Origin of the sequence: Pelorhabdus rhamnosifermentans (genome assembly GCF_018835585.1) — a bacterium.
Classification (GTDB): Bacteria; Bacillota; Negativicutes; order UMGS1260; family UMGS1260; genus Pelorhabdus; species Pelorhabdus rhamnosifermentans.
In genome coordinates this window covers 57672-111814 of the sequence record NZ_JAHGVE010000010.1, presented here as the reverse complement: position 1 = coordinate 111814, position 54143 = coordinate 57672, and the positions used below count along the sequence as shown (strand labels likewise).

The 54143-nt window shown below is 42.5% G+C and carries 80 protein-coding genes (2 of these 80 cut by a window edge); 9 read left to right on the top strand and 71 right to left on the bottom strand.

The window, feature by feature from the left end:
* The 4 genes in view from Ga0466249_RS13775 to argC are tightly spaced (at most 46 nt apart) and all read right to left on the bottom strand, a layout consistent with a single transcriptional unit that may run on beyond the window.
* Nucleotides 1-462, bottom strand: the start of a protein-coding gene (locus Ga0466249_RS13775; protein ID WP_215830036.1) for an acetylornithine transaminase. Its footprint begins 735 nt before the window's first position; 462 of the gene's 1197 nt are visible here — the first part of the coding sequence; its start codon is at nucleotides 460-462; its stop codon lies off the left edge, out of view.
* Nucleotides 449-1363 (bottom strand): acetylglutamate kinase, encoded by a 915-nt coding sequence (gene argB / locus Ga0466249_RS13770; RefSeq protein ID WP_215830035.1) that lies wholly within the window; start codon nucleotides 1361-1363, stop codon nucleotides 449-451. The genes Ga0466249_RS13775 and argB overlap by 14 nt, the downstream gene beginning before the upstream one ends.
* Nucleotides 1364-1409: 46 nt before the next feature.
* Entirely contained in the window at nucleotides 1410-2618 is a 1209-nt protein-coding gene (gene argJ / locus Ga0466249_RS13765; protein ID WP_215830034.1) for a bifunctional glutamate N-acetyltransferase/amino-acid acetyltransferase ArgJ, read from the bottom strand.
* A 28-nt stretch (nucleotides 2619-2646) separates the two neighbouring features.
* Entirely contained in the window at nucleotides 2647-3681 is a 1035-nt protein-coding gene (argC, locus tag Ga0466249_RS13760) for an N-acetyl-gamma-glutamyl-phosphate reductase (protein WP_215830033.1), read from the bottom strand.
* 239 nt (nucleotides 3682-3920) lie between these two features.
* On the opposite strand from argC, the gene Ga0466249_RS13755 reads away from it, so the two are divergent.
* From Ga0466249_RS13755 to Ga0466249_RS13740, 4 genes are all read left to right on the top strand, one after another.
* Complete coding sequence (locus Ga0466249_RS13755; RefSeq protein ID WP_215830032.1) at nucleotides 3921-4739, top strand: transglycosylase domain-containing protein; 819 nt, start codon at nucleotides 3921-3923, stop codon at nucleotides 4737-4739.
* A 99-nt stretch (nucleotides 4740-4838) separates the two neighbouring features.
* Nucleotides 4839-5093 carry a hypothetical protein gene (locus Ga0466249_RS13750; protein WP_215830031.1) on the top strand — a complete coding sequence of 85 codons (255 nt, stop codon included), beginning with the start codon at nucleotides 4839-4841 and terminating at the stop codon, nucleotides 5091-5093.
* A 989-nt stretch (nucleotides 5094-6082) separates the two neighbouring features.
* Nucleotides 6083-6655 carry a hypothetical protein gene (locus Ga0466249_RS13745; RefSeq protein WP_215830030.1) on the top strand — a complete coding sequence of 191 codons (573 nt, stop codon included), beginning with the start codon at nucleotides 6083-6085 and terminating at the stop codon, nucleotides 6653-6655.
* 423 nt (nucleotides 6656-7078) lie between these two features.
* The gene (locus tag Ga0466249_RS13740; RefSeq protein ID WP_215830029.1) at nucleotides 7079-7786 is read left to right on the top strand and encodes a hypothetical protein; all 708 of its coding nucleotides are present in this window, start codon (nucleotides 7079-7081) and stop codon (nucleotides 7784-7786) included.
* A 523-nt stretch (nucleotides 7787-8309) separates the two neighbouring features.
* Here Ga0466249_RS13740 and Ga0466249_RS13730 read toward each other — a convergent pair.
* The 47 genes from Ga0466249_RS13730 to Ga0466249_RS13510 all read right to left on the bottom strand — a co-directional run bounded on the left by Ga0466249_RS13730 (nucleotide 8310) and on the right by Ga0466249_RS13510 (nucleotide 40534).
* Entirely contained in the window at nucleotides 8310-8828 is a 519-nt protein-coding gene (locus Ga0466249_RS13730; protein ID WP_215830028.1) for a hypothetical protein, read from the bottom strand.
* A gap of 542 nt (nucleotides 8829-9370) precedes the next feature.
* Nucleotides 9371-10411 carry an STAS-like domain-containing protein gene (locus Ga0466249_RS13725; protein ID WP_215830027.1) on the bottom strand — a complete coding sequence of 347 codons (1041 nt, stop codon included), beginning with the start codon at nucleotides 10409-10411 and terminating at the stop codon, nucleotides 9371-9373.
* Between the two features lie 195 nt (nucleotides 10412-10606).
* A complete protein-coding gene (locus tag Ga0466249_RS13720; protein WP_215830026.1) occupies nucleotides 10607-11224 on the bottom strand; it encodes a glycoprotease in 618 nt (205 codons plus the stop codon).
* A complete protein-coding gene (locus Ga0466249_RS13715; RefSeq protein WP_215830025.1) occupies nucleotides 11225-11728 on the bottom strand; it encodes a hypothetical protein in 504 nt (167 codons plus the stop codon).
* Between the two features lie 113 nt (nucleotides 11729-11841).
* On the bottom strand, nucleotides 11842-12450 hold the full coding sequence (locus Ga0466249_RS13710) for a hypothetical protein (protein ID WP_215830024.1): 609 nt from the start codon (nucleotides 12448-12450) through the stop codon (nucleotides 11842-11844).
* 1 nt (nucleotide 12451) lies between these two features.
* Entirely contained in the window at nucleotides 12452-12700 is a 249-nt protein-coding gene (locus tag Ga0466249_RS13705; RefSeq protein ID WP_215830023.1) for a hypothetical protein, read from the bottom strand.
* On the bottom strand, nucleotides 12700-13002 hold the full coding sequence (locus Ga0466249_RS13700; protein WP_215830022.1) for a hypothetical protein: 303 nt from the start codon (nucleotides 13000-13002) through the stop codon (nucleotides 12700-12702). Before Ga0466249_RS13700 ends, Ga0466249_RS13705 begins: the two co-directional genes overlap by 1 nt.
* A 43-nt stretch (nucleotides 13003-13045) precedes the next feature.
* On the bottom strand, nucleotides 13046-13171 hold the full coding sequence (locus tag Ga0466249_RS27215; protein ID WP_281422646.1) for a hypothetical protein: 126 nt from the start codon (nucleotides 13169-13171) through the stop codon (nucleotides 13046-13048).
* A 14-nt stretch (nucleotides 13172-13185) separates the two neighbouring features.
* Entirely contained in the window at nucleotides 13186-13353 is a 168-nt protein-coding gene (locus tag Ga0466249_RS13695; protein WP_215830021.1) for a hypothetical protein, read from the bottom strand.
* The gene (locus Ga0466249_RS13690) at nucleotides 13346-13888 is read right to left on the bottom strand and encodes a hypothetical protein (protein ID WP_215830020.1); all 543 of its coding nucleotides are present in this window, start codon (nucleotides 13886-13888) and stop codon (nucleotides 13346-13348) included. The genes Ga0466249_RS13695 and Ga0466249_RS13690 overlap by 8 nt, the downstream gene beginning before the upstream one ends.
* 4 nt (nucleotides 13889-13892) lie before the next feature.
* Complete coding sequence (locus Ga0466249_RS13685) at nucleotides 13893-15548, bottom strand: phage tail-collar fiber domain-containing protein (protein WP_215830019.1); 1656 nt, start codon at nucleotides 15546-15548, stop codon at nucleotides 13893-13895.
* Nucleotides 15549-15552: 4 nt separating this feature from the next.
* Complete coding sequence (locus Ga0466249_RS13680; protein ID WP_215830018.1) at nucleotides 15553-16200, bottom strand: phage tail protein I; 648 nt, start codon at nucleotides 16198-16200, stop codon at nucleotides 15553-15555.
* Nucleotides 16197-17321 (bottom strand): baseplate assembly protein, encoded by a 1125-nt coding sequence (locus Ga0466249_RS13675; protein ID WP_246588714.1) that lies wholly within the window; start codon nucleotides 17319-17321, stop codon nucleotides 16197-16199. Before Ga0466249_RS13675 ends, Ga0466249_RS13680 begins: the two co-directional genes overlap by 4 nt.
* A complete protein-coding gene (locus tag Ga0466249_RS13670; RefSeq protein ID WP_215830017.1) occupies nucleotides 17314-17628 on the bottom strand; it encodes a hypothetical protein in 315 nt (104 codons plus the stop codon). Before Ga0466249_RS13670 ends, Ga0466249_RS13675 begins: the two co-directional genes overlap by 8 nt.
* Nucleotides 17621-18160: a phage tail protein gene (locus tag Ga0466249_RS13665; protein WP_215830016.1), complete on the bottom strand. Its 540-nt coding sequence runs from the start codon at nucleotides 18158-18160 to the stop codon at nucleotides 17621-17623. Before Ga0466249_RS13665 ends, Ga0466249_RS13670 begins: the two co-directional genes overlap by 8 nt.
* Nucleotides 18157-18666, bottom strand: a complete 510-nt coding sequence (locus tag Ga0466249_RS13660; RefSeq protein WP_215830015.1) for a phage baseplate assembly protein V — start codon at nucleotides 18664-18666, stop codon at nucleotides 18157-18159. The genes Ga0466249_RS13665 and Ga0466249_RS13660 overlap by 4 nt, the downstream gene beginning before the upstream one ends.
* Nucleotides 18666-19685 (bottom strand): phage late control D family protein, encoded by a 1020-nt coding sequence (locus tag Ga0466249_RS13655; RefSeq protein ID WP_215830014.1) that lies wholly within the window; start codon nucleotides 19683-19685, stop codon nucleotides 18666-18668. The genes Ga0466249_RS13660 and Ga0466249_RS13655 overlap by 1 nt, the downstream gene beginning before the upstream one ends.
* Complete coding sequence (locus Ga0466249_RS13650) at nucleotides 19682-19897, bottom strand: tail protein X (protein WP_215830013.1); 216 nt, start codon at nucleotides 19895-19897, stop codon at nucleotides 19682-19684. The genes Ga0466249_RS13655 and Ga0466249_RS13650 overlap by 4 nt, the downstream gene beginning before the upstream one ends.
* The gene (locus Ga0466249_RS13645; RefSeq protein WP_215830012.1) at nucleotides 19887-22439 is read right to left on the bottom strand and encodes a phage tail tape measure protein; all 2553 of its coding nucleotides are present in this window, start codon (nucleotides 22437-22439) and stop codon (nucleotides 19887-19889) included. The genes Ga0466249_RS13650 and Ga0466249_RS13645 overlap by 11 nt, the downstream gene beginning before the upstream one ends.
* A 127-nt stretch (nucleotides 22440-22566) precedes the next feature.
* Nucleotides 22567-22872, bottom strand: a complete 306-nt coding sequence (locus Ga0466249_RS13640) for a phage tail assembly protein (RefSeq protein ID WP_215830011.1) — start codon at nucleotides 22870-22872, stop codon at nucleotides 22567-22569.
* A 64-nt stretch (nucleotides 22873-22936) separates the two neighbouring features.
* Nucleotides 22937-23467, bottom strand: a complete 531-nt coding sequence (locus tag Ga0466249_RS13635) for a phage major tail tube protein (protein ID WP_215830010.1) — start codon at nucleotides 23465-23467, stop codon at nucleotides 22937-22939.
* Between the two features lie 18 nt (nucleotides 23468-23485).
* Nucleotides 23486-24949, bottom strand: a complete 1464-nt coding sequence (locus Ga0466249_RS13630; RefSeq protein WP_215830009.1) for a phage tail sheath family protein — start codon at nucleotides 24947-24949, stop codon at nucleotides 23486-23488.
* Between the two features lie 6 nt (nucleotides 24950-24955).
* A complete protein-coding gene (locus Ga0466249_RS13625) occupies nucleotides 24956-25273 on the bottom strand; it encodes a hypothetical protein (protein WP_215830008.1) in 318 nt (105 codons plus the stop codon).
* Nucleotides 25242-25721 (bottom strand): hypothetical protein, encoded by a 480-nt coding sequence (locus Ga0466249_RS13620; RefSeq protein WP_215830007.1) that lies wholly within the window; start codon nucleotides 25719-25721, stop codon nucleotides 25242-25244. The genes Ga0466249_RS13625 and Ga0466249_RS13620 overlap by 32 nt, the downstream gene beginning before the upstream one ends.
* On the bottom strand, nucleotides 25718-26305 hold the full coding sequence (locus Ga0466249_RS13615) for a phage tail protein (protein WP_215830006.1): 588 nt from the start codon (nucleotides 26303-26305) through the stop codon (nucleotides 25718-25720). Before Ga0466249_RS13615 ends, Ga0466249_RS13620 begins: the two co-directional genes overlap by 4 nt.
* Nucleotides 26254-26556 carry a hypothetical protein gene (locus Ga0466249_RS13610; protein WP_215830005.1) on the bottom strand — a complete coding sequence of 101 codons (303 nt, stop codon included), beginning with the start codon at nucleotides 26554-26556 and terminating at the stop codon, nucleotides 26254-26256. Before Ga0466249_RS13610 ends, Ga0466249_RS13615 begins: the two co-directional genes overlap by 52 nt.
* Entirely contained in the window at nucleotides 26556-26879 is a 324-nt protein-coding gene (locus Ga0466249_RS13605) for a DUF2190 family protein (protein ID WP_215830004.1), read from the bottom strand. Before Ga0466249_RS13605 ends, Ga0466249_RS13610 begins: the two co-directional genes overlap by 1 nt.
* 13 nt (nucleotides 26880-26892) lie before the next feature.
* Entirely contained in the window at nucleotides 26893-28809 is a 1917-nt protein-coding gene (locus tag Ga0466249_RS13600) for a prohead protease/major capsid protein fusion protein (RefSeq protein ID WP_215830003.1), read from the bottom strand.
* Nucleotides 28799-30277 (bottom strand): phage portal protein, encoded by a 1479-nt coding sequence (locus Ga0466249_RS13595; protein WP_215830002.1) that lies wholly within the window; start codon nucleotides 30275-30277, stop codon nucleotides 28799-28801. The genes Ga0466249_RS13600 and Ga0466249_RS13595 overlap by 11 nt, the downstream gene beginning before the upstream one ends.
* The gene (locus tag Ga0466249_RS13590; RefSeq protein ID WP_215830001.1) at nucleotides 30274-30477 is read right to left on the bottom strand and encodes a hypothetical protein; all 204 of its coding nucleotides are present in this window, start codon (nucleotides 30475-30477) and stop codon (nucleotides 30274-30276) included. Before Ga0466249_RS13590 ends, Ga0466249_RS13595 begins: the two co-directional genes overlap by 4 nt.
* 15 nt (nucleotides 30478-30492) lie before the next feature.
* On the bottom strand, nucleotides 30493-32331 hold the full coding sequence (locus Ga0466249_RS13585; protein WP_215830000.1) for a phage terminase large subunit family protein: 1839 nt from the start codon (nucleotides 32329-32331) through the stop codon (nucleotides 30493-30495).
* The gene (locus Ga0466249_RS13580; protein WP_215829999.1) at nucleotides 32315-32821 is read right to left on the bottom strand and encodes a hypothetical protein; all 507 of its coding nucleotides are present in this window, start codon (nucleotides 32819-32821) and stop codon (nucleotides 32315-32317) included. The genes Ga0466249_RS13585 and Ga0466249_RS13580 overlap by 17 nt, the downstream gene beginning before the upstream one ends.
* Before the next feature lie 108 nt (nucleotides 32822-32929).
* Nucleotides 32930-33247: a hypothetical protein gene (locus tag Ga0466249_RS13575; RefSeq protein ID WP_215829998.1), complete on the bottom strand. Its 318-nt coding sequence runs from the start codon at nucleotides 33245-33247 to the stop codon at nucleotides 32930-32932.
* A gap of 153 nt (nucleotides 33248-33400) precedes the next feature.
* On the bottom strand, nucleotides 33401-33919 hold the full coding sequence (locus tag Ga0466249_RS13570) for an ECF-type sigma factor (RefSeq protein WP_215829997.1): 519 nt from the start codon (nucleotides 33917-33919) through the stop codon (nucleotides 33401-33403).
* Nucleotides 33920-33989: 70 nt separating this feature from the next.
* Nucleotides 33990-34118 carry a hypothetical protein gene (locus Ga0466249_RS27210; RefSeq protein ID WP_281422645.1) on the bottom strand — a complete coding sequence of 43 codons (129 nt, stop codon included), beginning with the start codon at nucleotides 34116-34118 and terminating at the stop codon, nucleotides 33990-33992.
* 5 nt (nucleotides 34119-34123) lie between these two features.
* The gene (locus Ga0466249_RS13565) at nucleotides 34124-34354 is read right to left on the bottom strand and encodes a hypothetical protein (RefSeq protein WP_215829996.1); all 231 of its coding nucleotides are present in this window, start codon (nucleotides 34352-34354) and stop codon (nucleotides 34124-34126) included.
* A gap of 192 nt (nucleotides 34355-34546) precedes the next feature.
* Entirely contained in the window at nucleotides 34547-34792 is a 246-nt protein-coding gene (locus Ga0466249_RS13560) for a hypothetical protein (RefSeq protein ID WP_215829995.1), read from the bottom strand.
* 36 nt (nucleotides 34793-34828) lie between these two features.
* A complete protein-coding gene (locus tag Ga0466249_RS13555; RefSeq protein WP_215829994.1) occupies nucleotides 34829-35848 on the bottom strand; it encodes a ParB/RepB/Spo0J family partition protein in 1020 nt (339 codons plus the stop codon).
* A complete protein-coding gene (locus Ga0466249_RS13550) occupies nucleotides 35838-36617 on the bottom strand; it encodes a ParA family protein (protein ID WP_215829993.1) in 780 nt (259 codons plus the stop codon). The genes Ga0466249_RS13555 and Ga0466249_RS13550 overlap by 11 nt, the downstream gene beginning before the upstream one ends.
* Nucleotides 36614-37159 (bottom strand): hypothetical protein, encoded by a 546-nt coding sequence (locus Ga0466249_RS13545; protein ID WP_215829992.1) that lies wholly within the window; start codon nucleotides 37157-37159, stop codon nucleotides 36614-36616. The genes Ga0466249_RS13550 and Ga0466249_RS13545 overlap by 4 nt, the downstream gene beginning before the upstream one ends.
* A 29-nt stretch (nucleotides 37160-37188) precedes the next feature.
* Nucleotides 37189-37911, bottom strand: coding sequence for a rolling circle replication-associated protein (locus tag Ga0466249_RS13540; RefSeq protein WP_215829991.1), 723 nt, complete (start codon nucleotides 37909-37911; stop codon nucleotides 37189-37191).
* A 203-nt stretch (nucleotides 37912-38114) separates the two neighbouring features.
* Nucleotides 38115-38336, bottom strand: coding sequence for a hypothetical protein (locus Ga0466249_RS13535; RefSeq protein ID WP_215829990.1), 222 nt, complete (start codon nucleotides 38334-38336; stop codon nucleotides 38115-38117).
* Between the two features lie 177 nt (nucleotides 38337-38513).
* On the bottom strand, nucleotides 38514-38900 hold the full coding sequence (locus Ga0466249_RS13530) for a hypothetical protein (RefSeq protein ID WP_215829989.1): 387 nt from the start codon (nucleotides 38898-38900) through the stop codon (nucleotides 38514-38516).
* A 501-nt stretch (nucleotides 38901-39401) separates the two neighbouring features.
* Nucleotides 39402-39881: a helix-turn-helix domain-containing protein gene (locus tag Ga0466249_RS13525; protein ID WP_215829988.1), complete on the bottom strand. Its 480-nt coding sequence runs from the start codon at nucleotides 39879-39881 to the stop codon at nucleotides 39402-39404.
* A 70-nt stretch (nucleotides 39882-39951) separates the two neighbouring features.
* Complete coding sequence (locus tag Ga0466249_RS13520; protein WP_215829987.1) at nucleotides 39952-40095, bottom strand: hypothetical protein; 144 nt, start codon at nucleotides 40093-40095, stop codon at nucleotides 39952-39954.
* Nucleotides 40096-40299 carry a hypothetical protein gene (locus Ga0466249_RS13515; RefSeq protein WP_215829986.1) on the bottom strand — a complete coding sequence of 68 codons (204 nt, stop codon included), beginning with the start codon at nucleotides 40297-40299 and terminating at the stop codon, nucleotides 40096-40098.
* Between the two features lie 37 nt (nucleotides 40300-40336).
* Nucleotides 40337-40534: a hypothetical protein gene (locus tag Ga0466249_RS13510; protein WP_215829985.1), complete on the bottom strand. Its 198-nt coding sequence runs from the start codon at nucleotides 40532-40534 to the stop codon at nucleotides 40337-40339.
* Between the two features lie 101 nt (nucleotides 40535-40635).
* On the opposite strand from Ga0466249_RS13510, the gene Ga0466249_RS13505 reads away from it, so the two are divergent.
* A complete protein-coding gene (locus Ga0466249_RS13505; RefSeq protein WP_215829984.1) occupies nucleotides 40636-40899 on the top strand; it encodes a hypothetical protein in 264 nt (87 codons plus the stop codon).
* Here the strand turns inward: Ga0466249_RS13505 and Ga0466249_RS13500 are convergent.
* Nucleotides 40868-41176 (bottom strand): hypothetical protein, encoded by a 309-nt coding sequence (locus tag Ga0466249_RS13500; RefSeq protein WP_215829983.1) that lies wholly within the window; start codon nucleotides 41174-41176, stop codon nucleotides 40868-40870. The two genes, Ga0466249_RS13505 and Ga0466249_RS13500, sit on opposite strands and share 32 nt — an antisense overlap.
* Nucleotides 41177-41190: 14 nt before the next feature.
* Nucleotides 41191-41412, bottom strand: coding sequence for a helix-turn-helix domain-containing protein (locus tag Ga0466249_RS13495; RefSeq protein ID WP_215829982.1), 222 nt, complete (start codon nucleotides 41410-41412; stop codon nucleotides 41191-41193).
* A gap of 158 nt (nucleotides 41413-41570) precedes the next feature.
* On the opposite strand from Ga0466249_RS13495, the gene Ga0466249_RS13490 reads away from it, so the two are divergent.
* The 4 genes from Ga0466249_RS13490 to Ga0466249_RS13475 all read left to right on the top strand — a co-directional run bounded on the left by Ga0466249_RS13490 (nucleotide 41571) and on the right by Ga0466249_RS13475 (nucleotide 43704).
* Nucleotides 41571-41948 carry a helix-turn-helix domain-containing protein gene (locus Ga0466249_RS13490; protein WP_215829981.1) on the top strand — a complete coding sequence of 126 codons (378 nt, stop codon included), beginning with the start codon at nucleotides 41571-41573 and terminating at the stop codon, nucleotides 41946-41948.
* A gap of 71 nt (nucleotides 41949-42019) precedes the next feature.
* A complete protein-coding gene (locus Ga0466249_RS13485; RefSeq protein WP_215829980.1) occupies nucleotides 42020-42289 on the top strand; it encodes a hypothetical protein in 270 nt (89 codons plus the stop codon).
* 23 nt (nucleotides 42290-42312) lie between these two features.
* A complete protein-coding gene (locus tag Ga0466249_RS13480; RefSeq protein WP_215829979.1) occupies nucleotides 42313-42591 on the top strand; it encodes a hypothetical protein in 279 nt (92 codons plus the stop codon).
* 90 nt (nucleotides 42592-42681) lie between these two features.
* The gene (locus Ga0466249_RS13475) at nucleotides 42682-43704 is read left to right on the top strand and encodes a tyrosine-type recombinase/integrase (RefSeq protein ID WP_215829978.1); all 1023 of its coding nucleotides are present in this window, start codon (nucleotides 42682-42684) and stop codon (nucleotides 43702-43704) included.
* A 123-nt stretch (nucleotides 43705-43827) separates the two neighbouring features.
* Here the strand turns inward: Ga0466249_RS13475 and rpsI are convergent, their stop codons facing one another.
* The 18 genes from rpsI to rplO form a co-directional block, all read right to left on the bottom strand.
* The gene (gene rpsI / locus Ga0466249_RS13470; protein ID WP_215829977.1) at nucleotides 43828-44220 is read right to left on the bottom strand and encodes a 30S ribosomal protein S9; all 393 of its coding nucleotides are present in this window, start codon (nucleotides 44218-44220) and stop codon (nucleotides 43828-43830) included.
* Between the two features lie 22 nt (nucleotides 44221-44242).
* A complete protein-coding gene (gene rplM, locus Ga0466249_RS13465; RefSeq protein ID WP_215829976.1) occupies nucleotides 44243-44683 on the bottom strand; it encodes a 50S ribosomal protein L13 in 441 nt (146 codons plus the stop codon).
* Nucleotides 44684-44824: 141 nt separating this feature from the next.
* Nucleotides 44825-45610, bottom strand: a complete 786-nt coding sequence (truA, locus tag Ga0466249_RS13460; protein ID WP_215830081.1) for a tRNA pseudouridine(38-40) synthase TruA — start codon at nucleotides 45608-45610, stop codon at nucleotides 44825-44827.
* 15 nt (nucleotides 45611-45625) lie between these two features.
* The gene (locus Ga0466249_RS13455; protein ID WP_215829975.1) at nucleotides 45626-46423 is read right to left on the bottom strand and encodes an energy-coupling factor transporter transmembrane component T family protein; all 798 of its coding nucleotides are present in this window, start codon (nucleotides 46421-46423) and stop codon (nucleotides 45626-45628) included.
* Complete coding sequence (locus Ga0466249_RS13450) at nucleotides 46413-47288, bottom strand: energy-coupling factor transporter ATPase (protein WP_215829974.1); 876 nt, start codon at nucleotides 47286-47288, stop codon at nucleotides 46413-46415. The genes Ga0466249_RS13455 and Ga0466249_RS13450 overlap by 11 nt, the downstream gene beginning before the upstream one ends.
* A complete protein-coding gene (locus Ga0466249_RS13445; RefSeq protein ID WP_215829973.1) occupies nucleotides 47273-48112 on the bottom strand; it encodes an energy-coupling factor transporter ATPase in 840 nt (279 codons plus the stop codon). The genes Ga0466249_RS13450 and Ga0466249_RS13445 overlap by 16 nt, the downstream gene beginning before the upstream one ends.
* A 213-nt stretch (nucleotides 48113-48325) precedes the next feature.
* Nucleotides 48326-48664, bottom strand: coding sequence for a 50S ribosomal protein L17 (gene rplQ, locus Ga0466249_RS13440; protein ID WP_215829972.1), 339 nt, complete (start codon nucleotides 48662-48664; stop codon nucleotides 48326-48328).
* A 12-nt stretch (nucleotides 48665-48676) separates the two neighbouring features.
* Nucleotides 48677-49636, bottom strand: a complete 960-nt coding sequence (locus Ga0466249_RS13435) for a DNA-directed RNA polymerase subunit alpha (protein ID WP_215829971.1) — start codon at nucleotides 49634-49636, stop codon at nucleotides 48677-48679.
* Between the two features lie 64 nt (nucleotides 49637-49700).
* A complete protein-coding gene (rpsD, locus tag Ga0466249_RS13430; protein WP_215829970.1) occupies nucleotides 49701-50333 on the bottom strand; it encodes a 30S ribosomal protein S4 in 633 nt (210 codons plus the stop codon).
* 26 nt (nucleotides 50334-50359) lie between these two features.
* Nucleotides 50360-50752, bottom strand: a complete 393-nt coding sequence (gene rpsK, locus Ga0466249_RS13425; RefSeq protein ID WP_215829969.1) for a 30S ribosomal protein S11 — start codon at nucleotides 50750-50752, stop codon at nucleotides 50360-50362.
* Nucleotides 50753-50765: 13 nt separating this feature from the next.
* Nucleotides 50766-51140, bottom strand: coding sequence for a 30S ribosomal protein S13 (gene rpsM / locus Ga0466249_RS13420; protein ID WP_215829968.1), 375 nt, complete (start codon nucleotides 51138-51140; stop codon nucleotides 50766-50768).
* 13 nt (nucleotides 51141-51153) lie between these two features.
* Nucleotides 51154-51267: a 50S ribosomal protein L36 gene (rpmJ, locus tag Ga0466249_RS13415; RefSeq protein ID WP_215829967.1), complete on the bottom strand. Its 114-nt coding sequence runs from the start codon at nucleotides 51265-51267 to the stop codon at nucleotides 51154-51156.
* Nucleotides 51268-51327: 60 nt separating this feature from the next.
* Nucleotides 51328-51546 (bottom strand): translation initiation factor IF-1, encoded by a 219-nt coding sequence (gene infA, locus Ga0466249_RS13410; RefSeq protein ID WP_215829966.1) that lies wholly within the window; start codon nucleotides 51544-51546, stop codon nucleotides 51328-51330.
* 29 nt (nucleotides 51547-51575) lie between these two features.
* Nucleotides 51576-51839, bottom strand: coding sequence for a KOW domain-containing RNA-binding protein (locus tag Ga0466249_RS13405; protein WP_215829965.1), 264 nt, complete (start codon nucleotides 51837-51839; stop codon nucleotides 51576-51578).
* Between the two features lie 3 nt (nucleotides 51840-51842).
* Nucleotides 51843-52202, bottom strand: coding sequence for a M24 family metallopeptidase (locus Ga0466249_RS13400; protein WP_215829964.1), 360 nt, complete (start codon nucleotides 52200-52202; stop codon nucleotides 51843-51845).
* A complete protein-coding gene (locus Ga0466249_RS13395; protein WP_215829963.1) occupies nucleotides 52199-52852 on the bottom strand; it encodes an adenylate kinase in 654 nt (217 codons plus the stop codon). The genes Ga0466249_RS13400 and Ga0466249_RS13395 overlap by 4 nt, the downstream gene beginning before the upstream one ends.
* 14 nt (nucleotides 52853-52866) lie before the next feature.
* Complete coding sequence (gene secY, locus Ga0466249_RS13390; RefSeq protein ID WP_215829962.1) at nucleotides 52867-54123, bottom strand: preprotein translocase subunit SecY; 1257 nt, start codon at nucleotides 54121-54123, stop codon at nucleotides 52867-52869.
* Nucleotides 54124-54143 carry the final stretch of a 50S ribosomal protein L15 gene (gene rplO, locus Ga0466249_RS13385; RefSeq protein ID WP_215829961.1) on the bottom strand. The gene runs 421 nt beyond the window's last position, so the window shows 20 of its 441 coding nt (coding positions 422-441); its start codon lies beyond the right edge, outside the window — the gene reads right to left on this strand; its stop codon occupies nucleotides 54124-54126.

The following is a 54143-nucleotide window of genomic DNA, read 5'->3' as shown; positions in this document are numbered from 1 at the left end:
TTTTGGTTGTCCTGTAGCTGTCAAGGTCGCCAACGTACGTCCATGGAAAGAATGTTCTGCTGCAATAATTTCAAATTTATCAGGGCTAATTGTTTTACCGTATTTACGCGCCAGTTTTAACGCACCTTCATTGGCTTCAGCACCACTATTTGCCAGAAAGACCTTATCAAGACCGCTGACCTTAGCAAGCATTTCACCGAGTTCGGCCTGAACCGCCGTATAGTAAAGATTCGAGCAATGAATAACTTTATGAGCCTGCTCGCAAATCGCATTGACAAGTGCCTTGTGACCATGTCCTAAAACATTTACAGCAATGCCTGCCAGAAAATCGATGTATTTTTTCCCTTCACTATCATAAACATAAGGTCCTTCTCCATGTGAAATCACAATAGGATAACGACTAAATACAGGCAGGTAATAATTTTCATCCTGCTTCATAATGGTTTCTTTAGTCATTTTCATGATCCTCGCTCCCTTCATCTTGTACAACTTCAGTGCCAATACCTGTTGTCGTAAAAACCTCCAGCAACAGAGAATGCTTTTGCCGTCCGTCAATAATATGGGTTTTGGGTACGCCGTAATGGAGCGCCTTGAGACAGCTTTCTACTTTCGGAATCATACCGCCGTCAATTGTTCGCTGTTCCACCATGGTTTCCGCCTCGTGACGAGATAAAGTTGAAATAAGCGATGTCTTATCAGCAAAATCACGATAAATGCCTTCTACATCCGTAAGCAGTAACATTTTTTCCGCTTTCAGAGCCCCGGCAATCTCTGCCGCAACATAATCGGCATTAATATTATAAGTTGCCCCATCTTTGCCTGCACCAATCGGTGCAATAACGGGAATAAAATTTTGATCAAGCAGGGTATTTAAAATATCGGGATTAACCTTTTTCACGGCGCCAACAAAACCAATATCAACGAATTTAGCTTCACCGTTTTCCTGAACTTCAGCTAAATGCCTATCAGCAATCATCAAGTTGGCATCTTTGCCACTAAGACCTACGGCCTTGGCTCCCTGATGGTTCAGCATGGTGACAATCTCGGTGTTGATTTTGCCCACAAGAACCATTTCAGCGATTGACACCGTCTCAGCATCGGTTACCCTCAGGCCGTTGACAAATTTCGTTTCCTTGCCAAGTTGTTTCAGCGTTGCCGTAATTTCCGGTCCCCCGCCGTGAACAACAATGGGACGCATTCCCACATATTTCATTAAAATAATATCCTGCATGACGCTATGCTTCAGCTTCGGATTAATCATGGCGTTACCACCATATTTAATAACGATAGTTTTACCGAAAAATTGCTGCATATAAGGCAGCGCATCAATAAGAACGGCTGCTTTTGCCACTGAGTTGATCATATATCCCCACCCTTTTTAGTTTCAATTATATTTTTGGAATTTTTACTCACGTATGATATTCGCCATTAATTTTTACATATTCGTAGGAAAAATCGCAGCTCCATACAGTCACTGTTTCGCTACCTGCCGCAAGATCAACAACTACTTGAATATCTGTATCAGCCATGACCTGGTGAAGTTTGGCCTCATCATAATGAATGCCTAACCCCTTTTCAACAATCTTTACCTCACCAATCGTCAGGGAAATTTTTGCTGGATCAAGGGGAATACCGGCATAACCGACAGCACACAAGATACGGCCCCAGTTCGGGTCTTGCCCAAAAAAAGCCGTTTTAACCAGCGGCGACTTGGCAATCGCCATGGCTACTTGCTTGCCTGCGGCAAAAGAAGGCGCATGCTGCACTGTAAGCTCTAGAAACTTCGTTGCTCCTTCACCATCACGCGCCACTTGCTTGGCTAAATAGGTACACAAGCTTGTCAGCGCCTCCTGGAAGACAGCAAAATCAGCATGAGTTGTGCTATCAATCCGAGAGTTCCCTGCTAGTCCATTGGCAAGCACAGCGACCATATCATTTGTACTTGTATCACCATCAACGGTAACCATATTAAAAGATGTTTTTACAGCCGCTGTTAAAGCTTGCTGCAAAACAGGCGCCGCCACAGCAGCATCTGTTGTAATAAAACTGAGCATTGTCGCCAAATTGGGCTGAATCATGCCAGCGCCCTTGGCAATGCCAGCGATTTTCACTGTTTTGCCGCCTAAAGGGAATTCATAAGCCAGGCTTTTTGTAAAAGTATCTGTCGTCATAATAGCTTTGACTGCCAGTTCGCCGCCCGAAACAGCCAAATTCTTAACAGCCTCACCAATACCTTGCGTGATTTTTTCCATCGGCATGACAACGCCAATGACGCCCGTAGAAGCAACAAAAACATCTTCAGCAGATATGTGTAGCAGTGACGCTGTTACATCAGCCATTTTCTTCGCATCTTTGATTCCTTGTTCGCCTGTACAAGCATTGGCGCAACCTGAATTGACCACAATGGCCTGGGCGGTTCCTGAAGCAAGCACACTTTTCGATACCATCACAGGCGCCGCTGCCATTAAGTTCGTCGTAAACACAGCAGCAGTCTGCGCTTGTACGGCACTATAAATAATTGCCACATCTTCCTTGCCACTCTTCTTTACACCGGCTTTAACGCCAGCAGCTGTAAATCCCTGAGGAAAGGTGATGCTTTCTTCCAACGGTGTAAACATGTTTGAGACCTCCTCTTCTGCCTGACTATTAAGGAAACACAGGAACAAGCTTGAGTCCCGCTGTTTCATCACAACCAAACATGACATTCATGTTCTGCACAGCCTGACCTGCTGCACCCTTCACTAAATTATCAATCGCCGAAACGGCAATGACCCGTCCGGTCCGCTCATCAATATGCCACGCAATATCACAGTAGTTAGACCCTCTGGTATTTTTCGTAACAGGATAACCGCCACGCCCCAAAAGACGAATAAAAAACTCATTACTATACAAATCATAATAAGCCTCATCAACTTGCTTAGCCGTAACACCACTCTTCATGGTTGCATAACAAGTAGAAAGGATTCCCCGTGTCATGGGTACAAGATGGGGAGTGAAATTCAATAGTACATCCTGACCGGAAAGACGCTGTAAAGCTTGTTCGATCTCGGGTGTATGACGATGTGTGGCAATTCCATAGGGCTTAATACTATCCGCTGTTTCGCTGTAATGAGCGTTGAGACTCAACCCACGTCCGGCACCGCTCACACCTGATTTAGCATCGACAACGATATTTTTCAAATCAACTAATCCGGCTTGGGCAAGCGGCGCAAGGGCTAAAATACTTGCTGTTGTATAGCAGCCGGGATTACCGACAATTGTCGCTGTTTTCACATCATCACGGAATAACTCAGTGAGCCCATAAACAGCCTGAGCCTGGGGATGAGTATGAGGCACTTTATACCACTTTTCATAGACGTTCGTGTCAGTGAAACGATAATCAGCACCTAAATCAATCATTTTGACAGAACTGCCGCTAAGTTTTTTCCCCACTTCCATCGCATGACCATGAGGGAGTGCGACAAATAAAACATCACTCGCTGCTGTGATTTCATCAAGGTCTTGTAAAGAAGCTAATTTTTGTTCACATATACCTTTAAAATGTGGATAAACCGTGTCAAAGGAAGTACCTGTCTGACTTTCAGACGTAATGGCAACGAGTTCGGCTTCTGGATGACAAGTAATCAATCGGATAAGTTCTTCTCCGGCATAACCTGTTGCTCCAATTACACTAACTTTCATTAATTACACCCCCCTGTTTTGATAATTATACATCCAACTTGTATAATAATGCAATATGGTTTTTAAAAAAAATTAGCTCCACAAAAAGGAGCCTGTTACTATTTTAACATACAACCGTCTCATTCGTTATTTTTCTTTAAAAAATCAAAAGTTCCTGCACTCTTTTCAGCCTTATCTTGATACTTTTAGAATGAAATGATACGCTATAAATAAAGACAAGTAACAAGGCGGGAAACGCAATGACCAAAAAAAAATTCATGATTCTCGTGCTCATAGCATTTTTCGGTGCTTTTTTATGGGCTGGCGGCAACCTATTACTGCCGAAATCCTTACGAAATATGAACCAAAATATGAGTCAGCTCACGAATGTCACAACGAACTTCAATAAAAATATCCATGCAAACGAGGCTATGCAAACAACGGCAGGTCTCTATCAGCGCATTCATCGAATCATCATGTTAAAAAGTGCTGTTGAAGACAAATTAGATCGAAAAAGCTATGTGAAAATGAACGACATTCCCCTTCCTTTTCAACAAGCTGTTATTGCTGTCGAGGACAATCGCTTTTATCATCACTACGGGTTTGACGTGGAAAGCCTCTTACGGGCTACACTTGTCAATATGCAAACAGGGGCCTATACTGAAGGCGGCAGTACGATTACACAGCAACTCGTAAAGAATCTTTTTTTAAATCAAGATAAAAACTTTGGCCGAAAAATCGAAGAATTTATTCTTGCTGTTGATATGGAACTGCATTATTCGAAAGAAGAAATTCTGGAGATGTATGTCAATACAATTTATTTTGGTTCAGGTTCTTACGGTATCAAGGCCGCTTCGAATAACTATTTTAACAAAGAACCTGCTGATTTAACTTTAGCACAAAGTGCCTTACTCGCAGGCGTACCCAATGCCCCGTCCCTCTATTCTCCCTTTGTAGACCTTGCTGCTGCCAAACAAAGGCAGGCTGTCGTACTTAGTTTAATGGCCAGAAATAATTATATTGGGCCCAGTCTCGCCGCAGAGGCACTCGATGCCCCTTTAAGACTGGCAAAACAATAGGGACAAGAACAACTAACTCAATCTTAAGAAAAATTTAACACAATAGCGGTAGACAAAACATGCAGGCTTTTGTATCCTGCTCGTAAGGGGGAATGGTCTATGCGTGAAACAATCACACTCAATCGCGTCGGAACATGCCATTTTACAGGCAAGGAAGTAGCCCAGCAAATATCCGGTTACTGCCTTGAAGAAGAACAGCGTCAGGAAAGCCATGTACTGACAAAGTACTGCAGCGGCGAATCGCTGTGTCACAGCAAGGATTGCCAGTTTGTCGTGGGCACTTCAGGCAAGGTATATACGAAAAACATTAACATCGCTTTTGACATTTTAAAACTCTGCAAGGATTCGAAATAACAAGTTTACTAAATAAAAAATCCCAGATAATCGTCTGGGATTTTGGCTTGAACAACAAATAAAAAAATCTCATCATTGACAATAAGCAGGCAATAGAGTCGAATTTTTCATAATGCCTGTAAAACAGAATACATATGAATAAATAATTGGCTAGAAGCAACAACCATAGCTACCAGACCAAAAGCTATATATATCATTTTAATTTTCCTCCTAAAGTTACTTGTAATATATAGTATAACCAATTATGAACATAAAAAACCCCAACCGTAAATCGTTGAGGGCCTTCGCCTAAACCAAGATAAACATCATGCCCATCCGCCAAAATGTAGACGACCCTATGTAACGCCCGCCTATTACGTGACGAGCCATTTAATGTTATTCAATGCTATCTAATTCACGCTCAATTTTGCGAACTATATGAAGAATTTCAGATACAATTCTTTCTATTCCTCTTAATTCAGCTTCCAATCTTTCCACCGTGCAATTCGCTCTTCTTCAGACATTCAGGTAACCTCCTTTATCAACATGATATGTATTTCGAGTTGTTAAACGTTACGTAATTTCTATGGCAAACAAAAAAATCCCGCACCTAGCTTACGCTAAGAGCGGGATTCGTCTATTTAATAATTAGTACTACTAACATTGGGAACAGAGAGTATCATAACAGTCGATCATTTGACCTTCATCATTGTACCAAATTAGTCCGTCGTCCTCTTCATATACCAATTTGATCCCCCCCTGCGATGTGATGACTTATTATATCACATGTGATCCGTTTAATAACGAACCAATCGCTGGAAGCATTGAGATATTGCTTCTCACAAGCCATTTTTTGCTGAAACTTCATTCATGCCTCACGTTTCCGGTATTATTTACTATTAGTTAAAGCAGCAGTCTATATTTTGTAAAATACTTTCGGACTTTGTTGTTTGTCCAGTAATCATGGATTATAATTAAAATAATTAAAAACTTAAACGCGAGGGATGTATATGATACCAGCAAGTTTAGGCAGAAAGATAACTCTTCGAAAAGTGTTACTGGCATTGATTATTATATTAGTATTAGTTGGGATTTCATTCATGATGCAGGCTCAGAAGGGGGTTCAAAATAATGCTTCTTCAGCTAAGGCTTTATCACATGAAGAAAAACAAAAAAATGCTGAGCATATGGTCGCTGTAACCAATAATATCTGCGGCCGATTTGATGAGATATTGAAAAATTATTCAGACAGCTTAGATGATATTTCATATAATAACAAACCGACAGAAAGTATCTATAATGATTTTAAAAGTCTAAAAAAAACTTCAGAAGTTATTCAACGAGACTCTGAAAGTATCCAAATAATAGACCCTAGATATGAAGATATAAAAGCGTCGTTAATTCAAGTTGAAGTAAACATACAACTATCGGCTCAGCATATGATGGAACATTTAAGCGATCCGAAAAACAATGCTGATTGGAAGGCTCAAAACGAACTAGTAAATGCAATGCAACTCAATAACTCGGTCAAAAAACGCATTGCCACACTTACACAAGAAGATAGTTTAAAATTATCGAAATAGCGGCCTAGCCGCTTTTCTTTTAAATCGTCAACGGAACATATGACTGATGTATCTGCAACTCGTTAAGAGGGCAGGTTTGATAAGAAATAACAGGTCCTAGAAGCGAGTAAATTTTCGTTTTTTATAGGTTCTTAAAAAAGAAAAACCCGCGTAGCCGTAGGCTGTACGCGGGTTTCTTTTTTGATAAAATTAACGCTTGGAAAACTGGGTCGTTATAAAACATAGCATTAATGGCCTTTTTGTTACTAGTAAGTTACTAATAAAGATGTTCTTATAAAAACTATTAAGTATTTATAAAATAATTACCTTCATTAATATAATAGAATTTGAACTCGCGGCCATTTTGGGAGTTTTTATCACATGAAGGAATATTGTGTAAATTTGTGGTAGTTATATTACATAGTCCAATAAGGAGGTCTTGTTTTGAACAATTTATTTATAATTATATTTTTACTCTCTATTATATGCTTAATCGTGGGAGTAATTAGGCCATCATATGTTATTCGATGGGGCAATCCCGAAAAAAGAGGAAGAAAGAAGGTACTAGCTACATATCTAAGTTTAATAATAATTTCATTTATCGCAATTGGAATGACGACTGACACAAAGAAGATTGCCACTAAAGAACAACAAATAAACCAGCAACAATCCCCTGCCCAAACCACATCTACTCCTGCACCGCCACAACAGCAACCATCTGCTACAATGAAAGTTACAATACCTCAATTCATCGAAATCTACAACAAAGAAATAAAGCAGCGTCATGGTGACAAATCAGTGATTAACATTAACACTGAAAAGCCCATGCGCCCTGGTGTTACAACTTATGACATACCCGATGGTAAAGATTCTAATGTTGTCATAAATTGTGATCCCACAAGCGGCCAAATAACAGAGGTCTCCTTCACCGTGCAAGGTAACAGTGGTGAGAAATTTGATCGCAAATCACTACGTGCTTGGACTGCTGCGGTAATCTCCGCTACTTCTCCAGGAATATCAAATGATGATATTATTGAGATTCGAGGGAAAATACTTGATAATACCACAGTAACAAAAAATGGCGTCTTTTATATGGCGCAATACGCTGAAAAAGGATCATCTTTTTTCCAAATTATTGTAAGAGCAAAATAGCCATGCAAAACGCGAATTTTTAAAAAGTCCCCTTCAGTAATCACCATCCGGCCCAACCAGGTACCGCATGTTAATGAAATAGAGCCTCACTCAAACGAGTGAGGCTCTATTTCACGCAGCAGCCAGGGCTCCATAATTGCCCTGCAAATAAATTCCAATGGTAAGAAAATGAGATTTTTATACTACTTTTATAAACACAGATGATAATACTAAGGTTTTTACTGGTGCTTGCTTATGAGTTCAGACTATCCTCTATTCTATACTGTTCATAACATCTAAGGTTACATCAATACCACCGAATGTTACAGAACCCTTATAAAATATTGCACCTAAATTCTTATCTTTAGCTACTTTTGCCATCGCTTGTTTTAAACTTTTCTCTATTTGTTTTCCAATTTCTTTTTGAAACTCAATAAGCTCTTGCTTAGACTCTTCCTTTTTGTTCTCGAATTCTTCCGAAGTAAGATTTTCCTTTTCTTGATCTAATATAATAGTTAATGCTTTAGCCTTCTCATTATGATCGTTATACGCAAGCTTTTTCTTTAAAAGGAAGTAGATGTTTTATGTCACTAAGACATGAGGAAACTGCGTTTACTTTAATTTCCCAATCTTGAAACTGCGCATCAGTAATTGGTTCTCCTTTATCCCACTCAATAAAGCCCACACCGTTTTCCAACGGCCTCTTTAAGGCGTCTTCCGAAACGTCGACAACAGAATGAGCAAGCTTATTTCTAAAACGCATGATATTGTCCAAATATCTCAATATTTTTTCATTTTCACTCCAATATCGCGGATAATCCTTCCTAACTATTTTAATAAGAATATCTTTTTTATTATTTAGAGTTAAAAATGGAGCAGTCGCAATATTTATAAAAAACAATTCTTTTTTCACTTGATCTGAAGTACAGAAATAATCTGTCAAAATCAAGGCAATTTCTCGCTCAATTACAGCAACGGAGTTTAGAAATCGCCCTCTAAAATATCGTGCCTTTTCATGAATCTCTTGCGCAGCTCTGACAGAATTATTATAGTTATCATCCATAATATTTCTCCTTCCCACTACTTATTTAAATACATTTCTAATAATTATCACCATTTCCTCTATAATTGTATATAATCAATTAAACAAAAATGCCCATCCCCAGCATATGTCGGAGAATGGGCAATCCTTTAGGGACAGCATATCTGATGCCCCTAAATCATCTTTCAGAATTTCTTGCACCTTGGCTACTCGATGGTGCGAATTGGTTTCGATATGTTCAATTAAATTGTTAGCAAGATACAAAATCAAAATCGAACATACTGCCGCCACAATCACGGTTCATTAATATCACCTCACTTTTATAATTGACATACTTCAATCATAAATTGAAAAGCAAGAAAAAAAGTCTTATAATCTTCAATTGCAAAAAAATGCTGCCCAGTAACATTACGCTACCAGACGGTATTTTTCATTTTCACAATCGCTTCTCAACGAAGACCTCACCATTATAATGGCACCAACAGTTATTTTATTTGTCTAGAAAAAAAGCCCCTACCATGACCTAAGTCAAGATAGGGGCTATGCTTTACTACAAAGAGAAATTAATTAGCATAATTGCTCGGTAGTACTCGAAAAACCATTTTTTGAACCTCTTTAGACATATTAATTGGATAAAGTTTAACTTCCGGATGAGCAGCATTAAATACCCTAAACAATTCATCAGCAAATGCCTGACCAATTTCGGTTACGTCTTTAAAATCAAGCACAACTTCCTTAAAATGTTCAAAACGATGTGCCAATCGTTTTGCTTGTGACCTAGATACTAATAATTCGCCTTCGTGTTCAGCTAAACGTACAGGAATGTGTGTTTTAGTAAAACCATAATCGTCATCTATTGCTGTAAACTCATCAAAAACTTTTTGAGTATTTACGTCAGAATCTTTATTAATTTCCATCATAACGCACGTTCCTTCAAATGATTTTTTATCTTCGAATAGATAGTCTGGACCATTATTTCTGCCAGACAGAAATTGTAATTCATCAGAATGTATATAAAAACTATCAAAAATTCGTGATGTAAAAAAAATTCCTTCTCCAGAATGATTGTCTGGATCTGTGGTGAATTTTCCTTTTGCTAATTCCAAAATAGACTGTTTCGGATTATCCAAGCCTAATGATTTTTGAATTTTGTTAAATATCCCCACACCAGCATCAAGAATCGCAAATTCAATTGAAACAGGATCTATTGTTAATACAACTTGAACCTCCTTAGCTCCAGAATGATCAATTGTATTATTTAGGATTTCCGTAAATCCATAATTGCATGCATTTAAAACATTCTTAGGTATAGAATCTTTTATTACTGGTAAGATATCATTTGCCCATACTATATCTTCTTGTAATCCTTTAGTTTTATAATCAAAAATCTTTTGCTTTCTCACAAGTTTGTAACTATTATATCTTCCATTTTTAGTTACTAATATTTGCCCATTTTCAGCTAGATGAGAAATATATCTATAAATGGATTGTTTAGATATTTTAAACTGTTGGCTTGTCGCTAAAACCAGAGAAGTGTTGTTCTTCTTAATTTCTTTCAGCAAGTATTCTAATATTCCTTGACGCTTATCAACAGCGAGTGACATTTTAAACACCCCCCTTAGGCATTAATTGTAACTTTATTATACCCAATTGTCAATTTAATTATCAGTTATAGTAAATTTAAAATAAAAACAGACAAATAAAAAGCCCCTGTCCTAGCCTAATCTAGAATAGGGGCAAGAATTATTTCTGTACAGTAGCGTCTACACCTGCACCCGGATTACGGCGTGGCATTAAAATTACCATTCAATTGCATTCCACATCACAGTACCGCCTTTTACATTCTTACCATCAGCATGTGCAACTGCTTCGAACCGCCCCTGCTCATATCCAACTGCCGCATAGGCTTTACTGTCCACTATAGTGGCACCAATTTTAATTCTATGGTCCTTACGTAAATCAATCTTATATACGTCTACTTTCTGCTGATCAGTTGGCAGCGTATTCCCCGTTAAATCTTTTGTAATTGGCGCAACAACGGTTTTATCCGTCTTTTCGAGCGCAGCAGGCGGTAATGTCGGGTCATTATCTTTAATCTGTTGCTGAATAACATCAGCGGCTTTCTCTATTGTTGGGGCTGTCACGTAATAATTAGCCACTGGCGCAATCTGTCTGGCTTTTATTTTATCGAGTGCACTGGCCAGTAACCGTGTATTTTGTTCTGATAAATCAAGCTTATTTTGCAAAGCATTAATATTGTTTAGTAACTCCTGTGGTATCTGCACAGGCTGGGACTCCTGTGTCGCTATAGTAGCATGATTACGACCTAGGAAATAAACAACAATCAGCAATAAAATGAGACCGCCAATAATCAGCGTTCTCTTGTGCTCCGTAATAAAATTTCTTATGTCATTCAATTACATCAACCCCAATACTCTACCAGTAATAACAGTGGCAATATAGGCCAGCAAAAACACTTTCGCACCTTGAGCAATACCGTTTCCGTATTGCTGCCAGAAAGACTTTACTTCTGTCTCGGTTCCTTGTACGCCTGTTTTGACACTGCTTTCTGCCTCGTCAACAACAGCTTTCGCATCCGCAATCATTGTGTCACGTTGCTGCTTAAGTACCGAGATGGCTGCGTCATACAAGCCGGTTCCGTCCGCCTCCAAATCATCAATCTTTGCAGTTAATTTTTCGAGCGGCGTCGGTTCTGTGGCTGGGGCTGCGGTCTGCTGTGTATCAGTAGCAGTAGCCTGACTGGTAGCCATCGCTGTCATATTTGCTGTCTGCTCAGTGTTATCTGTATCATCTACAGCTATACCTGTAACATCCGTCTTACTGGCCTGTGCTTCAATGAGCGCCGCCTTTAATTGGTCCTGCGTCATTCCTTCAATTTCGGTCTGAGTATAACTTTTCATTTTTGATTCTTCCCTTCATTTTTGTCTTTTTATAATGGACAAATTGGAAAATACCAGCCCCGATCAGTGCGCATGGGCGCCTGTATTTACCGTTTTTGTCTTCGGTCAATAGACTATGCTCGATATTCGGACACGCCGTAGCCAGTAGTTAAATCCAAACTCGATACATAGTCAAACGTATTATTCGCCCTATTGGCGTACCCTTCTGCGTATTCGCTACCGACATCAGCCGCAACGCAATATTGATCACGGAAAATCTGCCTAACCTTATCCAGATTACGGATGTCATAATTATCTTGTCGATTACGTAAAAAGATTTTTACCACATTCTGAGAGGTTGGGCACCAAATACCCGCGTAAATAAAGCAACGGCTATCATCAAGGTTTTCCACCTGATTTAATACTGGCACATACAAATCAAGACAATCCTGCGCTAAAATATTCTGCTGTGCTGCCTGTCCTTGGTCTGAATTTAGCAGCTCTGCCAGTTCTTCAATCTCGCCGCTGTCTCGGATGTCAGAATAAGTACGACCGATAAACTTTTCACCGCTATCGATCATGGATAGCAATGCATCACCCCGGCCGCCAATACCTTCCCAGGATGACACTCCCATGCAGGGATACTCTCCGGCTGTGCTGCAGCAAACGTTGTCGTAGCCCCCCTCTACACCGGTATTGATAATTCCAAGGGCGATTTCTTTAGCTAATTCTTCGTTCGTCATTTTATTTATTACCTCCATCGTTTTGATATGGATTTTTACCATCGTCGCTATTTTTCCAGCTGTCCATGATGTACTTAATCATAGCCAAAACCCCCGCACCGCCCAGGGTGGTAAAACCATCCCAGCAGCTTTTCAACTCAAACTTCATTCCATAGAGCGCATTGCCCCAATAACCAATAGCCCAAAATAAAAATAGCAGCATAAATGCCGCTACGATTGCCTCAATGAGGTATTGCTGTATTTTGTTCATCACCCATGCCCTCCATGTGTAACGGCATATGCGGCTAACGCTACTGAAATGGCTGATAATAGCAAAGGAAAGACTCTCCATAAGAACCCAGTTATGCCCCCTTGTGCTGCTCGCCACAACTCAAGACCATATATGCGATTCTCATGATTCTCCGTTGTCTTATCATGCTTTTCACAGGCTCGGTCTTTTTCGCTTGTTTTTGCAACCAGCTCCGTGACTTTTTTATCGACTTCATTAGTTTTTTCATTGTTCTGCCTGATCAAGGTAAATAATTCTTGCAATGTTGCCTCTGATACATCCACGCCTCGCCCTCCCCAGAAAATAAAAATAGCCGCCTACGCGGTATTATGATTGTGTCGGTGTTGCGGTTGTAGTTGTCTGAGCTGCTGGTGCCTTACGCGGACAATCCGCATTTGTGCAATAACCTTGGCTATCTTCCTTCGCCCCACAAATAAAGCAACGTTTCGTCATGCTATCGCCTCCTTCTAAGTGTTTTCAACTGAATTACCACAGCTACATTCAAGAACAGCATAATTATCTGATTCATCATAGCTTCTAACTTGGAAGCATATATCATCGTTAATGTAATTGTCATCAGTTAAAATAATTTCCTTTCCACAATTGGAGCAGATAATTTTAAATCCATTAACCATTGGCTATCGCCTCCCGTTTGGCGTTGTACTCGGTTTTGAGAGCCGTATAATCGGACTTGATACCGTCTATAACTGTTTGATTGCCGTCTAATGTGGCAAGGCCAAGCGACTGAGCCAAAGCAGAAAACTGCGGCTGATATTCCGCATCAAGTGCAGCGATTTTTTCAGTAGCAGTCAGCACAACAGCAGGCGGCGTATATTCTATAAGTTTTTTCGTAGTCACATCAACTTTACGAGTGGCTTGATTCTGCATCCAGTCATCGTGCTCGGCCTCGGTAATTTCGGCATACGGTGCAGGAATAGCGGATAGGTCAATCGTTGTGCCTGTTTGTACTGTGCCTATGGCCTGCGTTACCGTCTTCATGGATGGCTTACCATCGTCGCCTACAACTGCATTGCCTTTATCATCAAACTCTGGGGTCTGCGTAGTAATTGGCTCTGTGTTGTATACAGACATCGGCTTGCCATGAACTAAGTCACAGTATGGCGCGCCAATAATCAAGCCTGACTGGTTATAATGCAAAAAATATCTCATATAGTTACCTTCCTTTTACGTAATAAGCAATTTTACACGAGTTACCTGATCCATTGGTATTGAAACCGTCCCAGTTATATTCAAAGCCCGCCCCCGAAATATTAATTGCTCGCAGTATATATCCGGATGGCCAACCAGTGTCATAAAAATTATGCAAAAATGTATCGACAGTGCTCAAGGCAATAGGAAATGAAACAGGTTGAGATGCGCCACCAACTGTAGTAGCGACAGAACCCCATATTTCTATATCCCCGTTTGACCACTTACGCCAGTAATAATTTGTGCCTGAGCCAGAAGCTGTAATGTATGTTGTTTGGTCTGTCGTAGCAAGCTGTTTCCATCCTGTCCAGTTAGTATCCCAACAGCCTTGTATTGCGGCCTCTCCGTGATGGGATATATACAACATTGCTTTGGCAGCCCCACCGTTTAAATTTAAAAGTGTCCCGTATGTATATACAGGTGGCAAGTCTGTATTACTATCAGGAACTAAGGAATTAATAACATTTCCTCTGTCTTGCGTTACATTCTGGTTTTGTAACGTAGTTCCAGCCCGCATCAGATTATCAACACTATAGTGTCCTACTGTATCCGCATTACCGCCGTTGGCAGGGCGTGCATCAGATAGGCGGGAGTCGTCCCCTGTAACAAGTTGCTTCCATACAGACCAAATAGCATTTACACACGACCTCGCATACATAACTCCTGTGGATGCATTAGCAGCAATTTGTTTTGCATAATTAACACCATTGCTACCTATTACTTGTACAAAATAGGTAGCGGTATTATCTGGTAAATTTGCCAAAAGTGCAGATGCCGATTGGTAAAATCCATTAGTCAATAATAAATTAGCATCATAATTAAATGTTGCTGAGGGTGTCCCTAATCCATAATCAGCAGGTGCTGCTCCTACTTGTGCCGGGGTAGTAGGTATGTCGGTTTTATTTGCTTTCGCCGCCAGTGCATTCGTTATCGTTGTTGCAAAATTCGAATCATCGCCCAGGGCATCTGCCAATTCTTTAAGTGTATCAAGTGCCCCTGGTGCAGCAGCTACCAAAGCCGCCATTTTCGCATCAGTGTATTGAGTTGACGCTGCCTTGGCTGTATCAGCTTTTTGTTGTGCGCCCGCTGGGGTTTCAGCGCCTACTTGAGCAGCAGTTACGTTGTGAGGGTTATCTGTGCGTTTTGTATGCTGCTCTAAAATCTCCACTGTTACCAAACCATTCATACTAATTGTGGCCGTCACATTTGCTGCGTTACTTACAGCCACGTGATAATTAAATTCACTTGACACAGCCATTGAACTGCCTTCTGGCGGCAAATAATCTGGTGCCGCATCGACATTTACAGAATAGAGAATTTCCCCCACGTCCGAATCCTGTGCAAACACTCCAATTTCACGCACATAAAAACCGGCCAATAATCCCGAATTGGTTATCACGCCGGTTATGGTTGCTATATTGCCGTTCGCGGAAACACCGCTAATCGGTATATTTTGCTCTGGTCTAATCAAATCCGTAAGTTCTAATAAACTCTGGCCACTTGCCAACACTCCTGAACCAATTTTCATTTTGGTTAGTGTCAGCTTGACCTGACCACTATCCACTTTTGCTTGCAAAGCCTGCCCTTTCGTAGTCAGTATTCCTCCTGACCAATTTGGCATATTCTCACCCCGTTAATTCAATTTTATTGTGCAGTGATATTAGACCACCCATATATTGCCCTGTTTCCACATTAGGCATTTTAAACGCAGACGGATAAAGGTCAATTTTTTGATGAATGCTCTGCGAAAATCCATAATAAATATTACTGCTCATTTCGCGATATAGCGACACACCATCCAGCCATGATCGGGTATTTTTCACCATATTAATAGCTGTTTTTAATTTCGTGTAGACTTCTGGCTGTACCATATCGCCGCCAATTTTTACAACTCGAAAATAATATGGTTCACCACCATAGTCAAACCATTCCTGCACGATAGCATCTTTTAGAATTGCCTTAACCACAAGTTCAACCGCATAGGGCGTACCTTTATGCCTGTGGGCATCAATCGAAGTCCGAACAAGATTCCTTTTTTGATCAATCGGCAAAGCTGCATCATAAAAATCTACATGGTATTGCCAAGCTAAAAGGTCTACGACGGACTCTTCTAGCTCATCCAGTCGTGCCAAGATAATACATTCGCGAATGGATTGGCTCACCTGTTGCAATTCGGGCGTGACAGCTGCACTAATGGCCTGTACTTGCGGATCGCCGCTAATGCTTGGCGGTATAATATCAAGCCAGTTAATGTTATAAATATCGCTACTCACGACGTCGCCTCGGTTCCGCTATAATTGACAGCAATCGTACCTTCTTTAGCAACTTGGCTATCCGTTAGCGCTTGATAAGCTGGCGCAGTCACAGCTACCCGCTCTGCCCCTGCTTGCTTCATTAAATAAATTAATTGCGATGGGTCAACGCCACGTCCTAAAGCTGATTTTTGCCAGAGTATATAATCGTTGACGGCTGCCTGTACAGCCTTTTGTATACTAGCTGCTACACTCGCATTTTGCTGATCAATCCAATACGCCACATCAATGTTATAGCTTACCTGTGTCGGTGCTACGGCCTGCACCTTATCCGTCAAAGGCCGGATTTTTTTATCATTACAAATGGCTAACACAGCATCTAACATTTCCTGCCCTGGTATTTCACCATTAGCGAGTAATATACAAATATTCACCACACCGGGGCTAGGTGAGTACGGTTTCACATCTGCAATTAAACTAGACGCCGTTTTTGCCCAATATTTATAAGCACCATCGGGACCAGCTGTGGAGAAACTTTCTGGTGCTTGTTGGATGCGGTCACGAAATGCATCATCGCTTTCAATATCAACACCGCCTTGACTCGTTGTTGTGTTGGACACGCTAGCCACATATGGAATAGGATCAACTAAAGTATTTAAAGTACCAGGTGCATAACCGTTTCCAAGTGCTCCCGTCGTCATGCACTGCACTAAAATATCTGCCGATATCGTACCCGCTGGAATAACTGTTTCTATCGTCGTCGCAAAAAATATATTATCTCCCGCTGTTACTCGTTTTCCGGCTGCAATCGGTGTGTTCACGATGCGTGCAATACTCAATGTAAAACGTACCGTATCACTAGCTGCTGTGGCCGGAATACGAGTACAACCAACCAAAATACCAATATGGTCAAGAAAAGCCTTTCTCGCATAAGCTAATAAATTTTGTTTTGCCGAATAGTCGATGGCGGACCGCTGTCCGGTGATAATCGGAACTTCCGACTGCAGCAGCTTCTTACGCGGATCGGCGTCAGCAAGCGTCTGCCCAGATGTTTGCTCATAAGTATTAATCATATCCGTTTCGATTATCGATGCATCCTTTTCGGCAAAAGTTATGCTCGGCAAATTGCTCAAACTACTCATCTTCTATTCTCACCCTCACTGTCCATATAGTCGTCCCGTCGGTTCCGCCCGAAGGCGTCAGCTTTACCAGACTTGCGCGCGGTTCATATGTTCTTAAGGCCGTCACCATTGTTGCGGCAAAAATCGACTGAATCAAATTTACTGGCCTGTCCAGGACGCTTCCATCCCAGGCAAATTTTCGGTTCATCGGGCAACTATTAGCGACGCTTGAAAAAATCATGGCAACGTTCTGCAGTATTTCGGCATCTCCTGTGGCTGAAAAATCTATATTCAGATTTGTACTTAGTTCAATGTTATATTCAGCCATTTGTTGTCGCCTTCTTTACATATTCCTCCATGCTGACATTCACAACGGCCTGAACTGTTTGCCCGCTGTTGTCTTTGAGTTGATGTGCTTCTGATAATGACGTTATAACCCAGCTATTCGATGTTACTGGTGCACTTCCCAGGACAAAATCGCAAACGACTCCGCTGTCACGTAAAGTGCGTAGCTTTGTCAGTTCTGTTTCCGGTGTGATCCCCAAACCAACTGATAAAAAAATTGAAAACGTTATTTTTTCTAGTCCTGGACCTAAAAATTCTTTTAGCGGTTTTTTATCCGTGCCGATGATTTCGTGCGTTGCCCAGCGCCCCTCTGCTGCTCGTTGGAAATTATCTAAAGTCAGAAGTTTAAAATTTGTGTTTGACCTGAATAAGGAAAAGTTTGATCCCGTCAAATTACTCGTTAAATTATTAGCAAGTTCCTGCAAAGATGATATATCAGATTTATAGTAAGCCTCAAAAACCACCTGTACAATTTCATTCGTCGCTGTTGTTCCCTGTATAACTCCTATACTCATTGTGGGCCTCCTGTACTGCTTCCACCCGACTCTACGCCGCTATGGGTATGTTCTTCTAAGGAAATCCCGCCTGCTTTGACGTCTCCGCTTGAGGTTATCCCGCCCGTTGAAGTCATGGTGCCTGTTAAGTTAATATTGCCTTTAATGACGATGTTTGTTGCATTTATGGTCAATGTTCCGGATGATTTATCATATTCGACGCCACCGCCATCACTAAAGGAAATATACCTTTTGTTGGCGTCTCCCGATTTTGGCGCGTTTGCTGTTCCTCTGACGCTAAAAAGTACATATCCTTCTTCGTTCCCTGTCGGCATGAAAAAACAAGCTACCTGTTCGTCTATTTCCGGCATCCAAAAATAATCATCACCAGCCGCGCCAAATGCCGGCATCTGCATCCAAGGTGACACGGTGCCCAGGTCGTCAAAATTCACCCTCACGCGCTGCCTCGACGGGTCCAAGTCGCAAACCGTACCAATCCGAAATAAATTTTTTGTTTTTGCGTCCATCAATAGCCCTCCAAACATCGACGCAGTTGCAGGCTGACTTCATCGCCGCTATTGCTTTGACCGTGCGTCACCTGCGTAGCGATCCATTTCCCGTCATACTTGCCAAAGTTTTTCAGCGTAATATTTTGCGATGCGCATATCTGGATATCCTCCAAAATCGTCAGGCTTACATTCCACGCCTTCGAATTTTTATCGCGTAGTGCCTTTTTCGCCTTCCGTTCCGCTTCGCTCAAGCTGTCAAACCGCTCCCGGATGACAAGCACGCGGCCAACGGCCGGCGGATTCGGTGGCGTGTAGGTATAATTCATCTTTACCCGGCCTTTGGGGCTTCGGTAGGTGATCCACACCGACGAATAGGTGTCGTCAATCGTCCCACGACCGCGAAATTTTTTTATTGGAAACGTTTTAAAATCAATTGTCATTACTGGATCGGCCTGCTCATATTTCGCCTCGTCAAAAATGACAATCTGTGAATCTGAAACTTTCAGGGCCAAACCAGCTTCGGTACATAACTTCTGCAGAAAAGACAGGTCCTGCTCTTCCGTTTGCTCTTTGCGGTCATACTCTGGATCGTCCGACACATCATAATAGAGTTTCATCCCCGCGTCGCTGGCAATATCGTTTGCAATGACGGACAGCTTTGTTTTTTCCCATGCGCGGTTTTTCATTTCGCCTTTTAGGGCCGTCGTCTGAAAAACGGAAAGGGCTTTAATCGTCACTTCCGACGGTGGATAACTGTTTTCAATTTCGTCAATTTCAAACACCCCAAGCGAAAAATCTTTCTTTGTTTGCTCTACTGTCCAGTTTGTCCGCTTCATAGTCGCCGTAAGTTTAGCGCCGTGTTCGGGATACCAATCGCCCATCCATAAATGATCCCGATCTTCCAACGTGATCTGCAGGTCGTCTGACTGTCCGGATAAATTATCCGTGTACGTCCACCCTTTCAGGTGCGGCCGCAAATCTTCCGTGATATTCGTTTTTTCGTAAACAATATCCAGGCTAGTATTTCTTGCAATCATGAGAATTCCTGCTTCCATGGCGGTAAATTAGTCTTTTGACTTGTCGATAATGTCGGCACCATAAGCGTTATTCCCGCCGGGAAAATAACCGTTTCGACGTGTTCTTTGTTGGCGTCCATCAAATAATGCATTTTATACTCGTCGCCGTAAACTTTAAAGGCGATCATGTCCCACATGTCGCCCTGCTTCGTCGTATAAGTATCAGTAGCCATAACTTACCCTCGCATTCTGATGCGCAAAATCTTGTGCTTTTTCGAAGAAACTGTCCTGCTGTCGCTGCACTTCCTGCATTGTTTCCGGCCCGCCGCCTTGAATTACTGGCGAAAAGGTAAGATAAAAAACATTTCCTCCTCCAGTACCAACGCCCAAAACTTCGCCGGCCTTTTGCCATAAGCTAACAGCCCGTCGCGATCCATCTAATGGGATAGCTGCCTCGGACGATTTTTCGGCAAACGTTGTTAAAAATGCACCTTTGCCGTAAATCCCTCCGTTGGCATTGTGGGCGACTTCGCCGCCGTTTCCGGCTTCCAGCCCGACGGTAAAATTCGCTTTGATGTTTTGCCATGCGCTCGAAACATAATTTGAAACTGCACTCGGTATTTGACTGATCCAATTGATGACGGAATTATATGCCTCACTCGCCCAACTTTCAGCGGTGGCCACAAATTCCGCCCCGGCTGCCGCACATGTTGCTGGCAGATTCATAAGATACGTTTCACCCTCTGAGACCGTTGTCGATATCCATGTCACTATTGATGTGTATGCACTACTTCCCCAACTTTCGGCAGCAGCCACAAATCCTGCCCCGGCGGTCATACATTCAGCTGGCAATCCAGCAAGATATGTGCCCGCATCAGTGACAAAAACGCCAATCTTTGCCGGCAACATGGAAATATAGCCAACCGCATAGCCTATTCCGTAGGCAATCGTTCCCGGCAGGGCCATGATTGTGGTACCGACTTCTGCCGCGCCTGTCTTTATCCTTGTCCATCCATTATCTAGCCCGGAAACTACAACAGCCCACACCGCGCTGATCTTCCCGCCGGTCGTCTGCCATGCGCTGCCCATAAAGGCCGTTACCGTATCCCAATTCTGATATAGCAAATATCCGATGCCTACCAGTGCGGCAATACCAGCAATCACCAGGCCGACCGGGTTTGCTGTCATTGCTGCGTTAAGCCCCCACTGCGCCGCTGTTGCTGCGCTGGTTGCTCCAGCTGATAAAAGCAATCTTCCTTGATGGATTGCCCATTGTGCATTTTGGCTTGCCATCAAGAGCCGAATTGCTTCTGCCTGGGCTTTGTATTGATTCATCACAAAAGACACGGATAGCCACGCCAGCCGAAAACCAATAAGCCCAGTACCAGCCAACAAAATTGCATTTGTCAATCCTGGGTATTGCTGCTGAAATCCAAGCAGGCTTTGCGCTGCTGATTGAAAACTACCTGCAACCATCTGCACGCTTGGCAAAAATGTCTGTGTAAGCGATATCCCGGTTTCAGCAGCCGCTTGTTTTACGCCTTCCAGCGCAAACTGTGTGGTCTGCATCTTTGCCTGAAATTCTTTTTCCACGCTTCCTTTGCGGGCCGCATCGTCCAACAGGTCAAAGTTTCCCCGCAATTTATCCATTCCAGCAGCCAGTGCGGAAATATCATCCTGATATTCAGCGCCAAATAATCCGGTCAATACTTCCGCTTGTTGTGCTGTATCTAGACTTTTTATCTGGTCAAGCAGTCCGAAAATTGTTCCCTTCGAATCCGAAATATAAGATGCTTGCAAATCCTTTGCACTCATCCCCAAGCTGTCTAGCGCCGTCTGAAATGACTTCGCTTGTGAAGGTGCTGTCGCAATTCGGTTCATGAGTGCATTTAAGCCTGTAGCCGCTATTTCCGGCGTTTTCCCAAGGTCAAGCATTGTCGTTGCTAATGCTGCCAGTTCATTATTAGAGAATGTCGATTGCGCTGCAGTACCAGATATTCTTTGCAATACCTCAATTATTTCCGGTCCTTTTGCGGTCGTTTGGTCATCTAAATAGTTTACTGTGTCCGCCAGGTCTTTGATTTGTTCGCGCCCTTCGGCAGTATCAATCTTTATACCGCGAATGTTTGCGATCTTTGCCATTTGTTCAGCAATTTGATCGCCGGAACCCTCGAAAGCAATCCCCATCTGTACAGACATTCGAACGAAATCATTTAAGGCATCCGCTCCCTGAACGCCCATTCGTGCAGCCGCCGCTGTTGTATCAGCAACGGCACTCGGCAGCATATGCAAATCGCGGCTCAAGGCCATAATGTTTGACTGCATTGCGTAATATGTCGGTGTTAGCTGCAGATTGTCGTCACGAGCATCATTTACCTGCTTTGCAACGCCGTTCATTGCTGTTTCAAAATTTATCGCCGCATTTGTTGCGGCTACCAGCGGGGCCGCCGTTATCGCCGTATCAATAATTTTTCCCCTGACTTCTCCGGCTCTTTTATTTGATTCGTCATATCTTGATTGCGCAACTTTCAGTTTTGACTGCGCCTGCTGTGTCTGTTCCAACTGTGCTTTCAAACGTGCTTGTGATTCTTTATAGGCGTCAACACTCATTTTCCCGTCGTTATATGCGGAATCTAATGACTTTAGATTTCCGCGCAGCGCTGCTGATTGTGCACCTAATGTGTGCATTTGTGCAGATACCGAAGAAAATGCGCTTATTAAGCCAGCACCCATGCGTCCAGCAATCTCCAGCTGAACTTGGAATACTTTGCTCATTTTTGATGTTTCCTCCTTTCTTCCACATTTTCGACGATATCTTCAACCCATGTATAAAAGTCTTGCAACGGAAGGGACAGCCAAAAAGATACTTTTTCCCATTCCGTTAAATTCGCAGCTGTTTTTCTTAGCTGTTTGCCCGGGCACCTGGTAATGCCCAACCGAATAAAAAATTCGCTGCCTGCGTTGTGATGTTTATAAAATCCATCCCATTCATGGCCAGGATATCGTCAACAATCAGCGGCTGATCCGCAGCCTTTGCCGCAATTACAGCCTGAAATGTTTTCGAATAGCAGGCGTCCGGCGTAGTATCGCCAAGCATCCTAGCTTCTTTTTCTGCTGCAATGATCTGATTTCCCGTAATTTTATCAAAATCCAGGTTTAATTCCGTGATTTCGGTTCCGTCTTTTGTGATCGGTTTCGCCAGTTTCATAATTCAATCGCTCCTTTAAATTTAAAGGGACCTGCGCCAGTCACGGCGTAGATCCCTTTTCTTTTTAGATCAATCCAAGTGCATCGCGAACAATAGATAAACTATCATTTCCGTTTACAATGTACTTATAGTTTATTTTGTCAATTTCCAGCACCGTTTCGTCATTGATGACATATTTCAAATAAATGCAGTTCAGCTCTATCGAACTTGAATTTGCGCCATTTGATTCTAATTTTTCAAGTTCGCCTTCGGACGGAAATCCACGCACGATAATCCTATTTTTGTCATAGCTGCGCCCGCCCCCTGCAAGGTCATATTTCTGGACCGCCTCACGAAATTCCAGGTTATGGCCGACGCATTCAAGCAAATTCAGCATCGGCTTGTTTGTCGTCCGGAAATTAATTTTTACTTTCATCGGTTTTGTCTGTCCGACAGTTGGCGTCTCGATCTCACCTAAAATTCCGGCCCCTTTTATAGTGTCGGAAATTAATTGTATTTTTGGCAATTCAACATCGACTACGCCCAAAAGGTCTACGCTGTCTTTATACACACGATACCCAGTTATGCGCTCCGGCATTATATTGACATTTCCCATTGTATTTTCTCCTCTCTGTTAAGATGCGAACAGACTTTCCAGATAACTAATATCGAATTCTAAGATAAACTCCATATCTTCGTTTGGAATCGGCGGCGTCAAATATACGTGGAAGCGATTGATTCCGTTGATCAAATCCGTTTCAGGATTTTCATTCGCATTGAATTCTACGCGACCGCCGAGAACCGCCCCAATTGCCGTAAGCCCATTTAACCAAATGTTGATGCTGTCAACGACGGTCTGAATCAGCCGTTTATTTGTCGGCGCATCGACCTTTTGCCAATATGTCACAATAAGGGTGTTTCCGATCCAGTTGAACATGCGGCGAACCGGAATCCATGCGTCTTTAGGGTCCGTCGATGTCGGGTAAATTCCCGTGCGGTTCCCCCAGGCTTTCCAGGCACCCATAAGGTTTGTCGCCGTCACAATCCCCTTACCGTTTAAGTATGCGGCTTGTTCCGGCCCCAAGATAATTTCCTTACCGGTCGCATTCACAATGCCGTTAATTTGCAATGTATGGTTTGACGGGCTGACATATGGGATGTCACTATTTTGCGAATCCACATAGCATATCAAACCAATCATCTGTGTACTGTAGCGATAGACCTCGGAATCAAGTTTTACCTTGGGCCAGCAATTGATCTGAAATTGGCTAGTGTAGTTGTTTTTCGATTTCCAATCGTAAACCTCAGTATAAATGTCTGCTCCGTCTGCTGTGGAATCGATATCGCAAACCGTCATCGCTTTAAATAACGTGTTAATTGACGTTGCTTTCGCTTTCAATACGGCAGCTACACTGGCTTTTTCAGTCCATCCCGGTGCCGCAATCAAGCCCGGAATCAAGCCGAGCTTCGGAAAGATCTGATCGATGCATTCGCTTCCTGATACATCCCCTGTCAGTGCATCCACACCACCAATAATATCGGCAGCAGTAACTTTTGACGGATCTAGTGCGGTATACGAAATAACTCCCTCCGTCTGGTTATCCAATTTTCCGCCAGCAATCACTGTAATCAGTGGTTTGTGGGCGTCATTGAAAGCCACTGTGTAGTCAGTCCCTTTTGTTAATGCCTGCCCTGCTGCCGCTAATTTAATGACTAACGTGTTGAGCAATACTCCCGTCACATCGATAACAGCGGCATCAGAAACAAACGAAACAGCTTCATTTTCGACAGTTTTTATATGCTTAATCGGGTCCATAATGTTGATAAATACGACCGGTGCGACTACGTATAGCTTAAACAGAACTTTCATCGCTTCGCATAGTTCGTAGTTTTCGAAATCGTCGGTATATCCCAAAGCCGTCACGGCCTCGGCATAAGTATAGGCTAGCAGTGGCTTATTGACATATGCTTTCGGGTCCGTTACTAAATTCACCGGCGCGCGTCCGATAAATACCGGCAGGCCAGCGCTTACATCGACCGGGGCTGTCAATGACGTTGCGACTTCCGATGTATACGCTCCATGCTTGTAATCTGCCATTTATTTTCACACTCCTTTAACGTAATCCGTAACGGTCGCATACCAGGTGTGATATGCCGATCCCGTTTGATCAAGCTGTTTCAATATAGTTGATAGTTTATCAATGTCAACAAACAAATTTTTCACTGTAGGGCACGCAGAAAAAAGCTGTTCAAAATGTTTCGGTGTTCCATTTTTATATACACGAAATCTGTTCAAGCCTTCTTTTGGGATGTTTGGTCCTACATAGATTTGTGTCGTTGCTGCTTCTGCGACCGCTGTTTTCGTTTCCTTGGTGGCCGCCTGGTCCTTGTCAGTTTCCGTTGTTAAGGAAGTCTCTAACATCCTCATTCACCTCCAATGCTGTTGGTATTTCGATATTTAAAGTAAATGTGCCGCACCATTCTGGCGGTCCTTGTTCTTCTGGTATTTCTCTTTTAATCGGCAATGCTATGCGATAACAGTCACCAATATTTCTGTGCGCCAAGAAATACGTTTTTATCGGGTTCATGATCGTTAATAACTCCCGCCAGCCCTGTTCGTCATCTTCAGAAAAGGCAATACAAATGATCTTCACCTGCGCCGTTGTGCCCTCTTCTGTTGTTTCATCGCTCAAAAGACGAGCAATAGCACACGGTATATCATTTTGCTCTGCTCTCGGATTTTTTGTCGGCAAATATCCTTTTACTATTTTTGGCGCAGTAACTGTTCCGGATTTTATCGGCAACTGCAGCGTTTTTGTTGCTTCCGTCAATGCATATTCAATATTAGTCAGCAAATCATCTACATTCATCTGCCCGCCTCCAATATCCGATTAATCTCATGATCCATACGCTTATCCAAGGTTTGAATTGCTTTTTCCTCAACGGATTTCATAACGGTTTCATTTCCTACCATTTGAGGCACCGACGGTCCATAAAGTTGCTTTAATGGGTACCGTGCTTTTCCGGACCGGATAAATATCCCCCGATAGCCGTTTCCCATCGCTTGCAAGAATGCATGCTTTATTGGCTTTTTTGCGCCGCTTTTCTTTACTCTGACTCGTACCGGATTTTCTTTGCTGGTATCAAATTTGACCAATGGAATCGGCCCACCCATCGATTTGATGCTGCCGATCGGCGATGCCGCCGATGCATTTGTCACCTTAATTGTGTTCCGAACGTCTTCAGCCTTAATCACGTATTCCTTGCGGACTGACCGCACAATTTCCGTTCTCGCTGTCGTTAGGCTACGATTGATTGCAGATGCCTGTGCTTTAGGCAGGGCGTCTTTGATGCCGCCTAGCAGCTGTTCGGCTCGCTCAATTTGTGAAGCATTAAATTCTATCACGTTTGCCGCGCCTCCAATACGACTTCCAGCATGTCGTTTCCGATGCAATCCAGCACATAATAATAATCGTCGTCAATTTCCATCTTTTGTTCCGGCTCTGGCCGATACCCAAGTGACGACTTTGAAATAAACAATCGACGGCGCATGTTATACACGCCGTCGACCTTATTGTTAGATGATTTATCCTCGTCCAGCACGCATAAAAAAACTTCGCCATCTATCGCATGATGTTCGGCGAATTCATCCACATTCAAAAACACTTTGCCAATGTCTGCCGCCAAAACGTCTTTAAATGACATTAGTCAATTTTTACCCAGACTGTAGTACCGGCCGAAGTTTTTGCCGCGACTGCAAAACCTGCCAAAACTCCGCTGTTCGTCTTGTCAATATTATTGTTGGTCTTGTTCCAGTAGACCATATCCCCGGCAGCAATTTCCAACGGCGCTGCTGCTGGCAATTCCCAAACTTCCGTAATCGCCAACGATCCTGTTGCTCCTGTAGCAATCGGCTCTAAAGCTATGCCAATTTTAGCTGCCAATGGCACTATCTCAAGATAGCCGACGTCGGCCGCCGCAGTGTAGTCTATAATATCCCCCTTTTGTACGTGAACAGCTGTTGCCATTATACATTCCTCCTTATTTGTCTTCTATCCCTGTAGATTTATACAGTCCGCGGTAGTCAATGAGATTTACGCCGAAATCATGGAAAATTCTCCACTTGATGCCCAGCATGTCGAAAAGCACTGTACTTTCCATGGTCGGCTGGTCAACGCCGTTCAAATATGTCACCTCAATCGACGGGCACATGCCAGGTGCAGCGGCCAAATACCACGGGACGGCATCTTCCAGTGTCGGATCGGATACGACCGACAATTTATTTGCAAACGGATTTGGCGTAGCATTGTTCTTGCTTGGATCGACGACGGACGAAATCAGCTGCGCTGCAATTGTTTCGAGGTCTACCGGCACGATCAGAAAAGCTGGCTGAATATTCAAGGCTTCTTTGCCACCGATGTTTTTCTGTTTTGCCATGGCTGCTTTTGCTTTCCCAAGGTTTTCGACGTTAATCACGCCTGCCCCCATATTTTTATGGTTGGCATGGAATAGTGCTGCGTTTTCAATTGTCGGATTATCTGTAAGGATTTTATACACCATTCGGTTAATCATGCGGCGTGCAGCGGCCCCATACAATGCCGGAATTCTGTTGAGTGCGCCAAGGTCATCGTTGATAATTGCTTTGCGACTGATCCCAAATTTGCGTCCATAGGTTCCAATACTGGCCTTTGCCTTTGCTTCCGTAAACGTCGAATCTTTAAACTCACCGTTTTCTTTGATTTCCACAAGTTCGTCAGCTTCGCTCAATCTGTAGCGCGTCGCATCCTTGAAATCTGAATTTGATCCTTTTGCCGTCCACAGCTGAAAGGTCGTCGGCGCGGTCTGGTATGCCTGAGCCATTGATTTATTGGCCACATTCGATAAAATCCCAGGGAACGCCCCGGAGCCAGTCAATGCTTCGCGTATCAGTGTGTCATTGTCGGAAAATCTCATATCTTTCCCCGACTGGCGTTCTATGCACTCCTGTGCCAAACGTAACATGCTCATGCCTCGGAAATCTTTTGCACCGTCTACTGGTTTTTCCAGCGTCATTCCCGCGCGCATGGCCAACCCGTCTACGGCGGCACTGCGGAATTTTTCAACGTCTTCCACGCCTACCGAAATTTTCGTCGGCTGGTTGGTCGTCATTGCTTTTTCAAGCACAATCTTTCTTACTTCGTCGACACTTTTCCCTGCATCAATGTGTTCCTGCGGATCAATGCCAAAACTCCGACACATCGAGCCGATTTCCGCAACTCTTGCACGTTCCAATGAAAGCGCTCTCTGCACTGCATCGTCTACATTCGGCGCGGCTGGTGGTGCTACTGGTGCAGCAATAGGCGGAACATGCCCTCTTTCCTGGTTTTCTGCTACTGGCGGTACCGCCGGCGCATTCTGTTTACCGTCTGTTTTCATGTTTCTGGTCTCTCCCTCTTCTTGATTTTGTGGATCTGCCGATCTTCCCACCCCTACATCGGGGTCGGCCGGTACGCTGACAATTGATATTTCGTAAGGCATCCACTTTACGGCCACGGAACACGGCCCTGCAAATCTTCCGTTTGTACTCATGGCGTTTGCGCCAACTTCTTCCCAGACCATTACCTGGTACCCAACGGAAACGCCTTTTAATGTGCCGGATTGCACTTTCTGGTAGATTGTTTCTGCCTGCTCGTCGGTGTCAAATCTTACTGTCGCCTTACATTTACGGGCTGCTTCGTCCAATTCAACGGATAACACCTGCCCGATCGGCATATTTGCATTATGATTAAACAACAAAACGCCAATTTCTTGCAATCGTGACAAATCAACAGCTCCGGGATCATGACTTAGAATTTCATTTCCGAACCAACGCTCATAAGGCGCTTCACTCGAAAACGAAAGCTCGACTGTGCGATCATCTTTCATTTGCGCACGGTCGAGCATCAATTCTCGAAACATTCTTGAGTTTTTATTCTTCATTTTGTACCCCCTTATGGTTCATCTCTGCGGCCTGCACCGATTCCGGCTTATGAATTGTTAAGTCAAGCCCCAAACTTTCGGCATATTTCTTTTCTTTTGCCATCTCTTTGAGCTGCGTTTCCCAATCATAGCCACGGCCAGCGCACCATTGCGCTAAAGTCATGCCGCCATTTTTCATTAAGGTAACGTCCGCATTTGCTTCTTTCTGCGGGTCAATCCATTCCCAGCCCGGCGTGATCCAATCGGAGGCTGTGTATGTCTCTTTATTTGTCCAATAGTCCGGGATCTTCACTAATCCAGCCAAAACAACGGCCTCGACAAACGCTTCCCATATTGGTAAACAGCAATGGGCGATCATATACCCCTGTATCGGTAAAAATGTCCGGCGGTCTTCCAAATGGCCTTGCCTGGCACTTGAGAAATTGGCGTTTGAAAAATCTCTGCTGACAAGTTCATACGATAAGCCCAACCCAGCTCCGCAAAGCTGCTGCTGCACTTTCACAAAATCCTTTGCCGATGTGATTGACCGTGACGGATTCGCTGTTGTTATTGTTTCGCCCGGCCGTAAATGTGCTATCATGCCCGGCCTGATACTTTCCAACGGTTTCCCCTCTTTGTCCTTTGCTGTTCTCCCCGGCACTGGTCCCGACGTTGGCATATTTTTCGTTACAAAAATCGAAAAGCATGCCGCTATTTTTGCGGCAATGGTTTCCGCCGTCATATAGTCGTCGGTATCTTTGATCCTCTTGATACTTGTTGCCAATTCTGATATTCCCCGGATCTGGTCCGAGTGTTTTTTATTCCATAAATGCAAAATCTGATCTGCTGGGACTCGATCCGATTGATATGTGATATATCCGTCCGGGCTTTTTCGCTGAATCCAATATGCTACCGGCTTCAAATAGTCGTCTAATTCAATCCCTGATCGAATGATCCGGTTTGTTTTTGGCGCTGTCAGCAAGTACGAATCCAATAAATCCGGCTTTATAACCTGTAATTTCAGCGGTATTCTTGCCTTTTTATCGTAGACTTTGCGAACCAGGCTTTCCCCGTCAACAACTTTTCTACGCAGTAGCATCGCTTGTATTTCATAAAATGTTTGCTGCCCAGTAATATCACAGTTTTCTTGCTTCGTCCACGTTTTCCATAAAGATTCCAATGTTTTATTTATTTTGTCATCCGGTGTCCGTGCCTGCGGACTGATGCCGGTACCGACCGAATTTCTAACGATTGATCCAATGGCTGATTCAGCCATATCGCTGTTGTTTTCCAGTGATCTAGCCCGTGCTTTGATTAAATCGCGCTGAACCTTGTCCGCGTTTTCCGTATCCATATTTATCGGTGTCCACATGTCGCTGAAACGGTCAATCTGTCCGGCTTCATACGAACGTACCGCCTCCTTGTATACGGCTCGCTCATAGGCCCATTTCGGCGAAATAATCCCAATAGCCCTATCTAGAAAATTCACAGCATCCCCATTTGCGCGAACGTAATCGTTCCGCCATTTTGTGCCGCTATTGCAGCTTTCAGGTCAGCTTCGCGGCCGTATAACGTCGCTAGGTCTCCTTTGGTTAGCTTCCTGGTCCCTATTTGATATTCTTGCGCGCCTTCTTCAATGGCAGCAATCGCCTTTTGAACACGCTCAAGCTGCGTTACTAATGTGTCCAAATGGTTCACCCCCTTTTATAGCCAGTTTTCAGTCCCTTTGAACCAGTCATTTTCCGGCTTGTCTTCTTTTGGTGCTGCCGACGGTATTTCTTCAATTTCGCTTTCATCGGTCAAATACCGCACGCCTAAAATTTCCGCTGCTAAAGCGTTATTTGTTTCAGTATCTAGCAAATGGTTCTGCGCGTGGCTTGATATTTTTTCCCATTCGTAAGTCACTCTCCCTTTTTTGTCTTTATGTTCGACTTTCTGCTCCGCGCATATCTGGTCGCAATATCGCCGATCAATAGCTTTGTATACGTTCCAGCTTCCTTTGTCACCAGCCACAATGGATAACCTGCCAGCAATAAAGTCTTTAAACTGGTTCGGGTCAAAAATATAAAGGCGCAAGCCGCGGCCCACACCTTTGTCAATAATACTGACGCTATATCTCGATGTCATTGCTTTGGACGCGCCTTTTGTTGGCAAGCATACATCCATTCGTTTCGCACAAAATTGATAAACTTCGTCGGTATTGTAACCGGAATCCATGCAGCATAAATTAACGTTGTTAATCTCTCCGCTTTCATCGCAGTAATTACGGTCCAGGATCGTTTCAATATCCGCCCAGGTTTCCGCCCTTCCGTAATCGACAAGCCAGCTTGTCAAGCCTGCGCCCCATGCGCGGACACTCCACCAGAAATGATCCAGCTGCACATCGACGCCCATCGTCAGCAATTGCGCTTTATGATGCACTCTACCTTGCTCATATTCGCCCTGTTTTTCCAAAACGACATCTGACTGCATTTTGCTTGCCTTATCTTCCCACGGTTCGGCCAGCCACGAATTAATAAAGTTCATTAATTTTTCGGGATCGTCTTTGCTTGACAGAAACTTTTCAGCGACATCGCCAAACGTCAGCCACGGCGAATAAATTGAATTTAGGTGATAGGCAACTGAGTGCACCCGCCCCTTGGCGGTCTTTACCTCAACCCATTCTTTGTTGACTTTTTTTACTCTGCGCCATTCTCCTGCGCGCAACATCGGCATTTTGTGCCGATCGTCTATGCGCTGATGGCATGATTTGCATTCGTAATACGCTGAATACTTTGCTTCTTGCGGTGTCTTTCCCGTAAATCCCTTTATCTGTTTGAATTCTAGGGTTTGAAATTCTCCGCAATGCGGGCATGGCACAAAATATTTATATTTAGCGTTGGCGTTTTCCCAACCTTGCCAAATATTCCCCCTTTTTAGCGTTGGAGAAGATACTTTGACTTTTTTCTTGTTATAAAATGTCTTTGTTCGTTCTTCTGCCAGTTCTAGTGGTCCAGCTTCCGCCCCGGACCATTTGGGGAATTTGTCTATTTCGTCGAAAAATATATATCGAACTGGCCGACTCGCCAGATTTGATGGTGAATTTGCCCCAACAAGTGCAATATACATGTTAGGGAATTGCAATTCGCACCACTGGCTTTGCCGGGCTTGAAATTTGTCACGCAGGTCTGACGATAATTCAAACATCGGCTGCAGTCGGTTTTCGCTTGTGAACTTTGCTAATTTGTCGGATGGATAGACAATCAGCATAGGCCCAGGATCTTGCGCAACAGCATAGCCGATCATGTTTAATTCCATGACCGTTTTCCCTAGCTGCGTGCCAGCAACAAATGTTATGTCTTGTACCGCCTCATCATTAAACGCATTCATCGGTTCTTTCAGGTATGGCGTTCGATCTGTTCTCCATGGTCCTGGCGCTGCGCTGTCTTTTTCCGATAATATTCGGTACTTGTCTGCCCATTGGCTAACCGTCAATTTTTCCGGCGGCTTGAATGACGAGAAAGCCTTTGTGATATAAAGGGGAAACTCACTTTTTCTTTGCATTATAAATTCCGCTTCTGCTCATTTGTTCCAGCGCTTCCACGATGCGTTTGTCAACCACCTTTTTTGCTTCCAGCGCCGCCTCAACATCGAAAGAATTCAGGTCTGTCGCCACGTCGTGGCCTATTGCAAGTAAATTTCGTTTTAAAACCGTGAACAATCTTCGCAGATCGGTTGTCACCGTTTTTATCGGGATAAATTCCTCTTCTGTGACGCCTAATTTTATCTGTTCTTGTCTTGCTTTGGCCTCCTTCAAGTCCGCTTCAGCCTTGAGTTTTCGGATTTCCGGACTTTCTTTGTGACCGCCGCCAAAACGCCACTCTACCAGCTTTTTTAGGTCCCATTTTCCGCGCCCCTCTTTTGGCGCTCCTTTTTTCTCCCAACCTGACAAACTCTCGCGGGAAATTCCGAAAAAATTGCAAGTTTCTTTCGTGCTGAAAATGAATTGCTTCTCTAATATATTCCTGTTTCCATTTTCCGACTTTTCTATCAACCTCCCCACTCCTTCAATTTTGTCAACTTGTCAACCCGTTTTTTTGATTTTGATGCAGACAACTTTTGGGGCTCGGAGACCCGCAAGCCGTCTGGGCTATCGGAGTACCTACGAACCCCGGGGGGCTATTTGATTACTTCTTTCAGGATATAATCCGTTCAAATAGTCTTCACATGCTTGCCTTATTGTCTCGCCATTCTTGCTCTCTCTTTGGATGTGATGATCCAGACAAAGCAAGCAGCCTTTCTCTGGCACATCCTCTTTATTTTTTCCGCACGGTTCATGATGCCATTTCTCGCCTATGATTACGAATCGATTACATCCTGGAACAATACAGGTATAACTATCACGCTCATGTATTTCTCTGTTGAGTTTGGCAACTGCCTTACCTTTCAACCTAACGCGCTTATGTTTCGTAAGATCCATAACCCGCCTCTTTTTCCACAACAAAAAAGCGCTGCCGTCTTTCCTGGCAACGCCTTTTTTACTATGCAATTATTCTAGAAGGTATTTTTTCTCTAGGCATATTATAGCAAAGAAAATAACATATAAAAATTTCATCTTTTTTTCACTTATTAATTACAAAGCATCTGCACCATAAAGGCTGTAATTCAGCTTATTTATCAGCAACTTTCTGTTCCGCCATATAGTCACTTTATCACAATGTAACTGTTGTGCTACCTGTTCCTGGCTCATGCCTTTAAAATACTGTAATTCGATTATTGGGTAATATTCCTCGTTCTCTATTTCTTTTAAAGCTGTATCAATTTCTTCTATCTCTTTTTGATCCCGCGCAATCTTCTGCTCGATCAACAGTATTTTAGCTTTTCGTAATTCTTCAATATCCATCTTTTCAGCGCCACCGGAATTTTTTACAAACAAAACGAAATCTTTCGATGTGCGAAGATCTTCTTTTTGTATGTCAATAATATCCTTTTTATAGCGGGCGATATTTCTTTTCAAAACGGGATAAGCATATAAACGCTTTTCGGTTTTTTTGTATTTATTGTTTTCTTGTTTCTCGCTCCGCTTCCCGGCTGTTACGGCTTTCTGAAAAAGCATGTCGATTTTCTCTTCATCCTTTTTAGTTAATGCCATAATCGATATTCCCTCCCCTATAGTAACTAACGCACCAAAGCAGACGCTCCCCAGCGCCTGCCTTTTTAATCTATTCCTGTTCTTTCATGAGCCTATACAACATGGTCCTTTCCAAGCCTTGCACATCCATACCGACCCCCAATACTACTATTGTCACTACTACAACTCCAACTACAATCAATATTTCTAATACCCCCACTTGCCTTATCCTATTTTTATGACTGGCTTTAACGGCTGACCCCATTCCTTTGACTTCTCGGCCATGTATCGTTCTAATTCGCCTGGTGTCATTTTTACTGACCGTACTGGCGCTTGTCCATATTCGCGCCGATCGTGTGGAGCAAAGCCGTCTATAAGCGTCGGCTTTCTATGCTGATCAGCTTCGATCGTTGCCGCTTTGATCAGGCCACAGGTTCGTCTGTCTATACCTTTCATGATTGATCACTCCCCATCATCGTCTGGGCAAAGCACTGTCCAAGTTGTTTATTTATCTTGCTGAATGTTTATTCATCTTCTCTTCCCATGCCGCCCTAAACATAGCTATGTTTCTCTTTGTTTTTTGTATCATTATTTCAAGCTGTAGCGTCTAATTTCATATCCATCATTCCGCCCCCCAGCTGCTAATTGTTAATTCAACTTTTTATTTTCAGCTAGATCCAGCGAAAAAAGCAATTGGTTCTTTTCTCTTTCAATAGTTGCTTTGAGTGCAGCCTCCATCTGCTGCCCCTGGTAAGCTATTGTCATTTTTAAAGCATCCTGTTCACTTGTACCATTTTCAATAAGCGCATTTCTATAAGTCACCATCATTTCTGCCGTTTCCTGCATACTTTTTATTACTTCTGCACTTAACAAGCCTTTTGTTTTCTTAATCATGATTCCGCCCCCGTCTTGTACCCAAATTGGGTACATCTATTTATGAAACATATCTTTGCCTTTCATTCGAAATAGATCATCCTTAACTTTCGGAATAAGGCTTATCCCGACATATTTTATAAGCGCCTTTAACTCTTTTTCTTTTTGTGAATTTCCTTTTTTTCGTGCTATCTCCAATGCTTTCCTGTACTTTTCAAGCTCCCGCTCTAAATGCGTCTCTGTAGTCCTTGCCGCTTTAATATATTCCGTGCTTACAACATCTACTGCTGATTGCGGCTTTTCTTCCGTTAGTGCCGGCTTACTCGGTTCGAATCCCTCAATATTCATGTTTTCCGGCTCCCGTGGTGTTTCCGTTTCTTCTTGCTGCTGGTACTTTTTGACCTCTTTTGCCGTAACTTTCCCGCCTGTTTCTTCATATACGGCTTTTTGATCTTCGGGCGATAACTTAGAAAGTTCTACTGCCGGTGTCATAGCAAGTTCCTTTTTCTTAATTGCTTCTTTAAGTTCCGGCTGTAGGTTATTATCGATCTGCTGCAGCCGCCCGACTTCTGACTTTGAAATATTGAGGCATTCGGCAATAATGTCCTGTAGCCGCCCCGGTATTTTTTCGCCCCGATCTTTCTTTTTCTGCAAGAGTTCCGACAATTGGTGTACTTCCTCGATTTTTTCCGAAAGGTTTTTGTCTCTATGATGATTAGTAATAATCAATTCGATTTGTTCATCTTCCGCACTTAGCGGCTTTTCAACAATACACGGCAATATTTTATATTCAGTCTTTCCTTCGTCTACCAGTCTACGGCACGCCAAATAGCGACGCTCTCCGGCAGTAATGCTGTATTTACCATTTTCTTTGGCTTTTACAAGTAATGGCTGCTTTACGCCGTATATTTCAATCGTCGCTTTTAGCTGCTCATTCTGCTTTTCTATTTCTGGATCGCCTGTAACACGATAAAAATTCTTTTTATTCGGTACTAGGTTATCAACATCAATCATCACAATAGACGGCACCACCGCTGCCGTCCTTTTCCCCATTGCTGCCAACATGTCAAATGCCATTTTGTACACCTTCTCTCTCTAAATATTCATCTACAAAGCCAATATAGGCTAATGCTGCCGGATTTCGTTTTGCACATTTCACTAACGGGACTTTTTTAAACTTTGCTTTTTTTACTTCTACGGTTAAATTAATCATGTTTTCAAACAACTTGTTTTCCGGGTCTTTCCTTAACTCTTCCGCTCCAAGCCTATCAACCTTTGTCCGGGCATTGTATTTGGTGATAAGCACACCGACTATTCTTATGTTGTCGTTTAATCCGCTATCTTTGGCAATTTGCACCTGCTGCCTAATCTTGTCTAATCCATCAAGGCCGTACTCGTCAATGTCAGTCGGAACGATGATGTCATCTGACGCAATAATCGCATTAATGACGTTTGGTGTCATATTAGGCGCATTGTCGATGATTATATAATCAAAATCATTTTCTAGTTCCTGCAAGCAATCGCGCAATATAGTAACCTCTCCACTTTTCGCCATTTCTATATTTACGGCGGCTAAGTCCATCGTTGACGGCAAAATGCTCAAATTTGGATATTTCGTCTCTTTGATTGCCGCCCTCAAAATTTCTTTGTCCCCGCCAAACTGAAATACCTCGACTATGCTTGGCTGCATTCCTGCACGTTCAAAGAATTTTGATGCATTGCATTGAATATCATTGTCAGCAAGCAAAACGCGTTTCCCCATTTCAGCCAAAACATACGACATATTAACGGCAGTCTCCGTCTTACCTACGCCGCCCTTTAAATTTACAATACTTACCTTTTTCATTTTTCATCCTCCATTTCTCTATCTTCATTCATTCCAGGTAATTTGCATAACCAGTTATTATTTTTCCAAACTGTATCCGACATAGGCGCAAGTACATGAACGCCGTCAATAACAACCATTCTTCCCGATAATGTCAGATTTTCCGTATACTGCAGCATATCAAGTCTTTCTTGCTTAATTGCTATATAGGTGAATCCATCTGTATACAAATAACATCCAGAAAGCTCGATTCGTGTATTAGTCAGCATTTTATTCGAATTGGCTTCATTAAACCATTCATTGTATCGCCTTTCCCATTCTAAAATTCCCGGCTCCCGCTCAGACTTCACTAAACCTTCCTTTGTCTGTAGGTACCATGTTTCAAGTTTTGGCACTTCCAATTTGCAGCGTATCGAAAAAAACTGATCATCCGAAACACTTAATACAAACTGCCCTGTAATCAACAAATTCCCTGAATCGCATTTCATTAGCATAAATTCGCCTAGACCACTTGCTTGTTTTGCAACCTTTTTGCTATCCACAAGGAAAGAATCATTTATCATTATTCCGCCCCCTTTCTATCTTGCTGTAATCAATCCTTAACAAAAACAATATGCTGACAGGGATAGCCGTCTTTTGTATATCCCTGGTAGGTCAGTCCTTTATGAATGTGGTACCCTTTCGGTACTTTGATCTGCGTACTATAACATTCAGAACGATTTACCTTACTTTTTTCTTCGTGAGGCTCGACAAGATTTGTGCTTGTTTGAAGACGGCCTGAATGTTTCTCAACGTCCTCTTTCTTGAAATACGCGGATAATTTTACACAATCGTCAATTTCTCCTCCGAAAAATTCTACTCGCGCACCGCCAAACGTCCAATATTTTTTTATCTCTGCCATATCCTCTGCTGTGAGTGCATTTATTAGCAAGTGCGCATGAGGCCGCCCCTGCCCTGTCATGTTTTCCATTACAGCAATATATTTTAGTTCATCCCCCTTTCGCTTGTAATAACGCCGCAAGTTCTTTTTAAAATTATCAAACTTCTTTTTAATCTCTTCATAATCTGGCACTTTCCCGGCAATTGTCAAAGTAAAATACCAATCTCCAGATTTAAAATTATTTGCCATCTGCATAGCCAATTTTTCTGTTGCACGACGGCGATTATCTTTTTTCTGCTGCTCTGGCGTTTGATTAATTCGCTTTGCTCTCTTCTTGGCTTCTTTTCCTGTTGGCATTGCATGATAGGTATAGTACAGATTTTTCTCTATGATTCTCCCGTCTAAGGTCTTTTTGATTCTCCGTATGTATGACATTGTCAGCCCGCCCTATTCTGTATAAAAATACTGTTCAGTGTCCAACTTATTAATTACTTGATGAACTAGAAAAGAGGTCAAAACCTCTTGATTTTTCGGCTGACTTTTTGCACTTTTCATGCTATAATTTTTATGTAGATTTTATTGTCAGCCTATAAAAACAGCAGCGCTTCCAACACTGCTGTTTTTGTTTTATATAATTTTCATTGCACGCGTTGAAGATTTCTACGAGGGAAATCTTCTTTTTTGATATTACTCACGCTATCAGCCATAAATATCCGACAGGCGCGTTGGTTATCCTTGACCGCTATTGCTATGCCGGGATATTCCTCGGTTTCGTAACAAACCAGCTTACCGGGATAATTAACGTCATTAGAGTAGCGACACATGCCGCATTTTGGCTCGCGTTCGATTTGTCTCCTCATTTAGACCGCCTCTTTCCCTTGCACGATTTACATAATTTACGGTACATCATTTAAACACATAATTTTTATTGTTTCAGGACAGTCTATGATTAAATAGTCTGCCCTCAAATGCCCAAAATGCTATTTCGTTTTCTAATTAGTTTCCGGACTCATTATTGGTACCGGATTTTCTTTTTCTCATTTAACCTGGAACGCTTGCCACGGCTTACCGTTTCGATTCTCTATTGCCTGGTCCATGTGACTAATAGCCGTTTTTGCTCCGACATATGTCGGATATACAAAAGTTGCTCCGTGGTATCGACAATGGGCCTTTAGGCTTTCGCCCATTTCAGTGGTTGGCATAATTTGGAACCCACCTTCATTAACAACGATTGTAAAATTTGTTTTTCTCTTTTTAGCCGCATAAGCATTTATAATCTGTACTGCCTGATTACCCTCACTAAAATCACCAGTAACGCATAACGTTGTCAGTTCTAAAGCTATGTCATCAATTATGTCATCTAACTCTTCCCCAGCCTTTTGAGCGGTATTATAACGGACTATCAATGCTTTTAAATCACTCATGCGCTCAGCCTCCTCATTTTCTTTATCTGCCGCCGTATTCGCCCGTCACATCTGTGACATACAATCATCTTGCCAACAACCTCTAACTTTTCTCCGCTCCGCTGGCAACTACTACAGTACAATTGCCAGCGATATCTTATGATGTGGTCCCCTTGCATTTTTTAAAGAAATAAGAACCGTTTCGATCTTTGCGATAGATGCGCATATATTTTGAAACACTAACGTTAAATTTTGAACGATATTGCACAAGTGATTTAAGAAAAGATTCCACTACTTCGGATTGCTCCGAACTAAGGCTTTCACGCATATTGACAGGAGAATAATCCGGTCCCTTATATGCCGCATTCATGATGCGACCTGATTAATGATTTTCTTATCTCTAATCAGCTTTCTCAGTTCTGAAACTTTCCCCACGAAATAAATGCTCTTTCTTTTCATTACTTACGCCTCCATTGACCAAAATTACAGCACATGCTATACTTTTAGTAATCGAATTTTGTTTTATCCTAAAGCTGTCTGTGCTCCAACACAGGCGGCTTTTTTATGTTCCAGTTTGTCCACTTCGTGATTAACCTTAATTCTCAACGCATGTACTGCGCCTTCCATCTCATCAATTTCTTTCATGATTGCCTTCAAAGTAGCTACTTCACTGCTGTCAATCCGACCATCACACAAAATAGTAATCAATGAATCTTTTACTGCTATAACATCCTGTAACTCTTTAAGCCACCGTAGTCCAGCAGTAGCTAAATCATTTGCTTTAATCTTGCAATGCTTATTTTTTCCTATCTCACAAACATCAGTGCAGTACCATTCAATAAGTTCACTGTTGTGATATACATTAGCAAGGCTAAGAATCACTTGTGGATTAGCACGTTCCGGCATAACTTCATACCTTGAAAGCGATCTTCTACCAACATGTGCCTCAGCAGCTGCGCATTCTTGGCTCAAATGAGCCTCATTTCGTACCTCGGCGAGCATCGACTTTCACCTCCTCTCAAGCGATAATAGAATTAATCCTCTCCCCTTCCTGCTCCCAGCAGGATTTCCTTTATACACCCCCTGATACAAAAGCCAGAAATATAATTGTAAAAACAATACCAGCACTAAAAATGTCTATCTTGCTAAACTCAAGCGGCTCTTTTATTTGAGAAATATACAGCGTTTGTATTTCCTCCGGCAACGGCTTAGCCATCTATTCGCCTCCTTCAAAGCGGTGATATTCCGAAGTACATTCAGGGTATTCACATGGCTGTTCAAACTCAACAAAAGATGTTCCGCTCGGTTGTTTCCTCACATCAATTAGAACGAAAGATTTCATGCTGCCATAGATAGCGCGATTTTTCAACCTAGAAACCAACTCTTCTAATTCTTTGATTGTCATTTTTATTTGTGCCATTTTGCTACGCTCCTCCCTTGCTTGTCCAGCTTCGCTTTTATCCCGCAACCTCACTTTTTATTTGCTCACCGACATATTCATAGAACAGCTTTGGCGAAATATAGTAGTTGTATCTATTTCTAACTTTTACGGCTGTTCCAAACGGAAGGAGTCCGCGCTGCAGTCCGACTCTAACAAACTGCTGGCACTTTCCCATAATTTCTGCTGCTTCCTTAACGCTGATCTGTACTGGCATTTTATTCTCCTCTCCCTGCTCTTTGATAAATTCATAATAGTAGTTGGAATAGGTAATATAATCATTTCGTCGAACTATCACCTTATAAGGAGATGATAGTGATGAACTTTAAGGAGCAAATGCGAAAAGATTTTGAGTCTGTGTTCTTAAATATAGACGAATTTGCAGAGATTTTTGATGTTATACGAAATGGAATCAGGTCCCACGAAATAACCGGAATTTTCGCCAAAAAATCTCTCTTACAGGTAAAATTAGATGATGATGTAATGCCGGGCGATGTACTAAGAAGCAGAGATACTTTGCAAGAAGTAACTGTTCAAAGCATTAGTAAAACTAGCAGTTCCCTGAATGTTTACTGCCGCTAATTGTTTTACTTAAAAACTTCTCGGCACTTCGCAAAACATCAGAAAGGCCTTTGTAATCAACTACCCCTCGAATCGAGAACGTAACATTCTCAAACCCATCATCAAGATTGACTTCTACAATGTAACGACCGCCTTCAATTAGAAACGGTTTTAGAATTGTCCCGTCACTGCTCACTTTGGCGGGACAACTTCTTAAAGAACTTATCCGCTTTTTATACTTCTTGCTTTTGTATACTTTGCGTACCGCGTTGCTTGCTTTTCCTTTTTTATATGGCACTTCTCCGTCCCCTTTCATCCTGTCTTTGATAGTTCTATCTCGGCATCATCTAGTAAGTCATTTACTGTTACGCCAAGCGCAGTGGCTATTTTATGAGCATCATATAAATTGGGAACTGTTTTATCCGTTTCCCATCCGCTCAATGTAGTTTGCGGAATACCAGTTTCTAACTCAATTATTTTTTGAGTTTTTTTCGCATTCTTCCGTAAAAAAGAAATCCTTTTTCCAACTGACATTTTCTCACCCTCCTTATCGTAATTTTGAATCGTTATTTCGATTACATTTAAATATTATCGTAATTACGATACATTGTCAAGCGTAATTTCGATATTTTATATACGCTTATTTTGTGCCATAATGTTATTAGCGGAATTTCGCTAAAGGAGTAATGTTTGTGGACATTCCAAATCGTATAAAATCTTTAATTGAAAAGCATAAAATTTCAAGCATCAATGAATTAGGTAGAATTGCAAATATTCCTCAATCAACTTTAGCAACTATCATGTTAGGAAAAACAAGTCCTCGCGCAGATACCATTGAACAAATCTGCAACGGCCTTGGTATTACTTTAGCTGAATTTTTTACAGAAGAGTCTTCTTCCGTCCCTGCTCAATCAGTTGAAGATGTTTCGCCTGAAGATTTAGCACTTGCCCGGGAATTAAAAAACCTTCCGGATACTGACCGGAAGGAAGTACAATCTTTTATTCAATTTAAAAAGCAAACTCGAGAAAATGCTAACGACGACGATCAAGCTGCAACGATGGGGGAGTAAAAATTTTTACCTAGGGATGTTAGAATTTTTCATAACCTCATGAAGAATAGATACAAATAGGATGTGAATATATGGAAGAGTTACTAAAACAGCTTATTGCTGAAGTTCAAGAAATGAAGTCTAATATGGCAACTAAACAAGATTTTGCTGAAATAAAACAATCTATAACTCGAATCGAAAATGACCAAGGAAAGAAAATATCAGCACTGTTTGATGCACGGGAAGTTCAGTTTGATGTTAACGAGCGTATATGTGATAGTCTCAACCGGCTCGAAGGAAAACTAGACAGAATTTCACTTAAAGTTTCCTCTCATGAAACTTACTTTCGCGAGGCAAAATAATCAATATCTTTGGAGATGATTAAGTGGCTTTTAGTATGGATGATTTACAATATAACTATGATGAGATCCATTCTTGGGATAATCCAAAATTAAAAGGTCATCCAGATAGGGATTTGTTAAGCAGAACAGAAAAATATGAAGTCTTTACTTTCATTACTACCTTTTTACATTCTCAAAATAAATCGTTGAGTAAGCAAAACGGTCAAATCATTGAGAAATTAATTAAAACTGAAATGCCTTCTAATATTCATTCTCGCACCAAAGCAAATGAATGGCTTATCAAAAAACTTAATTCAAGATGACTAAGGAATTCTCGAACTAAAAATAGACAATCAAAAGCCAGGACCACTTAGGTACTGGCTTTCCCATTCCCATAGAAAGGAGTACTACATATGCGCAATCCAAATGGTTATGGCACCGTCTTCAAACTTTCAGGGAATCGGCGTAAGCCTTTCGTTGCACGTAAAACAGTTGGTTTCAATGATAAAGGCCATCCGATCTATGAGCCTATCGGCTATTATGCTGAACGCAAAGATGCAATGATGGCGCTCGCAGCCTATAACCTATCCCCTTATGATTTAGTAAGCCGCAAACTTACCTTTTCTGAGCTTTACGATCTGTTTGTAGAACAAAAATACACCGATAACGATAAAAAAATTAGCAACGGTTACGCTGCTGCCTATAAAGCCTGCAGTAACATTCATGACATCATATTTTCCGATCTGCGAACCGCTCAGTTACAAAAAGAAATCAATAATTGGGACAAAGGCTATGCTTCGAAAAAGAATATGCGTATTCTTTTTAATTTTCTTTATAAATTCGCCATGCAGAATGATATTGTTGATAAAAACTACGCTTCTTTTATTGAGCTAACCCTGCCTGACGAAGACACAGAGCAATTACATAAACCATTCACTACCGAAGAACTTGCTACCCTTTGGGAAAATGCGGCCGACCGATCTGCACAATATGTTTTGATTTATTGCTATAGCGGCCTACGTCCGACAGAACTAATCCGCATTAAGACAGTTGATGTGCATTTGGATGACCGTTATATGGTAGGCGGTATAAAAAATCGTACCAGCAAAAACAGAGCTATTCCTATTGCCGAAAAAATTTATCCATTCATTGCCGCAATGTATAACCCTGATAATGAATTTCTAGTTACCGATTTTGACGGCCCACTGAGCTATGACCGAATTAATTGGCGATATTGGAAACCACTCATGCAAAAATTAGATATGGACCACTTGCCGCATGATGGCCGTCATACATGTGCCACATTGTTAGATAATTGCGGTGCAAATAAAACTGTAATAAAAAAAATACTCGGTCATGCAGGGCTTGGCACAACCGAGAAAGTCTACACTCACAAAACAATTAAGCAGTTAATTGACACGATCAATCTAATATAATTTGTTACTATTACGTAACTAGTTTGTTACTAGCAACCTGATTTTTAGCTATTTTTAGCTGTTCTTATATACAAGAGAACCCGCGAAAGCATTGAGCTTCGCGGGTTCTGTGTTTGATAAATATTAACGCTTGGAAAACTGGGATGCTTTACGGGCCTTTTTGAGACCGTATTTGCGACGCTCTTTCTCGCGAGGATCGCGAGTAAGTAATCCAGCTTTTTTCAGAGCCGGACGAAATTCTAAGTCAACTTTTAAGAGTGCGCGGGCAATGCCGTGACGAACAGCTCCTGCTTGACCAGATACACCGCCCCCCTCCACTTTCGCAATTACATCGTATTTGCCTAAAGTATCGGTAACAGTTAAAGGCTGCTTTACAATTAATTCAAGCGTTTTCAAACCAAAGTATGCGTCTAGTTCGCGCTCGTTCACAAGAATGTTACCTTCTCCCGGAACCAGACGAACTCGGGCAACCGAGGTTTTTCTACGGCCTGTGCCATAGTAGCTTACTAGTGCCATATGATGTTCCTCCTTTCCGGTATTATCGAATACTTACTTCTAAAGTTTCAGGCTGTTGAGCTGCATGCGGATGCTCAGCGCCAGTATATACATGCAATTTACGATATATTGCACTACCTAACCGATTCTTTGGTAACATTCCTTTAATGGCATGTTCCAATACTTTAGCTGGTTGCGTTGCAAGCATATTTCCAGCAGTTGTAAAGGTTGTGCCCCCTACATACCCAGAATGACGGAAATAGGTTTTTTGCACTAATTTTTTACCTGTCAATACCACTTTTTCAGCATTCACAATAATGACATGGTCCCCTGTATCCACATGGGGTGTAAAGGTTGGTTTATGTTTTCCGCGTAACACTTTGGCTACTTCTGCGGCTAGACGTCCTAAAGTTTTACCTTCAGCGTCAACGATATACCATTTACGTGTAATATTGCCCTCATTGGCCATAAACGTCGTTTTCATGCTGTATCCCTCCTCACAAGGAAATTGCTGTGAAATTTTTGATTATCCTTGCTTTCCGGGGCTAAGGCTGGCAAAAATCTCATAGAATCATTTTACTGTTTTACGCTATCATTGTCAAGGTATAACCTTGAAAAAACGTTTTTATTCAGGATATTTAACTGATAATAGATATAATCCCTGAGCTGGCGCTGTCTTTCCAGCCTTACTGCGATCTTTGGCTGCCAAAATAGCTGCCATATCGCTAACTGTGATTTTATGCTTTCCAACATTCATCAGCGTACCCATGAGATTACGGACCATATGATAAAGAAAACCTGTGCCATGAAAAGTAAAGTCATAGCAAACTACAGCTCCACTGACACCAGGCAGAGGCATCTGAGCCGTCAAATCATCGCGTACACAATTGGCGCTTAAAATCGTTCGGACAGGATCTCTTGCTGTACTGCCTGCCGCTTTAAAAGATGAAAAATCATGTGTACCCACAATAATGGAAAGTGCCTGCTGCATGGCTTCAACATCCAGTTGTTTAGAAGTATGCCAGGCATAATGACGCCAAAAGGGATTGATGTTTTTACTTTGATATATCCGATAAAGATAGATTTTGCTTAGCGCCCATTTGCGAGCGTGAAACCATTCATTGGCATCCTCTGCCTGAAGGACAACAATGTCTTCAGGCAAAACAGAACGAGAAGCTGCCGCAATACAGTGAGCCGGAATGGTTCCTGTCGTTTGAAAGTGAACAACTTGTCCCTGGGCATGTACGCCTGTATCCGTTCGACCGGCACCACTCATACTTAATTTATGACCAAAAATTTTGGCCAGCCCATCTTCCAGTTTTTGCTGTATCGTATTAGGTGTATTCTTTTGCCGCTGGAAGCCATGGTAATTCGTACCATCATAAGCTACGATGAGTTTAATTATCCGCATCACGTGTACCTACCTTTAAAACAGCCGTAAATAAACAAGACTGCCGCAAAAAATGAGAATGACAGCCAACCCAATCCAATCACGACCCGTAAAAAATAGTTCTTTCATCCGTGTACGTCCCTCACCGCCGCGATAACACCGTGCTTCCATGGCTGTGGCAAGTTCATCAGCCCGCCGAAAAGCACTAATAAAGAGCGGGACTAACAAGGGCACAAGATTCTTCGCTCTGGCAATTAAACTCCCTGAACTAAACTCGGCACCACGCGCCATTTGGGCCTTCATGATACGCTCGGTTTCTTCCAGCAAGGTAGGAATAAACCGTAAAGCAATGGTCATCATCATGGCCAGTTCATGTGCTGGAATACCCAGCACCTTAAAAGGCCTTAAGAGCCGCTCAATGCCATCTGTTAAGGCAATGGGCGATGTCGTCAACGTCAGCAGTGAAGAAAAAAGGATGAGTAGTACCAGACGCAGCGACATAAAAATTCCCATCCGCATACCTTCCCAGGAAATTTGAATAGGCCCGAGTTGAAATAGCAGCGTGCCCGGTGTAAAGAACAGATGAATCCCCAGCGTCAGAACAATAATCACCCACAAGGGACGAACAGATTTAATGAGAATCTTCACAGGTACTTTTGATAAAAGGCAGCAAAAGACAGCAAACAAAGCGACTAAAGCATACGAAAACAGGCTTTCTGCCGTAAAAATACTGCTAATATAGAAGAGCGTCGCAATAAGCTTGGTACGGGGGTCGAGTTTATGCAGCCACGAATGACCAGGAAAATACTGTCCTAATGTAATATCACTGAGCATGATGCCCCTCCTTCACAGCCAGGGCCTGACAAATGTTTTGTACGGCATCATCAATACGTATAAGGGAGGAATCGACAGCAAGTCCCTTAGCTGCAAGCTGTGTCATGAGAGCCGTAATAGGTGGCACATCGACACCGGCTTGGTGAAGTTTGTGACGTTCCTTGCCAAAAACATGAGCAGGACTGCCATCAATGAGGATGTTTCCTTGATCCATAACAATAAGACGATTGGCCACTTGGGCAATTTCATCCATATTATGTGAAACTAAAATAATTGTAATCTTGGCTGACTCGTAATACTTGACAATTTCTTCAAAAATTTCCTTCCTGCCGCCTGGATCCAGTCCTGCTGAAGGTTCATCAAGAATTAAATAATCCGGTTTCAGCGCCATCACACCTGCAATAGATACCCGGCGCATTTGACCGCCGCTTAAAGCGAAAGGCGAACGCAATGCGAAAGTATCATAATCAAGATTAACAAAATCCATAGCATAATGAACTCTTTCTTCTACTTCACTCGCTGAAAGCCCCAGATTACGTGGGCCAAAAGCAATATCGGCTGCTACCGTTTCCTCAAACAACTGATGCTCGGGATACTGAAAAACCATGCCTACATGGTGCCGCGCTTCTCGCGCTGCTTTCGTCTTCGTTTTCAAGTCAATGCCATCTAATGTCACCGTTCCAATAGTAGGTTGTAAAAGGCCGTTCATATGCTGAATAAGAGTAGACTTTCCAGAGCCTGTATGACCAATAACTCCGACAAATTCACCTTTTTCAATGGTGAGATTGACTGTTTTTAAAGCGGATTGTTCATAAGGAGTACCAGGCATATAAGTGTAAGTAACATTCGTTAATTGGATAGACATAATGCCTCCGCCAATTCACTGCCACTAATAACTTGTGACGGAATAGAATAGTTCATTTGCCGAAGCTTTTCAGCCACTTGTGCTGCAATCGGCACATCAAGCCCCATATCTTTCAGAAGGTCAACTTGACTAAAAACCTCATGGGGATTACCGTCTAAGACAATTTTACCTTGCTTCATAACAATAACCCGCTCGGCTTGCATCGCTTCTTCCATAAAATGCGTAATATACACACATGTAATCTGTTGCTCTTCATGAAGTTTTTTGACTGTCTTCATGACTTCCTGCCGTCCGATCGGATCAAGCATGGCTGTGGGCTCATCAAGAACGATACAATTTGGCCGTATAGCAAGCACACCCGCAATAGCAATACGCTGTTTTTGTCCGCCTGAAAGTAAATGAGGCGCATGCAAGGCATAATTCGTCATATCGACTTTTGCCAAAGCCTCATCGACACGCTGGCGAATTTCAGTAGATGGAATACCCAAATTTTCCGGACCGAACGCCACATCCTCTTCAACAATGGCAGCCACAATTTGATTATCAGGATTTTGAAACACCATACCCACCTTTTGGCGAATATTCCAAATTTCAGCTGATTCAGCCGTCGAGACACCATCAATAAGACACTCGCCTGTTGTTGGCAGCAGCAAGCCATTGAGATGTTTGGCAAGCGTCGATTTTCCCGACCCGTTTGTACCAATGACGGCCACAAAAGTGCCCGCTCGAATCGACAGGTTAACATCATCTAATGCCTGAACATTTTGCTGATTGTGATCTTGGTAGACATGGCTTACATGCTTCATTTCAATAAATTCTCCCATATTTGAACCCTACCTTAAGGCCCCTAGCCTCACACAATAGTTTAATAAAAAACGCTAATATAATCTCTAATACACCCAGTAAGAAATCGTATTACTATAAGCGAAAGTCAAGTAGGACATTGAAGCGACCGCAATACGATGCCTGTACCATCTCAACTTTTCTGTCTATAGTTAAAAATAAAGGCGACCGTAACGGTCGCCTTGAGTCTTTTTTTACACCAATTCGAGTATTGCCATGGGAGCTGCGTCACCGCGACGAGGTCCAAGTTTATAGATCCGCGTATAACCGCCTTGGCGATCGGCATATTTAGGTGCAATTGTATCAAACAGTTTCGTTGTAACTTCTTCATCCATAATAAACGAGAGCACTTGACGACGCGCGTTCAAGTCGCCTCGCTTAGCTAAAGTAATCATTTTATCCGCTAAACTACTTGCTTCTTTGGCTTTTGCCTCAGTTGTCTCAATGCGCTCTTTCGCAAAGAAGGAAGTCAAGATACTGCGAAGTAGTGCTTTACGAGCACTGGAATCACGTCCTAACTTTCTATAGGCCATTTTCTTCCCCCCTTATTCCTCATTTTCAGCCAGGGAGAGTCCAAGCTCAATGAGCTTTTTCTTAACCTCTTCCATCGACTTTCGACCGAGATTTCGGACTTTCATCATATCATCTTCGGTTTTTTGAACTAATTCAGCAATGGTGTTAATCCCGGCCCGTTTCAGGCAATTATAAGAACGTACTGAAAGATCAAGATCTTCAATAGTCATTTCCATGGTCTTGGAACCAGTTTCTTCTGGAGGTTCACTAAAGGTTCCCTCCACACTGTCCTCATCCACAGGAGTTCCTGCCATGCTTTGAAAAAGCTTTAAGTGAGCTACCATAATTCCGGCAGCCTTACTTACTGCTTCTTCAGGACGCATACTCCCGTTCGTCCATACTTCTAATGTTAGTTTGTCATAATCAGTGACATTGCCAACACGAGTAGGAGTCACACTGTAATTGACTTTAGGGATCGGCGTGAAAATTGAGTCAACAGGAATAATTCCAATGACATGATCAGGGCGTTTATTTTTCTCAGCCCGAACATAACCACGACCACGCTCAACGTTCATTTCCATCACTAAAGAACCACCGTCATCTAATGTAGCCAAGTGCAACTCAGGATTCAGGATGTCAATATCGGGGTCAGAAAGAATATCGCCCGCTAAGACTTCTCCTGGGCCTTGAGCTTCGATCCGTAAAACTTTCGGCTCGTCCGTATACATTTTCAGGCATAGCTCTTTTAGGTTTAAAATAATATCAGTCACATCATCCCGAACTCCGGGAATAGTAGAAAATTCATGAAGCACACCATTGATTTTCACCGAGGTGACAGCAGCTCCGGAAAGAGATGATAGGAGTACACGACGTAAGCTATTGCCCATCGTGATACCATAACCTCGTTCAAGGGGCTCCCATACAAATTTTCCATAGCGACCATCTTCACTGATTTCTACGATATCGATCTTCGGTTTTTCGATTTCGATCATCCGAAAAGACCCTCCTCCTTGCGCACTTTGTTTAAGTTACACCATCTCCACTAACGAGGACAGATTATCTAGAGTACAACTCAACAATTAAATGCTCTTGGATCGGAATGTCAATTTCTTCCCGCGTGGGATAGCGTGTAACAGTACCGCTCATTGCAGCCGCATTGACTTCCAGCCATGCCGGAACAGTTTTTGTTGGCAAAGCTTCACCAATTTCTTTCACTAGTGGAGATTCTTTGCTTGCTTCGTGAATTGCTACAACATCCCCTGCTTTCACAAGAAAAGAAGGAATGTCTACACGATGACCATTGACAGTAAAATGTCCATGGCGTACAAGTTGTCTAGCCTGAACACGACCACTGGCCATACCCAGACGAAGAACGACATTATCTAAACGTCTTTCAAGCAAAACAAGTAAATTTTCCCCTGTATTACCTTGTTGACGTTCAGCTTTTTCAAAATAGGAACGGAATTGACGTTCAAGCAAACCGTAAATACGGCGTGTTTTCTGTTTTTCTCTGAGCTGAATACCATACTCAGAAACTTTTTTACGACCTTGATTTTGTCCGTGCTGTCCGGGAGCATAACTATGTTTACTAAAGCCGCATTTATCGCTATAGCAACGATCGCCCTTTAAGTATAACTTTTCTCCCTCACGGCGGCACAATCTACAAACAGGTCCTGTATATCTTGCCATTTAATTGATACACCTCCCGAATTTGATTAAACTCTTCTACGTTTAGGCGGACGGCAGCCGTTATGCGGAATTGGGGTAACGTCTTTGATGGCGGAAACCTCAATACCTGCAGCTTGAAGCGAACGAATGGCTGCTTCACGACCTGATCCAGGGCCTTTTACAAAAACTTCAACATGTTTTAGTCCATGTTCCATTGCTGCTTTTGCAGCAGTTTCAGCAGCCATTTGCGCTGCAAATGGCGTACTTTTTCTAGAACCGCGAAAACCGAGTCCGCCAGCACTCGCCCAAGAAAGAGCGTTGCCTTTAGTATCAGTAATCGTAACAATTGTATTGTTAAAAGTCGACCGGATATGGGCAATACCATATTCGATATTTTTACGTTCTTTTCTTTTTGTTCTGACTACTTTCTTTGCAACCAAGGTTATCCCTCCTTTACTTTACAGCTTTCTTTTTCATGCCTACTGCGCGTTTCGGACCTTTACGAGTTCTTGCATTCGTCTTCGTCTTCTGACCGCGAACAGGTAAGCCCATGCGATGACGTTTTCCACGATAAGAACCAATTTCAATGAGACGCTTAATGTTTAAGGACTCTTCACGACGAAGGTCACCTTCTACTTTGTAACCGTCAATGGCTTCTCTAATCTTGGAAACTTCTTCTTCAGTCAAATCACGAACTCTTGTATCAGGATTGATTGCAGTCGCTGCTAAAATTCCCTTGGAACTTGTAAGACCAACACCATAAATATAAGTCAGCGCGATTTCTACTCGCTTATCGCGTGGTAAGTCTACCCCAGCAATACGTGCCATTCATCTGCACCTCCTATCCTTGTTTTTGTTTATGTTTAGGGTTTTCGCAAATTACCATAACATGGCCTTTACGTTTAATTATTTTGCATTTATCGCAAATTTTCTTAATAGAGGGTCTAACTTTCACTATGGTAACCTCCTTCATCATGTGGCTACATGGTATATCGCTGAAAGTTAATTTCGCGTCTTATTTAAAGCGATAGGTAATGCGTCCTCGTTTTAAATCATAAGGCGTAATTTCAACCGTTACTTTATCCCCTGGCAAAATACGAATAAAATTCATTCTAATTTTCCCTGAGACGTGTGCTAATACAACGTGACCATTTTCAAGTTCTACTTGGAACATGGCATTTGGCAATGCCTCAATGACTTTGCCTTCTACTTCAATAACATCTTGCTTGGACACGAGATTTCCCTCCTCGTCCGTTTTACAGTTTATCTGGCAATGATTTTTGCGAGGGTGGCACGGATAGTTAAATCACTAATCTTTCCACATTCCGCTTCACCTTCAACAACCGCATGAAGTATTTGCAAGTGTCGGGAATTTTTTACCTTTGGATGGTCCAAGGTCCTTTTTCTGCCGTCAGCAAGAAGCCACTTATTGTCCTTACTTATTCCGACGACACAATAAACATGACCTTGATCCCGCCCAACCTTGGAAACGACGATTTGACCAATTACGGAAGTATCACTTTTCAACTGTCATCCCTCCAATAACAGGGTCAAATCTTCGGTGTTTACCTCATACCTGCCGAGATTAATCATGGAATCAGGAATACTAACTGTCAGTATTTGAGGCACTTCGTACATATTCCTGCCATAGCCATGACCTTCTGTATATTCTTGTATTGCATGGAAGTGACCACTAAGATGAATACTCCCATTATCTCCATTTTTTAACTTTTTTAGTCCTGGCATAGTCTGTACTACTTCTTTATTCACAGAGAAGCAAGACATTCCAGGAAAACTCAAAATATATTTTTCGGCAATTCTATCCAGTTCGAGGGGAGTCATATTAACCACAGCGGATTTCATTTCCCGCTCTGACTTAATAATCATCATGCACGCTCGACCTTTAAGCTTTTCACAACGCCTTCATATACTTTATCAATAGGCTGACGCCCGTCAATTTCCGTATATAGCCCTTGTTGCTCATAATAAGCAATAAGGGGCTGAGTCTGCGCATCATAAACAGATAAACGATTCACAACGGTTGCTTCACTATCATCGGCTCGCTGATAAAGCTGACCGCCGCAAGCGTCGCAATTTTCGCCTTTTGTGGATGGGTTAAATTCCACATGAAAAGCTCTTCCGCATGATTTACAGATTCTCCGGCCTGTTACGCGTGAGACAAGATCGCCATGAGGAACATTGATATTCACTACTCGCGTAAGGTTAATGCCGAGTGCTAGTAAGGTTTTACCTAAAGCTTCCGCCTGTTCAAGTGTACGGGGAAACCCATCAAGAATAAAGCCTTTCTTACAATCAGCTTTCGCCAAACGTTCTTTGACAATCCCAATTGTTACACTGTCCGGTACAAGCTTGCCAGCATCCATAAATTCTTTCGCCTGCTTGCCAAGGGGCGTGCCTTCTTTTACGGCCTGACGAAACATATCGCCAGTAGAAATATGGGGAATTTTAAATTCCTCTACAAGCTTGGCTGCTTGTGTGCCTTTGCCTGCTCCAGGCGGTCCCATTAACAAGATATACATATTAAACGTCCCCCCTACTTCATGAAGCCTTGATAGTGCCGCGCGAGTACGAGCGACTCAATTTGCTTCATCGTGTCAAGAGCAACACCGACAACGATGAGTAGGGCTGTGCCGCCAAAATATACTCCTTGAATATTGGTCGCTGCCGCAACAAAGTTTGGCAAAATAGCAATCAATGCGAGGAAAACTGCACCGGCAAGAGTAATTCGGGTCATCACGCGGTCTAAATAGTCAGCGGTTGGTTTCCCCGGACGAAGTCCTGGAATAAATCCACCGTATTTTTTCATATTATCTGCCATATCCGATATATTCATAGTAACCGCAGTATAGAAATACGTAAAAAAGAGAATAAGCAGCGCATACAAAGATGTTTGTAGCGGCGTACCCCACGCAAACCACCCTGCCAGAGTTTTTACCCAGGGAATGTCAATAAACTGGGCAATAGTTACTGGGAACATGAGCACGGATGACGCAAATATTATTGGAATTACACCCGCCTGATTTACTTTAAGCGGAATGTGAGTAGAGTGACCACCATACATCTTACGGCCAACAACCCGTTTCGCATACTGCACGGGGATCTTGCGCTGACCCTGCTGAATGGCAATAACAAAAACAATCATTGCAACTGCAATTATGAGAAAGAACAATACATTAAACCAACTAATACTGCCTGCAGTTAAATACTGATAAATAACATGTAATCCATCAGGAAGTCTGGAAACAATACCTGCAAAGATAATAAGTGAAATACCATTACCAATGCCTTTTTCGGTGATTTGCTCACCAAGCCACATCAAAAATGTCGTACCTGCTGTCAGTGTTAAGGCAATCAGGAAAATGGAACCTATGCTTGGATTGATAATGGCCTGTTTAAGACCAAATGCCATCCCAATGGCCTGAATAAACCCAAGAACGACTGTACCATAGCGGGTGATTTGGGTAATCTTTTTCCGCCCTTCCATGCCTTCCTTGCCCCATTGTTCAAATTTCGGCACAACGACAGTCAGTAACTGCATAATGATGGAAGCATTAATATAAGGAGTAATGCTCATCGCAAAAATAGAGAATTTACTTAAAGCACCACCAGAAAACAAATCCAACAAACCGAACAAGTTGCCTGAGGTAAAAAGTTGCTCAATAACGGAGGCATTCACACCCGGAACAGGAATATGTGCGCCCGCCCGAAATACTAAGAACATAGCCAAAGTAAATACAATTTTCTGTCTGAGCTCTGTGATCTTTAGGATATTGGATAAAGCTCCAAGCACCTAGATCACCTCTACTTTGC

Coding starts and splice junctions, on each gene's coding strand:
- Ga0466249_RS13620 (WP_215830007.1), bottom strand. CDS start 25,721: ATGAATGTAGATGATTTGCTGACTAATATTGAATATGCATTGACGGAA.
- Ga0466249_RS13750 (WP_215830031.1), top strand. CDS start 4,839: ATGCGTGAAACAATCACACTCAATCGCGTCGGAACATGCCATTTTACA.
- Ga0466249_RS13560 (WP_215829995.1), bottom strand. CDS start 34,792: ATGATTAAGAAAACAAAAGGCTTGTTAAGTGCAGAAGTAATAAAAAGT.
- Ga0466249_RS13555 (WP_215829994.1), bottom strand. CDS start 35,848: ATGGCATTTGACATGTTGGCAGCAATGGGGAAAAGGACGGCAGCGGTG.
- rpsI (WP_215829977.1), bottom strand. CDS start 44,220: ATGGCACTAGTAAGCTACTATGGCACAGGCCGTAGAAAAACCTCGGTT.
- Ga0466249_RS13515 (WP_215829986.1), bottom strand. CDS start 40,299: ATGGCACAAATAAAAATGACAATCAAAGAATTAGAAGAGTTGGTTTCT.
- Ga0466249_RS13525 (WP_215829988.1), bottom strand. CDS start 39,881: ATGCTCGCCGAGGTACGAAATGAGGCTCATTTGAGCCAAGAATGCGCA.
- Ga0466249_RS13505 (WP_215829984.1), top strand. CDS start 40,636: ATGAACTTTAAGGAGCAAATGCGAAAAGATTTTGAGTCTGTGTTCTTA.
- Ga0466249_RS13535 (WP_215829990.1), bottom strand. CDS start 38,336: ATGAGGAGACAAATCGAACGCGAGCCAAAATGCGGCATGTGTCGCTAC.
- Ga0466249_RS13705 (WP_215830023.1), bottom strand. CDS start 12,700: ATGAACAAAATACAGCAATACCTCATTGAGGCAATCGTAGCGGCATTT.
- Ga0466249_RS13650 (WP_215830013.1), bottom strand. CDS start 19,897: ATGGCTACTGATACTTATACGACGAAGCAGGGCGACATGTGGGACATG.
- Ga0466249_RS13435 (WP_215829971.1), bottom strand. CDS start 49,636: ATGATCGAAATCGAAAAACCGAAGATCGATATCGTAGAAATCAGTGAA.
- Ga0466249_RS13550 (WP_215829993.1), bottom strand. CDS start 36,617: ATGAAAAAGGTAAGTATTGTAAATTTAAAGGGCGGCGTAGGTAAGACG.
- Ga0466249_RS13730 (WP_215830028.1), bottom strand. CDS start 8,828: ATGGATGATAACTATAATAATTCTGTCAGAGCTGCGCAAGAGATTCAT.
- argJ (WP_215830034.1), bottom strand. CDS start 2,618: ATGTTTACACCGTTGGAAGAAAGCATCACCTTTCCTCAGGGATTTACA.
- rpsM (WP_215829968.1), bottom strand. CDS start 51,140: ATGGCACGTATTGCTGGGGTAGACTTACCACGCGATAAGCGAGTAGAA.
- Ga0466249_RS13495 (WP_215829982.1), bottom strand. CDS start 41,412: ATGTCAGTTGGAAAAAGGATTTCTTTTTTACGGAAGAATGCGAAAAAA.
- Ga0466249_RS13530 (WP_215829989.1), bottom strand. CDS start 38,900: ATGAGTGATTTAAAAGCATTGATAGTCCGTTATAATACCGCTCAAAAG.
- Ga0466249_RS13690 (WP_215830020.1), bottom strand. CDS start 13,888: ATGAGATATTTTTTGCATTATAACCAGTCAGGCTTGATTATTGGCGCG.
- Ga0466249_RS13565 (WP_215829996.1), bottom strand. CDS start 34,354: ATGAAAGGTATAGACAGACGAACCTGTGGCCTGATCAAAGCGGCAACG.
- Ga0466249_RS13670 (WP_215830017.1), bottom strand. CDS start 17,628: ATGGCTGAATATAACATTGAACTAAGTACAAATCTGAATATAGATTTT.
- rplQ (WP_215829972.1), bottom strand. CDS start 48,664: ATGGCCTATAGAAAGTTAGGACGTGATTCCAGTGCTCGTAAAGCACTA.
- Ga0466249_RS13645 (WP_215830012.1), bottom strand. CDS start 22,439: ATGAGCAAAGTATTCCAAGTTCAGCTGGAGATTGCTGGACGCATGGGT.
- argB (WP_215830035.1), bottom strand. CDS start 1,363: ATGATCAACTCAGTGGCAAAAGCAGCCGTTCTTATTGATGCGCTGCCT.
- Ga0466249_RS13655 (WP_215830014.1), bottom strand. CDS start 19,685: ATGATTGCAAGAAATACTAGCCTGGATATTGTTTACGAAAAAACGAAT.
- Ga0466249_RS13450 (WP_215829974.1), bottom strand. CDS start 47,288: ATGTCTATCCAATTAACGAATGTTACTTACACTTATATGCCTGGTACT.
- Ga0466249_RS13575 (WP_215829998.1), bottom strand. CDS start 33,247: ATGGATCTTACGAAACATAAGCGCGTTAGGTTGAAAGGTAAGGCAGTT.
- Ga0466249_RS13395 (WP_215829963.1), bottom strand. CDS start 52,852: ATGTATATCTTGTTAATGGGACCGCCTGGAGCAGGCAAAGGCACACAA.
- Ga0466249_RS13545 (WP_215829992.1), bottom strand. CDS start 37,159: ATGATAAATGATTCTTTCCTTGTGGATAGCAAAAAGGTTGCAAAACAA.
- Ga0466249_RS13520 (WP_215829987.1), bottom strand. CDS start 40,095: ATGGCTAAGCCGTTGCCGGAGGAAATACAAACGCTGTATATTTCTCAA.
- Ga0466249_RS13695 (WP_215830021.1), bottom strand. CDS start 13,353: ATGGTTAATGGATTTAAAATTATCTGCTCCAATTGTGGAAAGGAAATT.
- Ga0466249_RS13725 (WP_215830027.1), bottom strand. CDS start 10,411: ATGTCACTCGCTGTTGATAAGCGTCAAGGAATATTAGAATACTTGCTG.
- Ga0466249_RS13485 (WP_215829980.1), top strand. CDS start 42,020: ATGGAAGAGTTACTAAAACAGCTTATTGCTGAAGTTCAAGAAATGAAG.
- Ga0466249_RS13715 (WP_215830025.1), bottom strand. CDS start 11,728: ATGAAAAGTTATACTCAGACCGAAATTGAAGGAATGACGCAGGACCAA.
- rplM (WP_215829976.1), bottom strand. CDS start 44,683: ATGAAAACGACGTTTATGGCCAATGAGGGCAATATTACACGTAAATGG.
- Ga0466249_RS13665 (WP_215830016.1), bottom strand. CDS start 18,160: ATGAGTATAGGAGTTATACAGGGAACAACAGCGACGAATGAAATTGTA.
- Ga0466249_RS13755 (WP_215830032.1), top strand. CDS start 3,921: ATGACCAAAAAAAAATTCATGATTCTCGTGCTCATAGCATTTTTCGGT.
- Ga0466249_RS27215 (WP_281422646.1), bottom strand. CDS start 13,171: ATGACGAAACGTTGCTTTATTTGTGGGGCGAAGGAAGATAGCCAAGGT.
- Ga0466249_RS13625 (WP_215830008.1), bottom strand. CDS start 25,273: ATGTTAGAGACTTCCTTAACAACGGAAACTGACAAGGACCAGGCGGCC.
- truA (WP_215830081.1), bottom strand. CDS start 45,610: ATGCGGATAATTAAACTCATCGTAGCTTATGATGGTACGAATTACCAT.
- Ga0466249_RS13745 (WP_215830030.1), top strand. CDS start 6,083: ATGATACCAGCAAGTTTAGGCAGAAAGATAACTCTTCGAAAAGTGTTA.
- Ga0466249_RS13605 (WP_215830004.1), bottom strand. CDS start 26,879: ATGGCAACAGCTGTTCACGTACAAAAGGGGGATATTATAGACTACACT.
- Ga0466249_RS13475 (WP_215829978.1), top strand. CDS start 42,682: ATGCGCAATCCAAATGGTTATGGCACCGTCTTCAAACTTTCAGGGAAT.
- rpsD (WP_215829970.1), bottom strand. CDS start 50,333: ATGGCAAGATATACAGGACCTGTTTGTAGATTGTGCCGCCGTGAGGGA.
- Ga0466249_RS13660 (WP_215830015.1), bottom strand. CDS start 18,666: ATGGACGCAAAAACAAAAAATTTATTTCGGATTGGTACGGTTTGCGAC.
- Ga0466249_RS13540 (WP_215829991.1), bottom strand. CDS start 37,911: ATGTCATACATACGGAGAATCAAAAAGACCTTAGACGGGAGAATCATA.
- Ga0466249_RS13710 (WP_215830024.1), bottom strand. CDS start 12,450: ATGACGAACGAAGAATTAGCTAAAGAAATCGCCCTTGGAATTATCAAT.
- Ga0466249_RS13600 (WP_215830003.1), bottom strand. CDS start 28,809: ATGAAGAATAAAAACTCAAGAATGTTTCGAGAATTGATGCTCGACCGT.
- Ga0466249_RS13510 (WP_215829985.1), bottom strand. CDS start 40,534: ATGCCAGTACAGATCAGCGTTAAGGAAGCAGCAGAAATTATGGGAAAG.
- argC (WP_215830033.1), bottom strand. CDS start 3,681: ATGAAAGTTAGTGTAATTGGAGCAACAGGTTATGCCGGAGAAGAACTT.
- Ga0466249_RS13570 (WP_215829997.1), bottom strand. CDS start 33,919: ATGGCATTAACTAAAAAGGATGAAGAGAAAATCGACATGCTTTTTCAG.
- Ga0466249_RS13630 (WP_215830009.1), bottom strand. CDS start 24,949: ATGGCAGATTACAAGCATGGAGCGTATACATCGGAAGTCGCAACGTCA.
- Ga0466249_RS13685 (WP_215830019.1), bottom strand. CDS start 15,548: ATGCCAAATTGGTCAGGAGGAATACTGACTACGAAAGGGCAGGCTTTG.
- Ga0466249_RS13640 (WP_215830011.1), bottom strand. CDS start 22,872: ATGAAACTGGCGAAACCGATCACAAAAGACGGAACCGAAATCACGGAA.
- Ga0466249_RS13400 (WP_215829964.1), bottom strand. CDS start 52,202: ATGATGATTATTAAGTCAGAGCGGGAAATGAAATCCGCTGTGGTTAAT.
- Ga0466249_RS13610 (WP_215830005.1), bottom strand. CDS start 26,556: ATGTCATTTAAAGACGTTTTGGCGGCAGACATTGGCAAAGTGTTTTTG.
- Ga0466249_RS13585 (WP_215830000.1), bottom strand. CDS start 32,331: ATGCAAAGAAAAAGTGAGTTTCCCCTTTATATCACAAAGGCTTTCTCG.
- Ga0466249_RS13635 (WP_215830010.1), bottom strand. CDS start 23,467: ATGGGAAATGTCAATATAATGCCGGAGCGCATAACTGGGTATCGTGTG.
- Ga0466249_RS13455 (WP_215829975.1), bottom strand. CDS start 46,423: ATGCTCAGTGATATTACATTAGGACAGTATTTTCCTGGTCATTCGTGG.
- Ga0466249_RS13445 (WP_215829973.1), bottom strand. CDS start 48,112: ATGGGAGAATTTATTGAAATGAAGCATGTAAGCCATGTCTACCAAGAT.
- Ga0466249_RS13675 (WP_246588714.1), bottom strand. CDS start 17,321: ATGAGTAGTTTGAGCAATTTGCCGAGCATAACTTTTGCCGAAAAGGAT.